53 protein-coding genes (2 of these 53 running past the window's edge) are annotated in these 56,118 nt (G+C 70.2%); 28 read left to right on the plus strand and 25 right to left on the minus strand.

What is annotated here, in order from left to right:
- The 4 genes in view from ACWGH0_RS03530 to ACWGH0_RS03545 are tightly spaced (at most 25 nt apart) and all read right to left on the minus strand, a layout consistent with a single transcriptional unit that may run on beyond the window.
- On the minus strand, positions 1–1,233 hold the 5' portion of the coding sequence (locus tag ACWGH0_RS03530; RefSeq protein ID WP_453402449.1) for a beta-N-acetylhexosaminidase. 282 nt of this gene lie to the left of the window's left edge; the window shows 1,233 of its 1,515 coding nt (coding positions 1–1,233); its start codon is at positions 1,231–1,233; its stop codon lies beyond the left edge, outside the window.
- 8 nt (positions 1,234–1,241) lie between these two features.
- A complete protein-coding gene (locus ACWGH0_RS03535; protein ID WP_453402559.1) occupies positions 1,242–2,072 on the minus strand; it encodes a carbohydrate ABC transporter permease in 831 nt (276 codons plus the stop codon).
- Positions 2,073–2,089: 17 nt separating this feature from the next.
- Positions 2,090–3,085, minus strand: coding sequence for a carbohydrate ABC transporter permease (locus ACWGH0_RS03540; protein ID WP_453402450.1), 996 nt, complete (start codon positions 3,083–3,085; stop codon positions 2,090–2,092).
- A 25-nt stretch (positions 3,086–3,110) separates the two neighbouring features.
- Positions 3,111–4,367 carry an extracellular solute-binding protein gene (locus tag ACWGH0_RS03545; RefSeq protein WP_453402451.1) on the minus strand — a complete coding sequence of 419 codons (1,257 nt, stop codon included), beginning with the start codon at positions 4,365–4,367 and terminating at the stop codon, positions 3,111–3,113.
- A gap of 195 nt (positions 4,368–4,562) precedes the next feature.
- Between ACWGH0_RS03545 and ACWGH0_RS03550 the strand changes: the two genes are divergently transcribed.
- Positions 4,563–5,390: a GntR family transcriptional regulator gene (locus ACWGH0_RS03550; protein WP_453402452.1), complete on the plus strand. Its 828-nt coding sequence runs from the start codon at positions 4,563–4,565 to the stop codon at positions 5,388–5,390.
- A gap of 17 nt (positions 5,391–5,407) precedes the next feature.
- On the opposite strand, the gene ACWGH0_RS03555 is transcribed toward ACWGH0_RS03550, so the two are convergent.
- The 13 genes from ACWGH0_RS03555 to ACWGH0_RS03615 all read right to left on the minus strand — a co-directional run bounded on the left by ACWGH0_RS03555 (position 5,408) and on the right by ACWGH0_RS03615 (position 18,295).
- Complete coding sequence (locus tag ACWGH0_RS03555) at positions 5,408–6,304, minus strand: nuclease (protein ID WP_453402453.1); 897 nt, start codon at positions 6,302–6,304, stop codon at positions 5,408–5,410.
- A gap of 139 nt (positions 6,305–6,443) precedes the next feature.
- Positions 6,444–7,307 carry a fumarylacetoacetate hydrolase family protein gene (locus tag ACWGH0_RS03560; protein WP_453402454.1) on the minus strand — a complete coding sequence of 288 codons (864 nt, stop codon included), beginning with the start codon at positions 7,305–7,307 and terminating at the stop codon, positions 6,444–6,446.
- A gap of 35 nt (positions 7,308–7,342) precedes the next feature.
- Positions 7,343–8,380 (minus strand): cupin domain-containing protein, encoded by a 1,038-nt coding sequence (locus tag ACWGH0_RS03565; protein WP_453402455.1) that lies wholly within the window; start codon positions 8,378–8,380, stop codon positions 7,343–7,345.
- A 22-nt stretch (positions 8,381–8,402) separates the two neighbouring features.
- Positions 8,403–9,623: an FAD-dependent monooxygenase gene (locus tag ACWGH0_RS03570; protein ID WP_453402456.1), complete on the minus strand. Its 1,221-nt coding sequence runs from the start codon at positions 9,621–9,623 to the stop codon at positions 8,403–8,405.
- Positions 9,624–9,773: 150 nt separating this feature from the next.
- Positions 9,774–10,424, minus strand: a complete 651-nt coding sequence (locus tag ACWGH0_RS03575; protein ID WP_453402457.1) for a CoA transferase subunit B — start codon at positions 10,422–10,424, stop codon at positions 9,774–9,776.
- A complete protein-coding gene (locus tag ACWGH0_RS03580) occupies positions 10,424–11,179 on the minus strand; it encodes a CoA transferase subunit A (protein ID WP_453402458.1) in 756 nt (251 codons plus the stop codon). Before ACWGH0_RS03580 ends, ACWGH0_RS03575 begins: the two co-directional genes overlap by 1 nt.
- 153 nt (positions 11,180–11,332) lie before the next feature.
- The gene (locus ACWGH0_RS03585) at positions 11,333–12,079 is read right to left on the minus strand and encodes an SDR family NAD(P)-dependent oxidoreductase (protein ID WP_453402459.1); all 747 of its coding nucleotides are present in this window, start codon (positions 12,077–12,079) and stop codon (positions 11,333–11,335) included.
- Entirely contained in the window at positions 12,076–13,047 is a 972-nt protein-coding gene (locus ACWGH0_RS03590) for a fumarylacetoacetate hydrolase family protein (protein ID WP_453402460.1), read from the minus strand. The genes ACWGH0_RS03585 and ACWGH0_RS03590 overlap by 4 nt, the downstream gene beginning before the upstream one ends.
- Positions 13,048–13,220: 173 nt before the next feature.
- Positions 13,221–14,159 (minus strand): VOC family protein, encoded by a 939-nt coding sequence (locus ACWGH0_RS03595; RefSeq protein ID WP_453402461.1) that lies wholly within the window; start codon positions 14,157–14,159, stop codon positions 13,221–13,223.
- Between the two features lie 11 nt (positions 14,160–14,170).
- Positions 14,171–15,175, minus strand: coding sequence for an amidohydrolase family protein (locus tag ACWGH0_RS03600; protein WP_453402462.1), 1,005 nt, complete (start codon positions 15,173–15,175; stop codon positions 14,171–14,173).
- Positions 15,172–16,302, minus strand: coding sequence for an FAD-dependent oxidoreductase (locus ACWGH0_RS03605; protein ID WP_453402463.1), 1,131 nt, complete (start codon positions 16,300–16,302; stop codon positions 15,172–15,174). The genes ACWGH0_RS03600 and ACWGH0_RS03605 overlap by 4 nt, the downstream gene beginning before the upstream one ends.
- A gap of 38 nt (positions 16,303–16,340) precedes the next feature.
- Entirely contained in the window at positions 16,341–17,315 is a 975-nt protein-coding gene (locus ACWGH0_RS03610) for a cyclase family protein (protein ID WP_453402464.1), read from the minus strand.
- Positions 17,294–18,295: a fumarylacetoacetate hydrolase family protein gene (locus ACWGH0_RS03615; RefSeq protein ID WP_453402465.1), complete on the minus strand. Its 1,002-nt coding sequence runs from the start codon at positions 18,293–18,295 to the stop codon at positions 17,294–17,296. Before ACWGH0_RS03615 ends, ACWGH0_RS03610 begins: the two co-directional genes overlap by 22 nt.
- Before the next feature lie 128 nt (positions 18,296–18,423).
- On the opposite strand from ACWGH0_RS03615, the gene ACWGH0_RS03620 reads away from it, so the two are divergent.
- Positions 18,424–19,338, plus strand: coding sequence for a LysR family transcriptional regulator (locus ACWGH0_RS03620; RefSeq protein WP_453402466.1), 915 nt, complete (start codon positions 18,424–18,426; stop codon positions 19,336–19,338).
- Positions 19,339–19,614: 276 nt separating this feature from the next.
- Positions 19,615–20,817, plus strand: coding sequence for an MFS transporter (locus ACWGH0_RS03625; protein ID WP_453402467.1), 1,203 nt, complete (start codon positions 19,615–19,617; stop codon positions 20,815–20,817).
- 29 nt (positions 20,818–20,846) lie between these two features.
- Here the strand turns inward: ACWGH0_RS03625 and ACWGH0_RS03630 are convergent, their stop codons facing one another.
- Positions 20,847–21,896 (minus strand): LacI family DNA-binding transcriptional regulator, encoded by a 1,050-nt coding sequence (locus ACWGH0_RS03630; RefSeq protein ID WP_453402468.1) that lies wholly within the window; start codon positions 21,894–21,896, stop codon positions 20,847–20,849.
- Between the two features lie 251 nt (positions 21,897–22,147).
- On the opposite strand from ACWGH0_RS03630, the gene ACWGH0_RS03635 reads away from it, so the two are divergent.
- The 12 genes from ACWGH0_RS03635 to ACWGH0_RS03690 all read left to right on the plus strand — a co-directional run bounded on the left by ACWGH0_RS03635 (position 22,148) and on the right by ACWGH0_RS03690 (position 37,478).
- A complete protein-coding gene (locus tag ACWGH0_RS03635; RefSeq protein ID WP_453402469.1) occupies positions 22,148–23,464 on the plus strand; it encodes an ABC transporter substrate-binding protein in 1,317 nt (438 codons plus the stop codon).
- Between the two features lie 90 nt (positions 23,465–23,554).
- The gene (locus tag ACWGH0_RS03640; protein ID WP_453402470.1) at positions 23,555–24,439 is read left to right on the plus strand and encodes a carbohydrate ABC transporter permease; all 885 of its coding nucleotides are present in this window, start codon (positions 23,555–23,557) and stop codon (positions 24,437–24,439) included.
- Positions 24,440–24,444: 5 nt separating this feature from the next.
- Positions 24,445–25,341, plus strand: coding sequence for a carbohydrate ABC transporter permease (locus ACWGH0_RS03645; RefSeq protein WP_453402471.1), 897 nt, complete (start codon positions 24,445–24,447; stop codon positions 25,339–25,341).
- Between the two features lie 45 nt (positions 25,342–25,386).
- Positions 25,387–27,972, plus strand: coding sequence for a family 78 glycoside hydrolase catalytic domain (locus tag ACWGH0_RS03650; protein WP_453402472.1), 2,586 nt, complete (start codon positions 25,387–25,389; stop codon positions 27,970–27,972).
- A gap of 467 nt (positions 27,973–28,439) precedes the next feature.
- A complete protein-coding gene (locus ACWGH0_RS03655; protein ID WP_453402473.1) occupies positions 28,440–30,917 on the plus strand; it encodes a glycoside hydrolase family 3 protein in 2,478 nt (825 codons plus the stop codon).
- 223 nt (positions 30,918–31,140) lie between these two features.
- On the plus strand, positions 31,141–31,572 hold the full coding sequence (locus tag ACWGH0_RS03660) for a PPOX class F420-dependent oxidoreductase (protein WP_453402474.1): 432 nt from the start codon (positions 31,141–31,143) through the stop codon (positions 31,570–31,572).
- A 131-nt stretch (positions 31,573–31,703) separates the two neighbouring features.
- Positions 31,704–32,246, plus strand: coding sequence for a GNAT family N-acetyltransferase (locus tag ACWGH0_RS03665; protein ID WP_453402475.1), 543 nt, complete (start codon positions 31,704–31,706; stop codon positions 32,244–32,246).
- A gap of 4 nt (positions 32,247–32,250) precedes the next feature.
- Positions 32,251–32,721 (plus strand): hypothetical protein, encoded by a 471-nt coding sequence (locus tag ACWGH0_RS03670; RefSeq protein WP_453402476.1) that lies wholly within the window; start codon positions 32,251–32,253, stop codon positions 32,719–32,721.
- Between the two features lie 439 nt (positions 32,722–33,160).
- A complete protein-coding gene (locus tag ACWGH0_RS03675) occupies positions 33,161–34,210 on the plus strand; it encodes an alpha/beta hydrolase family protein (RefSeq protein ID WP_453402477.1) in 1,050 nt (349 codons plus the stop codon).
- Complete coding sequence (locus ACWGH0_RS03680) at positions 34,207–35,424, plus strand: DUF418 domain-containing protein (protein WP_453402478.1); 1,218 nt, start codon at positions 34,207–34,209, stop codon at positions 35,422–35,424. The genes ACWGH0_RS03675 and ACWGH0_RS03680 overlap by 4 nt, the downstream gene beginning before the upstream one ends.
- 254 nt (positions 35,425–35,678) lie before the next feature.
- On the plus strand, positions 35,679–36,464 hold the full coding sequence (locus ACWGH0_RS03685) for a DUF6892 domain-containing protein (RefSeq protein ID WP_453402479.1): 786 nt from the start codon (positions 35,679–35,681) through the stop codon (positions 36,462–36,464).
- 60 nt (positions 36,465–36,524) lie between these two features.
- The gene (locus tag ACWGH0_RS03690) at positions 36,525–37,478 is read left to right on the plus strand and encodes a hypothetical protein (protein WP_453402480.1); all 954 of its coding nucleotides are present in this window, start codon (positions 36,525–36,527) and stop codon (positions 37,476–37,478) included.
- Positions 37,479–37,571: 93 nt separating this feature from the next.
- Here ACWGH0_RS03690 and ACWGH0_RS03695 read toward each other — a convergent pair whose 3' ends face one another.
- The gene (locus tag ACWGH0_RS03695) at positions 37,572–38,582 is read right to left on the minus strand and encodes a questin oxidase family protein (protein WP_453402481.1); all 1,011 of its coding nucleotides are present in this window, start codon (positions 38,580–38,582) and stop codon (positions 37,572–37,574) included.
- Positions 38,583–38,927: 345 nt separating this feature from the next.
- Between ACWGH0_RS03695 and ACWGH0_RS03700 the strand changes: the two genes are divergently transcribed.
- From ACWGH0_RS03700 to ACWGH0_RS03715, 4 genes are all read left to right on the plus strand, one after another.
- Positions 38,928–39,506: a TetR/AcrR family transcriptional regulator gene (locus ACWGH0_RS03700; protein ID WP_453402482.1), complete on the plus strand. Its 579-nt coding sequence runs from the start codon at positions 38,928–38,930 to the stop codon at positions 39,504–39,506.
- Between the two features lie 43 nt (positions 39,507–39,549).
- A complete protein-coding gene (locus tag ACWGH0_RS03705; RefSeq protein WP_453402483.1) occupies positions 39,550–40,221 on the plus strand; it encodes an enoyl-CoA hydratase-related protein in 672 nt (223 codons plus the stop codon).
- A 214-nt stretch (positions 40,222–40,435) separates the two neighbouring features.
- Positions 40,436–40,879: a PaaI family thioesterase gene (locus ACWGH0_RS03710; protein WP_453402484.1), complete on the plus strand. Its 444-nt coding sequence runs from the start codon at positions 40,436–40,438 to the stop codon at positions 40,877–40,879.
- A gap of 22 nt (positions 40,880–40,901) precedes the next feature.
- Entirely contained in the window at positions 40,902–41,657 is a 756-nt protein-coding gene (locus ACWGH0_RS03715; RefSeq protein WP_453402485.1) for a VOC family protein, read from the plus strand.
- A 116-nt stretch (positions 41,658–41,773) separates the two neighbouring features.
- Here the strand turns inward: ACWGH0_RS03715 and ACWGH0_RS03720 are convergent, their stop codons facing one another.
- Positions 41,774–42,475, minus strand: coding sequence for a TetR/AcrR family transcriptional regulator (locus ACWGH0_RS03720; RefSeq protein ID WP_453402486.1), 702 nt, complete (start codon positions 42,473–42,475; stop codon positions 41,774–41,776).
- 118 nt (positions 42,476–42,593) lie between these two features.
- On the opposite strand from ACWGH0_RS03720, the gene ACWGH0_RS03725 reads away from it, so the two are divergent.
- Both ACWGH0_RS03725 and ACWGH0_RS03730 read left to right on the plus strand, forming a co-directional pair.
- A complete protein-coding gene (locus ACWGH0_RS03725) occupies positions 42,594–43,805 on the plus strand; it encodes a saccharopine dehydrogenase family protein (RefSeq protein WP_453402487.1) in 1,212 nt (403 codons plus the stop codon).
- Between the two features lie 123 nt (positions 43,806–43,928).
- Positions 43,929–44,192, plus strand: a complete 264-nt coding sequence (locus tag ACWGH0_RS03730) for a DUF3253 domain-containing protein (protein WP_453402488.1) — start codon at positions 43,929–43,931, stop codon at positions 44,190–44,192.
- 701 nt (positions 44,193–44,893) lie between these two features.
- On the opposite strand, the gene ACWGH0_RS03735 is transcribed toward ACWGH0_RS03730, so the two are convergent.
- A complete protein-coding gene (locus ACWGH0_RS03735; RefSeq protein ID WP_453402489.1) occupies positions 44,894–46,615 on the minus strand; it encodes a SpoIIE family protein phosphatase in 1,722 nt (573 codons plus the stop codon).
- Positions 46,616–46,941: 326 nt separating this feature from the next.
- Here ACWGH0_RS03735 and ACWGH0_RS03740 point away from each other — a divergent pair, with 326 nt between their 5' ends.
- The gene (locus ACWGH0_RS03740) at positions 46,942–47,220 is read left to right on the plus strand and encodes a GlsB/YeaQ/YmgE family stress response membrane protein (RefSeq protein ID WP_453402490.1); all 279 of its coding nucleotides are present in this window, start codon (positions 46,942–46,944) and stop codon (positions 47,218–47,220) included.
- A gap of 1,162 nt (positions 47,221–48,382) precedes the next feature.
- Here the strand turns inward: ACWGH0_RS03740 and ACWGH0_RS03745 are convergent.
- Complete coding sequence (locus ACWGH0_RS03745; RefSeq protein WP_453402491.1) at positions 48,383–48,868, minus strand: Lrp/AsnC family transcriptional regulator; 486 nt, start codon at positions 48,866–48,868, stop codon at positions 48,383–48,385.
- A 202-nt stretch (positions 48,869–49,070) separates the two neighbouring features.
- Between ACWGH0_RS03745 and ACWGH0_RS03750 the strand changes: the two genes are divergently transcribed.
- Both ACWGH0_RS03750 and ACWGH0_RS03755 read left to right on the plus strand, forming a co-directional pair.
- Positions 49,071–50,015: a DMT family transporter gene (locus ACWGH0_RS03750; protein ID WP_453402492.1), complete on the plus strand. Its 945-nt coding sequence runs from the start codon at positions 49,071–49,073 to the stop codon at positions 50,013–50,015.
- Positions 50,008–51,231, plus strand: a complete 1,224-nt coding sequence (locus ACWGH0_RS03755) for an amino acid aminotransferase (protein WP_453402493.1) — start codon at positions 50,008–50,010, stop codon at positions 51,229–51,231. Before ACWGH0_RS03750 ends, ACWGH0_RS03755 begins: the two co-directional genes overlap by 8 nt.
- Before the next feature lie 106 nt (positions 51,232–51,337).
- On the opposite strand, the gene ACWGH0_RS03760 is transcribed toward ACWGH0_RS03755, so the two are convergent.
- The 3 genes from ACWGH0_RS03760 to ACWGH0_RS03770 form a co-directional block, all read right to left on the minus strand.
- Positions 51,338–51,628, minus strand: coding sequence for a DUF7489 domain-containing protein (locus tag ACWGH0_RS03760; RefSeq protein ID WP_453402494.1), 291 nt, complete (start codon positions 51,626–51,628; stop codon positions 51,338–51,340).
- A 133-nt stretch (positions 51,629–51,761) separates the two neighbouring features.
- Positions 51,762–52,328 (minus strand): DUF4383 domain-containing protein, encoded by a 567-nt coding sequence (locus tag ACWGH0_RS03765; RefSeq protein WP_453402495.1) that lies wholly within the window; start codon positions 52,326–52,328, stop codon positions 51,762–51,764.
- A gap of 172 nt (positions 52,329–52,500) precedes the next feature.
- A complete protein-coding gene (locus tag ACWGH0_RS03770; protein ID WP_453402496.1) occupies positions 52,501–53,478 on the minus strand; it encodes a MerR family transcriptional regulator in 978 nt (325 codons plus the stop codon).
- A gap of 163 nt (positions 53,479–53,641) precedes the next feature.
- Here ACWGH0_RS03770 and ACWGH0_RS03775 point away from each other — a divergent pair, with 163 nt between their 5' ends.
- The 4 genes from ACWGH0_RS03775 to ACWGH0_RS03790 all read left to right on the plus strand — a co-directional run.
- Positions 53,642–54,250: an RNA polymerase sigma factor gene (locus tag ACWGH0_RS03775; protein WP_453402497.1), complete on the plus strand. Its 609-nt coding sequence runs from the start codon at positions 53,642–53,644 to the stop codon at positions 54,248–54,250.
- 100 nt (positions 54,251–54,350) lie between these two features.
- Entirely contained in the window at positions 54,351–55,187 is an 837-nt protein-coding gene (locus tag ACWGH0_RS03780) for a DUF4397 domain-containing protein (protein ID WP_453402498.1), read from the plus strand.
- Positions 55,180–55,836: a class F sortase gene (locus ACWGH0_RS03785; protein ID WP_453402499.1), complete on the plus strand. Its 657-nt coding sequence runs from the start codon at positions 55,180–55,182 to the stop codon at positions 55,834–55,836. The genes ACWGH0_RS03780 and ACWGH0_RS03785 overlap by 8 nt, the downstream gene beginning before the upstream one ends.
- A gap of 92 nt (positions 55,837–55,928) precedes the next feature.
- Positions 55,929–56,118: the 5' end (the start) of a hypothetical protein gene (locus tag ACWGH0_RS03790; RefSeq protein WP_453402500.1), read on the plus strand. 209 nt of this gene lie beyond the right edge of the window; 190 of the gene's 399 nt are visible here — the first part of the coding sequence; it begins with the start codon at positions 55,929–55,931; the stop codon falls past the right edge of the window.

A 56,118-nucleotide genomic window follows, 5' to 3' on the forward strand; every position in this document is an offset into this window, starting at 1 on the left:
GGCACGCAGGTCGAGGGCCCGGCCGGGCTGGCCGGGCGGTTCGTCGGGGTGGTCGGACTGCGGGTAGTCGAGGTAGGTGGAGCGGTGCGGGGCCATGATCACGGGTTGGCCGCGGCCGGCCGCCGCGAGCCCGTGTTCCTCGTCGCGCCAGGCCAGGGCGGCGAAGGACGCGGGCAGGTCGTGGCCGGTCTCGGTCCACCCCAGTGGCCGCCTCCCGTGCTCGGTCAGGTGGTTCCCGATGCGTTCCATGAACCAGCCGTGGAGTTCGTCGGGGCCGGCCAGCCCTTGCTCGGCCACCCGCCGCAGGGCGGTGGGGGAGCGGTGCCACTCGGTGGTCGGGCATTCGTCGCCGCCGACGTGGATCCAGGGCGAGGGGAAGAGGTCCATGACCTCGTCCAGTACGGTGCGGCAGAAGTCGAGGACCTCGTCGGTGACGCCGAGCACGGTGTCGCACACTCCCCAGCTATGCCATACGTCCAGCCGCCGTTCGGGGAAGTTGCCGAGGTGCGGGTAGGCGGCCAGGGCGGCACGCGTGTGGCCCGGCATCTCGATCTCCGGTACGACGGTGACGCCGCGGTCGGCGGCGTATGCCACCAGGTCGCGCAACTCCTCGCGGCTGTACGCGCCGCCGTGCGGCACCCCCGCGACCTCCGTCAGCCTGGGGTACGCCGCGACAGGCATCCGCCAGCCCTGGTCGTCCGTCAGGTGCAGGTGCAGCACGTTGAGTTTGTGCAGCGCCAGCAGGTCGGTGAAGCGCCGGAGGAAGGAGACGGGCTGGAAGTGGCGGGCCACGTCGAGCATCGCGCCGCGCCAGGCGTACCGGGGCACGTCCGTGATCTCGACGCCGGGGACGGTCCACGGCACGCCGCGTACCGGTTCCGCCGCCAGGGCGGCGGCCGGCAGGAGTTGCCGGACCGTCTGGACACCGTGGCGCAGCCCGGCGGGGCCGGCGGCACGCAGCAGTATCGCTTCGCCGCTGACCGTCAGGCCGTAGCCCTCCGTGCCGAGACCGGTGAGGCCGGGATCGAGGATGAGCACGATCCGGCCGTCGGCGGCGAGGGGCAGGGGCAGACCGGTCGCGGGGGCCAGCAAGGTACGCAGCAGAGCGGCGGCGGGCCCAGCGCCGGGGGTGACGCGGATCGCCGTTGTGTCGTCGAGTGTGAACGCGCCCGCCGATCGGCTGAGTTTCGCGGGCCTCGGTACGAGCCGGGGGTCCGTGGCCGGTGGGAACACGGGGCCCCCTATCCCTTGACCGCGCCGCCGGCCAGGCCGGTGGCGACCCGGCGCTGGAGCACCAGGAAGAGGATGAGGACGGGCAGCGCGAAGAGCGTGGAGGCGGCCATGGTGGCGCCCCAGTCGGTGCCGAAGACGTTCGAGAACGAGGAGAGCCAGACCGGCAGGGTGCGGTCGTCCTGGTTCTTGATGATGAGCATGTTGGCGAAGGCGAACTCGTTCCAGGCGGTGATGAAGCCGAAGAGTGAGGTGGCGAGCAGTCCGGGTGCGAGCAGCGGGAGGGTGACCCTGCGGAACGCGGCCGCGCGGGTGCAGCCGTCGACCTGGGCGGCTTCCTCCAGTTCCTTCGGTATCGCGGTGAGGAAGCTGCGCAGGGTGACGATGGTGAACGGCAGAGTGATCATGAAGTAGACGAGGGTGAGAGTGGCGAGCCGGTCGAGCATGTCGGTGTCGCGGGCGATGACGTACATCGGGATGAGCAGCGCCTCCCAGGGTGCGACCTGCGCGATGAACACCATCAGGACGAAGCCGCGGCGGCCCTTCCAGCGCAGCCGCGCCACCGCGAAGGCCGAGCCGAGGGCGACGGCCAGGGCCAACAGCACACAGCCGGCCGTGACGAGGAGGCTGTTGCGCCAGAACGACCAGAAGCCGTCGGCGTCCACCGCGGCGGAGAAGTGCTCCAGCGTCAGCGAGGTGGGCAGGAAGACGGGCGTCTCGGCCTGGATGTCCGGGGTGGGCTTGAAGGCCGTGAGGACCATCCAGTACACGGGAAAGACGCAGAGGAGGAAGACGGCGAGCGCGCCCGCGTTGAGGGGGAGCCGCCGCAGCGCACCGGACATCGGTGCGGGGAGGGGTCTCACAGCTCGGCCTCCTGACGGAACATCTGACGGAAGTAGACGATCAAAACGGTGATCAGGATGAGTACGGTGAGGGTCGCCGCGGCGGCTCCGAGGTCGTAGCGGTGCAGCGACCGGGCCACCTGGTAGGAGTAGACCGGCAGGGTGGTGGTGGCTCCGCCGGGTCCGCCTCTGGTGACGGCCCAGATCTGCCCGAAGCACCGCAAGACCCAGATGACTTCGAGGCTCAGGACCAGCCCGAAGACGGGTTTGAGGACGGGCAGGGTGATGGAGCGGAATATCTGCCAGTTGCCGGCGCCGTCGATGCGGGCGGATTCGAAGAGCTCGGTGGGGACCGTGGTCAGCGCGGAGTGCAGTGTGATGGCGACGAAGGGCACGGACTGCCATACGACGAGCAGGACCAGGACGGTGAAGGCCGCCGGCCCGTGTGCCAGCCAGGAGTAGTCCTGGAAGGAGTCGAACCCCAGCCGCACCAGCAGCCAGTTGACCACTCCCAGGCGGGAGGAGAAGAGCCACTGGAAGACGGTGGACGTGGCGATGACGGGGCTGGCCCAGGCGAGCACCAGCCCGCTCAGGACCAGGGTCCGCATCCGCTTGCGCAACCGCTGGAGCATCAGTGCGACGCCCGTGCCGATCACCATGATGAGTACGACGTTGATCCCGGTCCACCACAGTGTGCGCCGGACGACCTGCCAGAACGCGCCGTCGCGCAGGATCTCCCGGTAGTTCTCCAGACCGGCGAACCGGGCCCCTCCCCGGATCAGTTCGGCCATCCCGTAGTGCTGGAGGGAGATCAGCACACTGCGGGCGAGGGGGTAGGCGAGCAGGAAGGCGATGCCGACGACGGTGGGTGCGATCAGCAGGTAGGGCCACAGGGCACCGGGCACGGCCCGTCGGCGTCCGGCCGGCGGGGAAGCCGGGGCGGCGGTGGCCGTCGCCGTCGCTGCCGTGAGCGGGCCGGCCACCGGGCCGGTGCGGGTGGCGGGGCGCGTCATGCTCTCTTCCCCGGCCGCGCCCCGCTCATGAGTTGAGCGTCTTGCTGATGGCGTCGGAGGCGTCCTTCGCGGCCTCGTGCCGGTCGCTTCCGGTCAGCACCGAGGTCATGTACTCCTTGATGGGGTTGGTGGCTTCGACAGCGGCCCACTGCGGGGAGTTCGGTGTCGCGCGTCCCCGCGCGGCCGCCGCGGCCATGGCGGCCGTGCCCTCGTTGTCCTCCAGAGCGTCGGCCAACGACGTCCGGTTGGGCACGTAGCTCATGGTTCTGGCCAGATCCCTCTGCCACTGCTCCCCGGCGAGCGACTTGACCACTTGGTACGCCGCGTCCTGGTGGGCGGAGGCGGCGGGAATAATCAGATCCGACCCGCCGGTGAAGGTGGCCCCCGGGGTGCCCTCCGTCTCGCCGGGGATCGGGAAGAAGCCGAGTTTGCCCGCGAGGGCCGGGTTCGCCTGCTCCACGATCTTCGCGCCGCCGGGAACGGCGATGATCTGGGCGACGTCCCCCTTGGCGAACACGTCGGCCTGCGGCGGTTTGGCCTCGTCGGAGTCCTTGGGGCCCTTGCCCAGGGCCTGGAGCCGCTGGTAGAAGTCCATGCCCCGGAGCGCTTCCGGGCTGTCGAGCGAGCCCTTCCACCGGCCGCCCCTCTTCTCGGCGAGTTCGCCGCCCTCCTCCCAGACGAAGCCGGCGAGGGTGTACCAGTTCTGCCCGGGCAGGTAGATGCCCTGTGTCCTGCCCCGGTTGAGCTTTCCGGTGATCCGCAGCCACTCGTCACGCGTCCTGGGCGGGGAGGTGATCCCGGCCTTCGCGAAGAGGTCCTTGTTGTAGATCACGACGCGGTTGGCGGCGTACCAGGGGATGCCGTACTGCTTGCCGTCGATCTTGCCGGGCTCGGCGAGACCGGGAAGCCAGTCACCGCCGCCGAGCTCTCCGACCTTGTCCGTCAGGTCGAGGACGCCGCCGCTCTGCGCGTACTGCGCGACCTGGGTGTTGCCCACTTCGATCACGTCGGGGGCGTCCTTGCTCGCGAGAGCGGCGGTGATCCTCTCGCCGATGCCGTCCCACTCCTGTATCTGGATGTCCAGGACGGTGTCCTTGTGCTGCCGCTCGAAATCCTTCTCGAAGCGCTGGAGGTACGCGTCGGAGACACTGTCCTTCATGATCCATACGGTGAGCGTGGCCGGACCGGCCGCCTTCTCGGCGCCGGACGACGAGGCACCGCAGGCGGTGAGCGCACAAGCGGCCGTGAGCGCTGCGACGGTGGGGACGAAGCGGATCTTCACTGGATTCACCTCAAGAGAGAGTTGACCAGTTGGTCAACTGGGCAACGGCGTGGCTCGAAGGTGGCATAGACCAATGTGAGCGTCAACCCCCCGCGAAATATGGGCTCTTCGGTAGGAGGTGACGCGGAGAGCGCCTAAACTGCCGTTTACCACCGGACCAGTTGAGAGTGATCGAGCAAGAGAGGTCGGAGCGTCATGGAGAGCAGCTCCTCAGGTGCCGTACTCAAGCGGGAGCGGGTCCGGGAGTTCCTCCTCGGCCTCATAGAGGTGCGTCGTCCCGGCGACGCCATCCCTTCGGAACGCACGCTCAGCGCCGAACTGGGCGTCTCCCGCCCCACCCTGCGTGCCGCCGTGGACGAACTCGTCGCCACGGGGCAGCTCGTCCGCGAGCACGGCCGCGGCATGTTCGTCGCGCCGGCCAAGATCACCCAGGAACTCGTCTCCGACGACGCCGCCTTCGCCGTGCCCCGGGCCGGGGGCACCTGGTCCAGCAGACTCCTGCGACTCGACACCATCCGTGCGGGGGCGCGCATCGGTCGCAAGCTGCGTATCTCCCCGGCCGCCGAAGTGGTCTACATCGCCCGGCTGCGGCTGGTCGACGGGACGCCGATCGCCATAGAACACCTGCACATCCCGGCCGACCTGGTCCCCTCCCTCAGTCCGCAGGAACTGGAGGCGGGAGACCTGTACGACCACCTGCGCGAGCACCACTCGGTCCACGTCGACCAGGCGGTGCAGTCCATCGAGCCGACCGTCGTCAACGAGGCGGAGGCCGGTGTGCTCGACGTCCCGGTTCTCTCACCCGCCCTGCTGATCGAGCGCCTGACCACCGACACGGCGGGCCAGCCCGTCGAGTACGTTCACTCCGTCTACCGGGGCGACCGCTACCGGATCGTCTCCCGGCTGGCCCTGGGCGCCACCGCACCGCACCCGCGTTCCGAGAGCCACCATCCGGGCATCCCGCCGGGGGACTTCGCACACGGGGACATCATCACGTCGTCGACGACCGGTGACGCCCGCTGACCGGACCGCCTTCCCGCCTACTTCTCCTGGAAGACGATCTCCTTGGCCGGGCGGGTCATCCTCACGGTGTTGTCGGCGGTGACCTCGACGATGTGGTGCAGACCCCTGTAGAGCTTCTTGGACTCCGGAAGGAGGCGGTACTCGTCCGCGGCCCCGGCCAGGAAGGCGCGGAAGCAGGCCAGGGACGGGTCGGTTCCCGTGAAGTCCAGGTAGTCCTTCAGCCGGCGGAACAGCTTCGGGAGGATCACCGCGCCGTAGCTGTCGTCGGTGAGCGAGGTCATGCCGACGACCTTCACGCCCTTGAGGGTCTCGTCAACCTTCCACACGCCGTCCGCCGACGCCTTCGCCTTCTCCGAGGCGTCGGTGAGGAACTCGCGGAGGTACACGGGCAGGCCCGAATAGAAGGTCGGGTAGGTCAGGCCGAGCAGGAGCAGGCGGTAGTTGGCTGTCCGTTTCAGCAGGTCCTCGTCGACGCCGGTCCAGTAGCCGCTGTACACGGGCGGGGTGCCCCTGCCGACGAAGGCCACACAGCGGCCGAAGGCGTCGGCGCCCCGGGTGAGGATCCAGCCGGGGACCGTGTCGGGCGTGGTCGCAACGGTCTCGTCGTCGTCCCGCAGGACGGTGGTGAAGCCGAGGAACTTCAGCAACTCGTTCGCGGCCGCGTGGGCGAGGCCCAGCGGCTGGTGCTCCACGTGCGGCTCCTGGCCGTAGTGCGTCTCCAGGGCGTCGATGCCTTCGAGCCGGATGCTCGCGCGGCCGTCCGCCCTGGGCACGATCTGCCGGTCCCCGGGCACGAGCTTCCAGTCGGCCACGTTGTCCGGGATGAACGGGAGGGTGTCGCCATCCGGTCTGGCACCCCCCTCCACCTTGAACTTGCCTCTGATCAGCAGCATGGACATGGCGGCTCCGATCACCGTGGGTGTGTACCGATTACGCACAGTACACAGCCGACCGGTCGTCAAGCCTGCACCGCGCCTGCTGGTGGCAACGGCGACACCTGGGGCGGTACCGGCCGGCGGCGGGTTGCCGTACCGCCCCCTGCGGCGGTCCCTCTCAGCCGCGCCGGTGTCCCGGACGCAGCGCGTAAGGGGTGGCCCGGGAGCCGTCCACACCCACATCGAGGCGGCCGATCCGCTCGATCTCCAGGACGACACGGTCGCCGTGAGCGAGCGGCCCGACACCCGCGGGCGTCCCCGTCGCGATCACATCACCCGCGTACAGGGTCATCACCGAGGACGCGTAGGCGATCAGCTCCCGCACACCGAAGATGAGGTCGGCGGTGCTGGTGCGCTGCCGTGTCGTGCCCGTCACGTCACAACGAAGGTCGAGAGCGTCGGGGTCGGGAACCTCGTCGGCCGTGACCACCCACGGTCCGATCGGGGTGAACGTGTCGAACGACTTGCGTGTGGATCGGTCCTCCCCCGAGCGGACGGTGATGTCCAGCAGGCAGGTGTACCCGAAGACGTGGTCCAGCGCGTCCTCGGCACGCACGTGCGACGCGGTGCGGCCGATGACGACGCCGAGTTCGCCCTCCTGGTCGGTGCGCCTGTCGGAGTAGGGGAGGACGATGTCCTGGCCGGGTCCGATCACGGAGGAGTTCGCCTTGAGGAAGACGCCCAGGTCCGCGATCGAGGTGGAGTACTCCATCTCGGCCTTGTGGTCCAGGTAGTTGACCGGGGCGCCGATGATCTTGCCGGGCCGGGGGAGTGGGGCCTCCAGCGTCGCCTCCGCCAGCGGGACGGGGCGGCCGCGGCCGAGGTCGAGCGGGGCGGCGGTGCCGCTGGACACCGCCTCGATGTAGTGGTGGAGCGCACCGGCCGCGCCGGCGAACCCGGCGGTGACCTGGTCGGTCACGTCGACGATCGTGTCGCCGTCGACGACGCCGAGGAGTCCTTTGTCGAACAGGGCCAGACGCATCGTGGCCTCCTTGCAGTGGTTTCGGAACGGGTGGATCAGGCGCCGGGGTCGGCGTCCTCGGTGCGGTACAGGCCGAGGGAGCGCATGACCGGCTCGTCGCTGTAGGAGAACAGGACCGCGTCGCCGGACGCGGACGTGTTCAGGTGCCGGTAGGAGGCCCAGTTGGGTATCGCGAAGGTGTCGTTCTCGGCCCACTCCAGGCGCACGCCGTCGACGACGGTGGCCCCTTCTCCGCGTACGACGCTGAAGACGGTCGACGCGGTGTGGCGGCGGCCCGCGCCCCGGAAGCCCGGGCGCAAGCGCTGGACGCGGCACCCGATCGTCGGCATGACGGGGCCACCGGTCCAGGGGTTGGTGTACTCCAGCACGATGCCGTCGACGTCGCTGCCCTCGGCGGTGTCGGCGACGGCGTCGAGCGCCCGGCGGGTCTCCTGCCAGGTGTAGCGGGTCACGGGGGAGTTGAGGCCCTGCGGTGTGATCCACGTCGGAGTCAGGCGGCCGTGCAGGAACTGCCGGCTGCCCGCGTCGTCGGCGCGGGTCACCGGCTGGAGCCGCTCGGGGTACTTCTCGTAGAAGCCGGCTTCCAGGGCGTTGACGAGAGGGTAGTCCAGGGCGTCGAGCCAGATCATCGGCGCGTCGCCCTCATGGGTGTGGTCGTGCCAGTGCCATCCCGGGGTCAGCAGGAGGTCGCCGGGAGCCATGAACACGCGCTCGCCGTTGACGGTGGTCCACGCGCCGTTCCCCTCCAGGATGAAGCGGAACGCGTTCGACGTGTGCCGGTGGGCCTGGGCCGTCTCGCCCGGCAGAATGATCTGGAGTCCCGCGTATAGGGTGTTGACGGTCGCGGGCGGGTCGCTCAGGCCGGGGTTGACGAGCATGAGAACCCGTCGTTCGGCCTCGTCCAGGGACAGCACCCGGGAGAAGTGCAGGAGGTGCGGGCGCAGCTCCCGCCAGCTCCACCGGTAGGGCACGGCCCGGCTGCGGGGCTGGGCGGGAAACAGATTGCCGTAGAAGCGCCAGAGCGGCGCCGCCCCCAGGTCTTCCAGAGCCTTGTAGGCGGGGTCGTCGGTCATGGTGTCCTCTCGTGGTGGTCGCTCACGCGGTGCAGGATGCCGTCGGGGCCGGGTCCGGGGTCCAGACCCAGGCGATGTCGTCGAAGTCCTCGGGTGCGCGCGAGGCGAGGAGCCGGTTGCGCAGCGTGGCTCCCATGCCTTCCAGGTGGCAGATCTCGCCGAACCGGCGGGCGTTGGTCTGGATGCCGGCGGCGCGCTGCCGGCGTTCGTCGGCGTAGGCGGCGAAGGCCGCGGCGATGTCGGTGTGCCCGCCGAGGACCCGCCCCAGCGTCACGGCGTCCTCCAGCGCCTGACAGGCACCTTGGGCCAGGTACTGGAGCATCGGGTGGGCGGCGTCACCCAGGAGCACGATCCGGCCGTGCGCCCAGTCGGTGAGGGGCAGGCGGTCGAACAGGGGCCAGCGCCGGTCCCGCGCGATCAGGGGGAGCGCGTCGCGCACCGCCGGGCAGGCGCCCGTGAAGCGTTCTTCCAGCTCCGCCGGGGTGCCCCAGTCGTCAGAGTCGGGTGTGTAGTGGTCGCTCTCGAAGACGGCGACCTGGTTGTAGAGCTCGCCGCGCCGCACGGGGTACTGCACGAGATGCATGCGGGGCCCGGCCCACACGACGACGGACTCCGACGCGGCGTGCCGGGACATCGTGCCCGTCATACGGCTGACGGGCAGTGCACCCCGGTAGGCCACGTAGCGCGAACACACGGGCTCGCCGTCGCCGACCAGGATCTGCCGCAGACGCGAGCGCAGGCCGTCCGCCGCCACCACCGCGTCCGCGGCCAGGCGTTCGGACGTCTCGGCGAAGTGCAGGCGCACCTCGGACGAGGTCTGCACCGCGTCCGTGACCGTGTGCCCCGTGCGCAGGGTGATCGACGGGTGCTCCTGACAGGCCGACAGCAGCGCCGCGTGCAGGTCGGTGCGGTGGGTGACGAGGTAGGGGTGTGCGAAGCGGCGGGTGTACGCGTCGCCGCGCAGGTCGAGAGCGGTGACCTGCTCGCCGCTGAGCGCGTCCATCATGACGAGCCGGGGCGGTGCGACGGCGGAGCGCTGCACGGTGTCCAGGACACCGAGTTCCTCCAGTGCCAGCGACGCGTTCGGAGCCAGTTGCAGCCCGGCCCCGATCTCGCCGAAGCGGGCGGCCCGCTCCACGAGCGTCACACGGTGCCCGGCGCGGGCGGTCGCGAGGGCGGCGGCCAGGCCGCCGATGCCGCCGCCGACGACGGCGATGTGTGCGGCAGGGGAAGTCACAGGCACGGGGGCCTCCTTGGGATGTCGGGTCGGTCCGCCCTGCCCGGCACGCAGGGTGATCTGCGTCGGGATCAACGGTGTCCGGTCACCGGGCGGAAAAGAGATCTCACTGCCGACCCGTGCGGCGGGCCACGGGCGCGGGCTGCGGTGCCGCCCTCAGCAGACGGCGGTGGTGCTGTCGACGTACACCGTGGCGTCGGTACGGGCGTGGATGTCGTCGACGGTGACGCCGGGGGCGGTCTCGACCAGCGCGAGGCCGCGGTCGGTGACGTCGAGTACGCCGAGGTCCGTGATGATCCGGTGGACGCAGGACCGGCCGGTGAGGGGCAGGGTGCAGTCCTGCACGATCTTCGGTGTGCCGTCCCTCGCGGTGTGCTCCATCAGGACCACGACCCGCCGGGCGCCGTGGACGAGGTCCATCGCACCGCCCATTCCCTTGACCATCTTGCCGGGGATCATCCAGTTCGCCAGGTCACCCTGCTCGGAGACCTGCATGGCGCCCAGGACGGCGGTGTCGATGTGACCGCCGCGGATCATCCCGAACGACAGGGCGGAGTCGAAGAACGAAGCGCCGGGAAGGACGGTGACGGTTTCCTTGCCGGCGTTGATCAGGTCGGGGTCGACCTCGTCCTCGGTCGGGTAGGGCCCGGTGCCCAGGATGCCGTTCTCGGAGTGGAGCACTACCTGCACCCCTGCCGGCACGAACGCGGGGATGAGGGTGGGCAGTCCGATGCCGAGGTTGACGTACGACCCGTCGGTCAGCTCGGCGGCGGCCCGTGCGGCCATCTGGTTGCGGTTCCAGCCCATCAGCTGCGCACCGTCCTCTTCTCGATCTGTTTGTCCGACGCCTGGGCGGGGGTGAGGGCGACGACGCGCTGGACGAAGACGCCGGGCAGGTGCACGTGGTCGGGGTGGAGCACTCCCGGTTCGACGAGTTCCTCGACCTCGGCGACGGTGACGCGGCCGGCCATGGCCGCCAGCGGGTTGAAGTTGGCCGACGCGCGGCGGAAGACGAGGTTGCCGTGCCGGTCGCCGCGCCACGCCCGTACGAGCCCGAAGTCGGTGGTGATGCCGTGTTCGAGGATGTGCGGCACGTCGTCGAAGACGCGGGTCTCCTTGGCGGGGGAGGCGACGGCGACGCTCCCGTCCGGCGCGTATCGCCAGGGCAGCCCGCCGTCACCGACCTGGGTGCCGACGCCGGCCGGGGTGTAGAAGGCGGGGATGCCGCAGCCGCCTGCCCGCAGCCGCTCGGCGAGCGTTCCCTGGGGGACGAGTTCGACCTCCAGTTCACCGCCGAGGTACTGCCGTGCGAACTCCTTGTTCTCGCCGACGTAGGAGCCGGTGACCCGGGACACACGGCCTGCGGACAGCAGCACTCCCAGCCCTCGTCCGTCCACACCGCAGTTGTTGGAGACCACGTGGAGGTCCTTGGCGCCCTGGGCGTGCAGGGCGCGGACGAGGATGTCGGGGATGCCGCTGAGGCCGAAGCCGCCGACGGCCAGCGAGGCTCCGTCGGGAATGTCGGCGACGGCATCCGCCGCGTCACGAATGACCTTGTCCACGATTCGGGTGTTCCTTTCGGGCGGGGTCGTCCGGCAGTACGGCGGACCGTCCGCCGTCGGCGACGGGGGCTTCTTCGGCGGTGAAGCGGAGTGCTGTCGCCCCGCCCGGCCCGCGTGCGGCCGCCGGGATCAGCGCGACTGCGCCTCCGGGCGTCATGACCCCGCCTCGTGGCGCAGTGTGTCGGAGACGGACTTCACTCCGCCGTGCGAGGTCAGCCCGCCGTCGACGGGAATGTCCGCGCCGGTGATGAACGACGACTCGTCCGACAGGAGGAACACCACCAGCGGCGTGATGTCCTCGACGCTCCCGACACGGCCCAGCGGCGTCTCGCGGACGTTCGCCTCGCGGAACGACGGCGAGGCCGATGCCGTCATCTCGGTTTCGATGAACCCGGGATGGACCGTGTTCACCCGGACGCCCCGCGGGCCGAGCTCCATGGCGGCCGTCTTCGACAGGCCGCGCAGGGCCCACTTGCTCGACGTGTAGGCCACCGGGAAGTGGGCCGTCAGCGCCGCGGACGAGCCGACGTTCACGACCGACCCGCCGGGGGGCATCAGCGGAGCCAGGTGCTGGATTCCCAGCAGCGGACCCGTGACGTTGACCGCGTGGACGCGGGCCATGTCGTCGGGCGCCACCTCGTCCCAGCGGGCCCGCCAGGTGATGCCGGCGTTGTTCACCAGGCCGTGGACCGTCCCGTACGTCGCGCGCAGTTCGGCGGCGAGGGTCGCCCAGTCCTCGGGCCGGGTGACATCGAGGGGTCGTACGCCGCCCTTGCCGCTCACGTCGGTGGCGATGACGTGGGCGCCCTCGCGGGCCAGGGCCGCGGCCTCGGCGGCGCCCTGGCCGCGTCCCGCTCCCGTGACGACGACGACCTTGCCCGCGAGCCGCCCGCCGCTCATGGTCGCTGCCGGGCGCGGCGCCGGCCCGTCGGCAGCGGGACCGGCTCAGGGCCGGGGACGACGCGGGTGGTCAGGGAGCCGATGCCCTCGACGGTCAGGGTGACCGTGTCGCCCGGCTTCAGCGGCGGCGGGTTCTGCCGGCCGGAGCGTCCCCACAGCTCGGCCAGGCAGCCGCCGTTTCCGCAGGTGCCCGATCCCAGCACGTCCCCGGCGACGACGCGGGTGCCACGCGAGGCGTAGGCGGTCATCTCCTCGAAGGTCCAGCTCATGTTGGACAGCAGGTCGTGGCCCACCTTCTGCCCGTTGACCTCGGCGGTGAGTGCCAGCCGCAGGAAGCCGTCGCCGTCGCGGTACGGCTCCAGCTCGTCGGCGGTCACCAGGAAGGGGCCGAGCGTCGTGGCGGTGTCCTTGCCCTTGCACGGGCCGAGGCCGACCTGCATCTCGGCGGACTGCAGGTCGCGCGCGGACCAGTCGTTGAAGATCGTGTAACCGACGATGTGGTCCCGGGCCTGTTCCGGGGTGAGGTCACGGCCCTCGCGGCCGACGACGGCCGCCACCTCCAGTTCGAAGTCCAGCACGGAGGATCCCGGAGGCATCGGGACGTCGTCCTGCGGGCCGTGGATCGCGTGGGGATTGGTGAAGTAGAACGTCGGCGCCGCGTACCACTGCTCGGGCACGCCGGCCGCGCCGCTCACCGAGCGGCGCACGCCCTCGACGTGCTCCTCGAAGGTCACGAAGTCCCGTACGGACGAGGGCTCCAGCGGCGGCAGGAGCCGCACCTGGGAGACGTGCGGACCGGGCGGAACGTCGAGCGCCGCCGCGCCGGCGACCAGCAGGCCGGGAAGTCCGTCCGCCTCACGGATCAGATCGGTCAGCGAGATGACGCCCGGCAGGGGGAAGAGCGTGCCGTCTTCCTCCACGACGGCCACGCGGCGTCGATGGCGGTGTTCGAAAGCGGCGAAGCGCATGGTGCGGCTCCAGACAGGAAAGGGGGATCGGACGCGGTACGTCGGCCGGGCGGACGGGACGGGGCCCGCTGTTCATCGCGGCGGGAGTCGACAGGCCCCGGGAGACCGGGAACGCGGCGGCGGGAGTCAGGGCAGGACACTGCCGCCGCGCCCCCGGGGTCACATGGGCCGGCTCAGACCGGCGGGGCGACGAAGCAGCCGCGGTCGGGGTCGTTGAAGGACTCCTTGGCGACCAGTTCGTTCATCGGGTTCGCCGTGCCCCACTGGTCGGTGACATCGGGCTGGGAGAAGTCGTAGACGTGCGGGTGCCAGGTGTCCTCGTCGAGCTCCTCCAGTTCGGTGGTGTACTCGACGGTGTTGCCGTGCGGGTCGAGGAAGTAGGTGAAGGTGTTGTCACCCGCCATGTGCCGGCCGGGGCCCCAGATCTTCCTGAAACCGGCCCGCATGACACGGCCCGAGCCGCGCATGTACTCGTCGATGCCGCGCATCTCGAAGGAGACGTGGTGCAGAGAGGTGTGCGGCCCCTTGGCCAGCGCCATGGAGTGGTGCTGGTTGCTGATCCGCATGAAGTGCATGACCTCGCCCATGTGAGGCGAGCTGAGGGTGTCGGAGAGCCGGAAGCCGAGGTGCCGCTCGTACCAGTCGCGGGTGCGGTCGAGATCGGGCGAGTTGAGTACGACGTGCGACAGCTTGACCGGGATCGACTCCTTCTCCTCGATCTTGCGGTGCTGCCGGACCTCGACGTCGGCGGACACCTCGATGGTGCGGCCGTCGACGTCGAAGAAACGGAAACCGTAGCCGCCGCCGGGAGTGTCGACCGTGCCGGGCCGCGAGAGCAGCTGGACGCTGCCGGCCAGCAGCCGCTCGGCGAGCGCGTCCACGTCCTCGGGACTCGCGGCGCCGTAGGAGACGAGGTCGAGGCGCTTCTCGTCCGCCTTGCGCAACCGGATCACGTACTGTTCCGGGCTGCCTTCGGCGGCGAGGAAGGAGATGCCGGAGTCCTCGGCGACCTTGGTCAGGCCCCAGACGCCGGAGTAGAAGTCGAGTTGCTTGTCGTAGTCGGGCACGGCGAGGTCGACGTGCCGCAGGTGGGTGAGCGGGCGTGCGCTCATGGTGGGCCTCCTCAGGCGAGGGCGAGGTTGAGCAGGGCGGCGGCGTTCGTGCCGCGGACGGCGGCGCATTCGTCGGCGGAGAGTCCCGCGGCCCGCAGCGCGGCCACGGGGTCCGACGAGCCCATGTCGAAGGGGAAGTCGGAGCCGAGCAGCACCCGGTCGGCCCCGGCGGCGTCCACCAGGGCCCGCAGGACGCGGGGGTCGTGGACGAGCGAGTCGAAGTACACCCGCCGCAGGTAGCTGCTGGGCCGCTGGGCGCAGCCGGCCGACGCGTCCGGGCGGGCCCGCCAGGCGTGGTCGCTGCGTCCGATGTGCGTGGGCAGGTAGCCGCCGCCGTGGGCCGCGATCAGCTTCAGGCCGGGATGCCGGTCGAGCGCCCCGGAGAAGATGAGGTGCGAGAGGGCGACGGCGTTCTCGGTGGGCTGGCCGACGGTGTTGGACAGGTACCACTGGTCGAGCCGCTCGTCGAGCGTGCAGCCGAACGGATGCAGGAACAGGACCGCCCCGGTCTCCTCGGCACGGGACCACAGCGGCTCGTAGGCCGGGTCGGACAGTTCCCTGCCCGGGGCGTGGCTGGAGATCTCCACGCCGGCCAGTCCCTGCTCCAGGGCGTGGTCGAGGGCCGCGACGAGCTGCCCGGGATGCTGGAGTGGCACCAGCCCCAGACCTCGCAGCCGGTCCGGCGCCTGCGCGCAGTGCGCGGCCGTCGCCTCGTTGGCGAGGCGGTACACCTTCTCCGCGGTCGGCGCGTCCGTCCAGTAGTGGTAGTGCGAGGGCGACGGACTGACCAACTGGACGTCGACACCCTGCGCGTCCATGGCGGCGAGGCGAACCGACACGTCGGTCAGGCTCGGGACGCGGTCGCGGACCATGGCGCCGCTGACGGTGAGCGCGTGTGGCCCGTTGCGCCGGGCGTCGAGTTCCCGCGCCTGCGCGTGCCCCGGCAGACCCGCGACCAGGGCGTCGACCTGGGGGAGCAGGACGTGGGCGTGCACGTCCACGGTCGGGGCGGTCACGGCAGCTCCCGCAGCATCGTCATGGTGCCCGCCATCAGGCCGGGCACGTCGGCGTCGCGGACGCCGTCGAGCTGCCACCGGCCGATCTGTACGGACGCCTCCACGACCGGGCGGACCCGCGCGATCCGCCGTTCGTAGTAGCTCTGGAACAGCTCCTCGTCCCACACCTCGGTCCGGGTCAGCAACTGGGCCAGTACCCAGGCGTCCTCCAGGGAGAGCGCCGCTCCCTGGGCCAGTGTGGGAGGGCAGCAGTGCGCCGCGTCCCCGACCAGGACGACCCGGCCCCGGTGCCAGGACCCTTCGACCAGCAGCCGGTCGAACCACGTGTAGTTGACCTTCGACGCGTCCGTGATCGTCGCGGTGATGGCCGGCCAGGCGCCGCCGTAGGCGGAGGCGAGACGGCGCATCTCCTGTGCGTACGACTCCGGCGGGATGGAGGCGCGGTCGCGGTTCTTCTCGACCACGTACGCGTAGAGCGTGGTGGGGCTCGTCGGGCAGTAGCCGGCGATGAAGGCGGGGCCGCCGTAGGCGAGGTCCGTGCGCTCGACACCGGCGGGGCGCGGGGCGGCGACCCGCCAGATGGCCATGCCGGTCGGTTCGGGCTTGTCGGGGATGCCGACCTGCGCGCGGGTGGTGGAACCCAGACCGTCGGCGGCGATCACCAGGTCGTAGCGGTGCTCGGTCGCGTCGCTGAACCGGACGGACACTCCGGTGGCGTCCTGGTCCAGGACGGTGGCGGTGGTGCCCAGGCGGATGTGCGCGCCGCTGGAGCGGACGGCGTCGGTCAGGATCCGCTGGAGCTGCGGGCGCTGCATGCCGACGGTGGCCGGCAGGTCGTCACCGCCGGTCCGCAGGTCGCGCTGGACGTGCAGGACGGTGCCGTCCGGCGCGGTGATCCCGACGGAACCGAAGGGGAAGCCGGAGGCTTCGACCTGCTCCCACACGCCCAGGTCGCGCAGGACACGCAGGGCGTTGCCCTGCAGGGTGATGCCGGATCCGGCGGTGGCGTTCCAGTCGTCCCTTGCCTCGACGAGGTCGACGCCGATCCCGGCGCGGCGCAGCAGGACGGTGGCGGCGCTTCCGGCCGCCCCGCCGCCGATGACAAGGACTCTGCGAGATGTGCTCATGGGGAACTCCCTTGTTCCTCGGGCCGTTGGCCCCGGGACTACTTGACGGCGACGGGGTTGACGGGGGACCCGACGGCGCCGGTGATGGGCAGGGGCGCGGCGGTGAGCCAGAACTCGTACACACCGTCGGCCGCGCAGTCCTCGGCGAGGGCCTCCAGGTCCCACATCTCGCCGATCAGCAGACCGATGTGGGGGATGACGACCTGGTGCAGGGGCTGGAAGGCGTGGTCGAACTCGTTGGGCCGGACCTCGAAGCCCCACGTGTCGGTGGCGATCGCGGCGATCTCGCCGGCGTGCAGCCAGGGCGCCGTGGTGAAGGACAGCCCCGGTGCGGCGCCGCCGGCGTAGTCGCCCCAGCCGTCGCGGCGGACGCGGGCCAGCTGGCCGGTGCGCACCAGCACGATGTCGCCGCGGCCGACCGTGACGCCGTGTGCCTCGGCGGCGGCCGTCAGGTGCTCCTCGGTGATCGCGAACCCGTCCGGCAGTTCGCCCGCCGTCCCGGCCGTCCGGCCGATGTCGAGGAGGACGGCGCGTCCGGCGACGTGGGCCGCCATGTGCTCGATGCCCGTGATCTGGTCGCCGTCGGAGGTGACGACCTGCTCGGCCGGACGCCCGTTCCACGCCATGCCGTGGTCGAAGATGTGCCCCAGGCCGTCCCACTGCGTGGAGCACTGCAGGGGCATGGCGATCACGTCGTCGGCGCCGCCGATGCCGTGGGGGAGTCCCTGGTTGCCGAGGGCCGCGTCCGTGCCCGTGTCGAGCATGGTGTGGACCGGGTTGGTCCGCCGGCGCCAGCCCTTCTGGGGCCCGTTGATGTCGAAGCGCTGCGACAGCGAGAAGCTGACACCCCGGCGGACGAGGGCTGCACCTTCGCGGCGCTTGGCCTCGTCCAGGAAGTTCAGGGTTCCGAGACGGTCGTCCTCTCCCCAGCGCCCCCAGTTGGAGCACGCCTTCGCCGCCCGGGCTATCGCGCCCTCGGGATCGTCGCGGTTCACACTTCCTCCGCGACACATCGCGTGCGCTGCGCGCCGAGACCGGTGATCGTGGCCTCCATGACGTCGCCGTCGCGCAGCAGACGGCCCCAGTGCATGCCGTTGCCCGCGGGGGATCCGGTGAGCACGAGGTCACCGGGCAGCAGCCGCGCGCTCTGGGAGGCGTACGCGACCATGCGCGCCACGTCGAAGAGCATGTCCTTGGTGGACTCGTCCTGCATGACCTCACCGTTGAGCTTCAGGGTCAGCCGGAGGTCGTTGGTGTCGCCGACGGACTCGGCCGGTACGATCCACGGCCCGAGCGGGGTGAACCCGGGCGCGTTCTTGCTGCGCAGCCAGTCCGTGCCGATCTGCGGCATGTCCCGGCGGAACACGGTGGCCCGGTCGGTCAGGTCGTTGGCGATCGTGTAGCCCGCGATGTGCTCCAGCGCTTCCTCGGCGGAGACCCGGTACGCGGGCCGGCCGATCACCGCGGCGAGTTCCAGCTCCCAGTCGGGCTTCGCGGCCCACGCGGGAAGCGTGACGTCGTCGTAGGGGCCGGTGACCGCGCTGGGAAGACCGATGAACACGTAGGGCAGGTCCTCGGCGGCACGCCGGTCCATGATGTCGGCCGCCTCGGCGCGCGCCTCCTCCTCGGACCGTCCGTCGGACGGGTCCCGGTGGGCGACGTGCAGGTCGATGACGTGCCGGCGGTAGTTGGCGCCCGACTGGAAGACCTGGCGGGGCTCGACAGGGGCGAGCACCCGGAAATCCGAAAGAGGGCGGTGGGGTGACGTCCCGGTCCCGGCCGCGATGCGACGCAGCCGCGGAAGAACGACCGGCCACTGGTCGAGGAGGTCCCGCACCGTCAGATCCGGTGCGTCCAGCGCCGTCCGCAGGTCGACGACCCGCCCTTCGGCATCGACGAGAGCGGGGAAGGCCGGGCCGTCAGCGGCCGAAAGAGTGCCGAGGGCGAACGGCCCGGCGAAAAGGTCAGAAGCGGATTGGGGTTTCACCGACATGTCCTCCTGATTGCGATGCGACTAATCTGAACCCGCCGCAAGCAATCAAGGAAATCGATTCTGTGGATAATAGATATCCACTACATCAATAGTCGCTGGTCGATGCCGTATCCGAAAGAGAGCCCCCCGTGAACTTGGCCAGTCTCGACCTCAACCTCGTCGTCGCGCTGCGTGCTCTGCTCGAAGAACGCAACGTCACCAGGGCCGGACAGCGCGTAGGTCTCAGCCAGCCCGCCATGAGTGCCGCACTGGGCCGCCTGCGCCGCCACTTCGGCGACGAACTCCTCTCCCGCGCCGGGGGCCACTACGAACTCACCGCCCTGGGACAGGTCCTGTCCGACCGTACGGCCACCGCGTACGACGTACTGGAGCGGCTCTTCGCCAGCCAGGCGGCCTTCGACCCGGCCGTGGAGACCCGGGAGTTCCGCATCGTCGCCTCCGACTACGCGGTCGACGTCTTCGGAGTCGAGCTGGCCCGCGTGATCCACGACGAGGCCCCCGGCATCCGCCTGCGGTTCACCCGCACCCCCCTGACCGTCGTCGACGACACCGCCAGCCTCCTGAGCGCCACCGACGGCCTGCTGATGCCGTACGGCGTCATCAGCGACTTCCCCGCCACCGACCTGTACGACGACCGCTGGGTCTTCGTCGTCGCCGACGATCACCCCAGCGTCGACGACCGGCTGACCAGGCAGGACCTCGCCAGGCTGCCCTGGGTCACCTACCAGCGGACCTACGACGCACCGGCTGTGCGGCAGCTCGGGATGCTCGGCATCGAACCGCGCGTCGAAGTCTCCGTCGACAGCTTCCACGCCCTTCCCGCACTCGTCGCCGGCACGCGCCGCATCGCCCTCGTCCAGGCCCGCCTCGCCCGGCTGCTCGCCCCGATCGCCGCTGTGCGCGTGCTGGAGCCTCCTTACGAAGCCGTCCCGCTGCGCGAGGCGCTGTGGTGGCACCCGGTCCACACCCACGACGCCGCCCACATGTGGCTCAGGGAGACCGCTGCCCGAGTCGGCAGGCGCCTCGCGGACACGGGGGTCTGACCGGACCCGCGAGCCGCGACCGCCGCGGTCCGGCGGCGCCCGGCGGGTATTCACGTGATGGATCGAGGGCATCCGGAACACCGATGACGCAGGGGGTGGGCAGCGCCTGCGCCGCCCCGCATAGTCGAGGGCACCCCGGCCCCGCGCCGACGCTCCCGCACCCGGCCCCGCGCCGACGCTTCGCGTGCCGGCACGCCCGTGCCCGCGCCGCTTCACACGCGCGGGCCGTTCACCGGGCGCCGCCCTCCCTCTCCCTTCGCGCACTGGAGTGCCGACATGCCCGCACCCGTCGCCCCGCCCTTCCGCGACCCCGACGACACCACGGCCCGCCCGGGACGGCTCCCGGCCGCCGTCCTCATGGCCGGCAGCTGCCTGCCCGTCCTCGGGGCGGTCCTCCTCGCCCCCGTACTGCCCCGCATGCAGGACCACTTCGCGACGGTGCCGGGCAGCAGCGCCCTGGTCCCCCTGGTGCTGACGGTTCCCGCGCTGGCGCTCGCCCTGCTCGCCCCCTTCGCGGGAGTCGTCGTCGACCGGCTGGGGCGCAAGCGCCTGCTCGTCGCGGCCACAGCCCTCTACGCCGTCTTCGGAACCGCGCCTCTGTGGCTGGACTCCCTGCACGCGATCCTCATCAGCCGCATTCTCGTCGGCGTCGCCGAGGCGGCCATCATGACCGCCTGCACCACCCTCATCGGCGACTACTACAGCGGAGAACTCCGCGACCGGTACCTCGCCCTGCAGACCATGTGCGCCTCGGCGTCGGCCACGGTCTTCTTCGTCCTCGGCGGTGTCCTCGGAGCCGCCGACTGGCGCGGCCCCTTCTGGCTGTACTCCATCGGCCTGCTGATCGCCCCGGTCATGATGCACGTCCTGCCCACACCCCGTCCGCCGGCGAGAAGCGACGTACCGGAGAAGCAGGCCGTGCGACGTCCCTTCCCCGTGCGCCGCATGGCCGGGATCTGCCTCCTCACGGTGTTCGGCGCCGTCGTCTTCTACGCGGTGCCCGTCGAAATGGCCTATCTGCTGGACGACTTGGGAGTGCACTCCACCGGAGCCATCGGTGCCGTCACCGCGGTGGCCAGCGCTGCCACCGTCGTCGGGTCCATCCTCTTCACGCGGCTCTCCCGGCGGCTGCGCGACCGGCTTCCCGCCCTCTTCGCCCTGTGCGCCGTCGGCTTCGTGCTGATGGGTGTCGCCGACGGCCTTCCCCTGCTGATCACCGGGGCCGTCGTCAACTGCGTCGGCACCGGGATGCTGCTGCCGTCGCTGGTGACGAGGGCCATGTCCCGGCTCGACTTCGACGACCGCGGGCGCGGCATGGGCCTGTGGACGGCGGCCTTCTTCCTCGGCGAGTTCCTGTGTCCGCTGGTGCTCCTGGGAGGCGCAGGAGTGACTGGCAGCCTCGCCTCGGCGGTCGCGCTCCTCGGCGTGCTCACCGGTGCCGTCTCCGCCGCACTCCTGCGGGCCGCCCGCACCGTGTGAACACGAGCGGCATGACGTCCGTCGTACGGCTACCGCTTCCGCGGTGCGGCAGTGCTGCGCCGTACCACCAGACGCGGAGTCATCGTGGTCCGCATGGCCCGGTCGCGGCGCCCCTCCACCCGCTCGATCAGCATTCTGGCGGCGGCCGAACCCATGGTGTGCCCCGCCTGGTCGACGCTGGAGAGCTGGACGGGCGCGAGCGCGGCGAGCGCGGTGTCGTTGTAGCCGACGAGAGAGACATCGCCGGGAATGTCGAGCCCCAGCTCGTGTGCGGCGCGGTAGATGCCCAGCGCCGCCACGTCGGCGCCGGTCATGACGGCGGTCGGCCGGTCGTCACCACTCAGGAGCGCCATGCCCGCCGAGTGGCCGCCGTCGTCGGAGTAGGTGGCGTGGTGGACACGGGCGTGGTCGGTGAGCCCGTGGCGTTCCATCGCCTCCAGGTATCCGTCCGTCAGCGCGATCTCGGGGGTGCGCTGCCACCGGCCCGTCCTGGTGCCCGCCGCCGACACCAGGGCGATGTCCCGGTGCCCGAGCGAAACCAGGTGGTCCACCACCAGCCCGGCGCCCCGATCGTCCGCGTCCACGACCGAGTCGTGCACCTCGGAGGCGTCGTGATGGCCGATCACCACGGTGGGTGTCACCGCCGCGGTGGCCAGCACCTCGGCGCGTGGGGCCCCCGGGGCGATGAGGACCAGGCCGTCCATCTGACGGTCCACCATCGAGCGGATCGTCCGGGCCTGTTCGTCCGCGCCGAACCCGGCCGCCCCGATCAGCACCGTGTACTCGCTGTCCCGCAGCTCCTCACGGATGCCGTCGAGGATGTCGGCGAAGAACGCGTTGCGGACGTTGTCGAGCAGGACGCCGATCGTGTACGTCCGCCCGCGCATGCCGCGCGCGGCCGCGTGCGGGCGGTAGCCCAGTTCGGCCATCGCGGCCCGGACCCGTTCCTGCATCGCCGTGCTGACGCCGTAGGCGTTGCGCATCACCTTGGACACGGCTGCCGTGGACACGCCCGCGTGACGGGCGACGTCGGTGATCGTCACCCGCTTGTTCGCTCCGGGTGCGCTGTCCGCGGCCATGAGTACCCCGATCGTCGTAAGAGCAGTGCAACGGTCTACACATCACTACCGGAATGGATTCATCCAGGCGATGAGACTACGACGATGTTACGCGTCTGTGTCTTGACGACGCCAGAGCGGACGGGTCATGGTGTTGCCCACTCGGATGGAGAACGTTCTACATCCTCTCCTGTGTGCGCGGCAGAGTCATCTCACCGCCCCCGCCCCGTCCGGCGCCCTTTCTCCTCTCTCACGATTCCTGGGAGTCACCAGTGCCCCACCGCATGATCCGCGCCCGCCGTGCCCGCCTGACCCTCTTCTCGGCCGGTGCCATGTCCATGGCCGTACTCGCCACCGCGTGCGGCGGCAGCGGTGGGGGCGCCTCCGTGGCGTCCAAGGACTTCACCTACCTCGGCGTCACCGAGAACACCACCACCAGAGCGGCCCTGACCAGTCTGTCGAAGGGCTCGTGCAAGGCCGCGAACGACGCCCAGCCGCTGAAGATCGAGACCGTCCCCCAGGCGAGCCTGGACCAGAAGCTCCAGCTGCTCGCCGGCCAGGACGCGCTGCCCACGCAGTTCGCGGCGGGCAACGCGCCGGCACTGACCAAGCAGCTCAGCAAGTCGGACAAGATCGCCGACCTCACACTCGAACTCGAGCGTCTCGGTGTGTACGAGCAGCTCGAACCGGCGGCCGTCTCCACGATCAAGGCCCTCTACGGCGGCAAGCTGGACGCGCTTCCCTACGAGTACAACATCGAGGGAATCTTCTACAACAAGAAGATCTTCAAGGACAACGGGCTGCGGATTCCAGGCACCTGGGGCGAGTTGAAGGCCGCCTCCGAGAAGCTGAACGCGAAGGGCGTCCAGCCTCTCTCCGCCTCCGGACAGCAGGGCTGGCCGCTGACCCGCCTCATCAGCGGTTACCTGTACCGGAGCCTGGGCCCCAGCGCCCTGGAGAAGATCGAGGGCGGATCGGCGAAGCTGACCGACCCCGAGTACGTCAAGGCGGCGGAGGAGATCGCCGCCCTCGGCAAGAAGGGCTACTTCGGCAAGGGCGTCGGCTCCATCGACTACGACACCGCGATGAACCAGTTCCTCACGGGCAAGTCCGCCATGTTCTACATGGGCAGCTGGGCCCTGGCGAACATCTCCGACCCCAAGCAGAACCGGATCGGTGCCGAGAACGTCGGCTTCATGCCCTTCCCCGCCGTCACCGGCGGCGCCGGCTCCGTCGACCAGTACCCCTCCAACGTCGGACTGGCCATCACCCTCGGGTCGAAGAACTTCGACAAGAAGACCGGGGAGTGGGTGTCCTGCATCGCCAAGAACTACGGCAGCACGGCTCTCAAGGACCACGGCTCCATCTCCGGCTTCAAGGTCAACACCCCGGTCAAGGACGCCAACGAGGTCACGAGCACCGTCCGTAGGACCATCAGTTCCTCGAAGCAGAACGTCCTCTGGTTCGAGGCTCTGTTCAGCACCAAGGCGACCACCGTCAGCCAGACCAACGCGGCCCGCCTCGCCACCGGCAGCATGAGCCCGAAGCAGTTCATGGAGACCGTCCAGGGCGCGCTCGGCAGCCGGTGACCCCACGGAACGGGCGGCCCGCCACGGGTCGGCGAGCCGCCCGTTCCCGCCTGGCCTGCCTCTTCACCCGATACGAAGTGGACACCACTCATGCACCGCGTACTCGGTGACCGCAGGGCGATCGCGATCCTCCTCGGTCCCGCACTCCTCTTCTACACCCTGATCATGCTCGTCCCGATGGTGTGGTCGCTCGGGTACTCCTTCACCCGGGGCAACTCCATCGAGGGCTTCACCGGCGACGGCCTCGCCAACTTCACCCGCCTCTTCTCCGACCCGGCCGTCCATGACGCGCTCTGGTTCACCCTGAAGTACGCGGTCGTGGTCACCGCCGGACAGGTCGTCGCCGGCTACCTCCTGGCCCTGCTCTACGTCTTCTTCCTCAAGAAGAGTTCGGCGCTCGTCCGCACCCTGGTCTTCTTCCCCGTCGTGCTGCCCACCGTCGCCGTGGGCCTGCTCTTCCAGAAGTTCTTCCAGGTCGCGCCGCAGACAGGCCCGGTCAACTCCCTGCTGAACGCCGCCGGCCTGGAATCGGTCGACTTCTTCGGCAGCGCCGGCAGCGCCTTCTGGGTGCTGATCATCATGGACATCTGGCGCTCCATGGGCTTCTACGCCGTACTGCTCTTCGCCGGCCTCGTCGACATCCCCGACGAGGTGCTCGAATCGGCTCGGATCGACGGCGCCTCCGGCCTCCGGCTCATCCGCCACATCGTCCTGCCGCTGTCCCTGCCGGTACTCATGTCGTCCCTCGTCTTCAGCATCAACGGCACCCTGAAGGTCTTCGACTCCGTCGTGGCCCTGACCAACGGCGGCCCCGGCAACGGCACCACCCCGCTGACCCTGTACATGTTCCAGACGTCGTTCACCTACAGCGAGTACGGCTACGGCAGCACCATCGCGCTGCTCCTGACCGTCGTGTGCCTGATGGTGAGCCTGGCGGTCTACCGCGTATCGCGGCGCGACATCACGGAGGGCTGAAAGACATGGCCATCGACACCCCGGTGAAGACCTCCGCAGCGCACAGGCGCACCGGCGACAAGCCCCGCCCCGCCCGGAGGACCGGCAGCCGCCTGTGGGTCAAGGCCGTACTCGGCCTGCTGCTGATCATCGAGATCTACCCGCTGATCTGGATGTTCCTGACCTCGCTGAAGTCCAACAGCGACTACCTGAACAACTCCACCTGGAGTCTTCCCACCACCTGGGAATGGGGCAACTACACCGAGGCGTGGACCACGGGCAACATCGGCCTCTACGTCGAGAACAGCCTCCTGGCCGTCGTCCCCGCGCTGGCGCTGATCCTGCTCCTCGGCACGGCGGCCGGCTTCGCCCTCCAGATCATGGTGTGGAAGGGACGCAGCCTCACCCTGCTGGTCTTCCTCGCAGGCATGATGATCCCCCCGCAGATGATCCTCCTGCCGCTGTTCACCGTCTACTTCCAAACAGGGCTCTCCGGCACCCTGTGGCCGCTGATCCTCACCTACACCGGAACCGGCCTCCCGCTGACCGTCTTCATGATGGCCACCTACTACAGGACCGTCCCCCGCGAACTCTTCGAAGCGGCCGCGCTGGACGGCGCCGGCATCCTGCGCGCCTTCTGGACCATCAGCGTGCCCGTGGTCCGCAACGCGCTGCTCACCGTCGGCCTCGTGCAGTTCTTCTTCATCTGGAACGACCTGCTCATCGCCCTGACGTTCACCAACAACCAGGACCTGCGCACCATCCAGGTCGGCCTGCTCAACTTCACCGGCGACTTCGGCGCCACCCAGTACGGGCCGCTGTTCGCAGCCGTCTGCATCAACGTCTTCGGCACTCTCGTGATCTACCTCTTCCTCAACCAGAAGGTCATGAAGGGCCTCACGTCGGGAGCGGTCAAGGGCTGATCGACGATCGCCCCGCCCTCCCGAGCACACGAAAGGTCCCTCCCCTTGCAGTCCTCCCAGCCCTCCCCGGTGCGCTTCGAGCACCTCCCGGACGGCCTCGGCATCGGCACCGCGACGCCACGCCTGTCCTGGACCCAGGCGCCCGGCACCGGCAGCCAGGAAGCCTACGAAGTCGAGCTCGACCGCGGGGGCCACGTACACCGGACCGGCCGCCTCACCGGCTCCGAGCACGTCCTCGTGCCCTGGCCCGCCGAACCACTCGCATCCCGCGAGCGTGCCGTGGTCCGCGTACGGACGTGGTCCACCGACGGAGCCGGGCCCTCGCCGTGGAGCGCGCGCAGCTCCGTCGAGGCCGGCCTGCTCCACCCCGACGACTGGATCGCCGTTCCCGTCGGCGCCGGCTGGGACGAGGACCCGGCCGCCGAACGCCGCCCGGCCCGCGTCCGCAAGGACTTCCGCACCGGCCTGCCCCTCGCACGCGCCCGTCTCTACATCACCGCCCACGGCCTGTACGAGGCGGAGATCAACGGCACCCGGGTCGGCGACGAAGCGCTGGCCCCGGGCTGGACCGTCTACCCGCACCGCCTGTGCTACCGCACCTACGACGTCACCTCCCTCCTCACCCACGGCGCCAACACCATCGGCGCCTGGCTGGGCGACGGCTGGTACCGCGGCAAGTACGGCTTCGACGGCGGCACCCGCAACATCTACGGCACCGACCAGTCGCTCATCGCCCAGCTGGAGATGACGTACGAGGACGGCACCACCACCGTGGTCGCCACCGATCCGACCTGGTACGCCGCTCCGGGCCCGATCCTGACCAGCGGACTGTACGAGGGGGAGACCTTCGACGCCCGTCTCGACGACCCGCGGTGGTCCACCCCTGCCTCCCCGCCGGCCGACTGGACACCCGTCCGTGCGGGACGGCGGGACCCCAAGACCCTGACCGCGCCCGAAGGCCCCCCGGTCAGGTGCACCGAGGAGCTCTCACCCGTCGCCGTCACCCGCACCGCCGACGGCCGCCACCTGCTCGACTTCGGACAGAACCTGGTGGGCCGACTCCGCGTCACCGCCGACGGCCCCGCCGGCACCACCCTCACGCTGAGGCATGCGGAGGTCCTCCAGGACGGAGAGCTGGCCACCCGCCCCCTGCGCGAAGCCCACTCCACCGACACCCTCGTCCTGCCGGGCCACGGGCCGTACACCTGGGAACCGCGCTTCACCCTGCACGGCTTCCGATACGCCGAGATCGCCGGTTGGCCGGACGGCCTCGACCTCGACGAGAACGCCGTGACCGCACGCGTCTATCACACCGACATGCGCCGCACCGGGTGGTTCGAATGCAGCGACCCGATGGTCAGCCGGCTCCACGAGAACGTCGTGTGGAGCATGCGCGGCAACTTCGTCGACCTGCCCACCGACTGTCCGCAGCGCGACGAACGTCTCGGCTGGACCGGCGACATCCAGGTCTTCACCCCGACGGCCGGCTTCCTCTACGACTGCGCCGGCATGCTCGACTCCTGGCTCACCGACGTGGGTCTGGAGCAACTGCCCGACGGCACCGTCCCCTGGTACGTGCCCGTCATCCCCGGCGGATCGACGTGGACCCCCGTCCAGCCCGGCGCCGCCTGGGGCGACGTCGCCACTCTCACTCCGTGGGCGCTCTACCGGCGATTCGGCGACCTCGAACTCCTGCGACGCCACTACGCCATGGCCAAGGCGTGGGTCGACCTGGTCGAGAAGCTGGCCGGCCCCGATCGTCTGTGGGACACCGGCTTCCAGCTCGGCGACTGGCTCGACCCGGTCGCCCCTCCCGACGACCCCGCGGCCGGCCGCACCGACCGCTACCTCGTCGCCACCGCCTACTTCGCCCACTCCGCCCGGCACCTCGCCCTGTCCGCCCGCGCACTGGGCCACACGGCCGACGCCACCCACTACGAGACACTCGCCGACGAGATCACCACGGCCTTCCAAGGCCGCTATGTCGTCGCCACGGGCCGCATGACCAGCGACAGCCCCACGGCCTACGCCCTCGCGATCGCCTTCGGCCTGCTCGACACCGCACAGCGTCAAGCCGCGGGCGACCGCCTGGCGGAACTCGTCCTCCAGGACAACGCCCGCATCGCCACGGGGTTCGTGGGTACGCCCCTGATCTGCGACGCGCTGACCGACACCGGGCACCTCGACACCGCCTACCGCCTGCTCCTGCAGACCGAATGCCCGTCCTGGCTCTACACGGTGTCCATGGGGGCCACCACCATCTGGGAACGCTGGGACAGCCTCCGCCCCGACGGAACGCTCAACCCCGGCGGCATGACCTCGTTCAACCACTACGCCCTCGGCGCCGTCGCGGACTGGCTCCACAGAGTCGTAGGGGGGCTCGAAGTCACGGAGCCGGGAGCCCGGTCCCTCTCCTTCCGGCCCCGGCCGGGAGGCGGCATCACCTGGGCGCGGACCCGCCACGAAACGCCTCACGGCACCGCGTCGCTGTTCTGGGAGACCACCACCGCCGGTATGAGGGCCCGCATCACCGTACCGCCGGGCTGCACCGCCGTCGCCGAACTCCCCGGCCGCGCGCCGGTGGCACTCGGCCCCGGAACGCACATCCTCGACTCCGCCGAACACGACTGAAAGGGTTTCGGAACAACCCCGGTGTCCGCAGAATGCCCGGCCTGATGAGTTCTTTCACGCCGGGCATTCGTGTTGCGGGAAAGTGTGGACGGCCTCCCATTCGTGTGCTGGATGATTGTCATCGAATGCTTGTATACCGCTGCGCGGCTTTCATGGATTGGCTCGATGGATTACTTCGCCGTCTCCATCGATAAGTTGCAGTCCTTCGAGGTCACAGGCATGTGGGTGAATTCGTGGCGTCAGAAGGCTTGACCAGTAGTAGTGGTGGCCATAACTTTCCGATTCATGTGAGGCGCTCCATTGTGAGCGCCCAAGAAGTCCTTGCAATGGGTGCCGCGGGACGCGGAAATCCTTTCGAGGGCTCAAGAACCAGAACTCGCCGGCCCGTGCCCGTCTGCCGGACCTTCAGTTCCACCCCGAATTCGGCCGGCCCCCGCCCGCCGTCCCCCTCTGCCCGGAGAGCCGCTGTGAACCGACGAACCTTCCTCTCCTCCGCCATAGCCACCGCACTCGCCGCCAGCATGGCCCCCGCGGCCACCAGCAGGGCGATCGCCGCTACCGACACCGTCGCCTCCGAACGGGCGGACGCCCTCCTCGCCCGGATGACCGCCGCCGAGAAGGAGGCCCTCGTACGGTGCGACTTCGCCGCCCTCGACCATCTCGGCATCCCCGCGCTGACCATGGTCGACGCCTCCGCGGGACTGCGAGGTGAACAGAACGTCACGGCGTTCCCCGTACCCCTCGCCCAGGCCGCCACCTTCGACGAGAACCTGGCTCGCCGCATCGGCGTCGCCATCGGCACGGAAGGACGCGCCAAGGGCTACAACAACCTCCTCGGCCCCACCATCGACCTCGCCCGTACCTGGCACTTCGCCCGCCAGGCCGAAAGCATGGGCGAGGACCCGTTGCTCGCCGGCCGCCTCGGGGCCGCACTGACCACCGGCATGCAGAGCCGTCAAGTGACCGCCACGGTCAAGCACTTCGCCGCCTACACCCAGGAGGTGAACCGCTTCTTCACCGACACCCTCGTGTCCGAACGGGCGCTGCACGAGGTCTACCAGGCCCCCTTCCGCCGGGTGCTCGCCGCCGCACCCACCACGTCGGTGATGATGGCCTACCCGAAGGTCAACGGAACCTTCGCCACCCAGAACCCCGCCCTCTTCGACGACGTCAAGAACCGCCTCGGCCTTCAGGGATACACCGTCCCCGACTTCTGGGCCGGAGACGACCAGGTCGCCGCCGCCAAGGCGGGCATGGACCTCGCCGGACTCGGACCAGCCGGCGTGAAGCTGGCTGCCGGCTCCCTCACCGACGGCTCTGTCCCCGCAGCCCGGCTGAACGACGCCGCCCGCCGCGTTCTCGTCACGATGTTCGCCAACGGCCTCGTCGACAACCCCGTCCCCGCCCCGGCCCAGAACGTCAGCACCCAGGAGCACAAGAACCTCGCCCACGAGGCCGCGCTCGGTTCCACTGTCCTGCTGGCCAACCGCTCCTCGGCACTGCCCCTGCCGACCGCACTGAAGACACTCGCGGTCATCGGCCCCGCCGGCACCGACGCCTTCACCGGCGTCGCCGGCTCCACCTACGTCGATCCCGGCCCGTGGACCACACCGCTCCAGGCCATCCAGAGCCGTGCGGGCAGCACCGTCAGGGTCACCCACGCCCAGGGCACAGCCGGCGACGTCCCGCTCACCACCGTTCCCGCGGCCGTGCTGCGCACGACAGGCGGAGCCGCCGGCCTCAGCGGCCGCTACTACGCGAACGCCGACCGAACCGGCACCCCTGTCGCCACGCGCACCGACACGACCGTCGATTTCACCAGCGCCCCGCTGGACACGCTGCCCGCCGTCTGGTCCGCGAGCTGGTCGGGCACACTGACCCCGACCCACTCCGGTCTGCACCGCTTCTCGCTCCTCGCCGCCGGCAAGGCCACGCTCAAGATCGGCGGAGTCACGGTCGTCTCCGGCTCCCGAGGCACCCGGCGCTTCTTCCTCGGCCCCTACGACTACCCCCTTCAGGGCACCGTCGAACTGGCCGCCGGACGGCCCGTCTCCGTCGAACTCACCTACAGCAACGCCACCGCCGACCCCGGCACCTGCGGCCTCACCCTGGGCTGGCAGCCCGCTTCCCTGATCCCCGCCGCTGTGGAGAACGCGCGCGCCGCCGATGCCGCCGTCGTCATCGTCAACCGCGTGGCCGGCGAAGCCATGGACCACGAGCAACTTGACCTGCCCGGAGACCAGAACCAGCTCATCGCCGCCGTCGCGGCGGCCAACCCCCGAACCGTCGTCGTCCTGAACACGGACGGCCCCGTGGCCATGCCCTGGCTCGACGACGTCGAGGCAGTGCTGCAGACCTGGTACGGGGGCCGTGGTACGGGGACCGCCCTCGCCGCCGTCCTCTTCGGCGACAGCGACCCCTCCGGCCGACTCCCCGTGACCTTCCCCGCCCACACCGACCAGGGCCCCGGAACCACCACCGCGACCTACCCCGGCGCGAACGGAGCCGTCTCCTACGCCGAAGGAAGCGCCATCGGCTACCGCTACTACGACACCAAGGGGCAGCAGCCGCGGTTCCCCTTCGGGCACGGCCTGTCCTACACGACCTTCTCCCACGGATCGCTGGAAGCCGCCTACGACTCCGCCAAGAAGACGGTCACCCTGACGGTCAACGTCACGAACACCGGCAACCGCCAGGGGACCGAGGTCGTCCAGGTCTACGCGACCCTGCCGAGCGCCGCAGCGGCCGAACCGCGCCGACTGGTCGCCTTCCGCAAGGTCACCCTCGCCCCCTCCGCCACACAGCGCCTCAGCGTGACCGTCCCCGCCGACGACCTCATGGTCTGGAACTCCGGCAACTGGACTCTGGTCCCCGGCCGTTACACGTTCGCCACCGCACGCAGCTCCCGCGCCATGACGGCGCAACGCACGGTCACTGTCGGCTGATCTCCACCGGCACAGGCCGGGGCCGGGGGAGGAGAGGCCGCGGGCGGCGGGTCGTGGGCAGGGAGGGGAGGTGCGCCGCTCCCTGCCCGGCCGTCGGCGGGGACGATGAGCATGCCCGGGTGCGGCACTCCGTGCCCCTTTGGTGAAAGCGGCCGGCGTCGGCCACGACGCCCGGTTTCGTTCGTGTGGAATACGTGGCACACGGAATCAGGTTGACTTCGACATGGCAGACACACGTTTCGACCCGCACGCGCTGCTCGCGGACAGTCGACTGGGCGTGCTCGCAACGCTCAAAGCTGACGGCCGGCCCCAGCTTTCCCCGGTCCTGCCGGCCTACGACCGGGACGCCGGTGTCATCCGGGTGTCGACGACCGATCGGACGGCCAAGGTCGCCAACCTCCGCCGCGATCCAAGAGCCGCGCTGGAGGTGACCAGCGCGGACGGCCGGGAGTGGGCCACCGCCGAGGGCACCGTCACCCTTATCGGGCCGGGAACCGACCCGGACGGTCCCGAGGTGCAAGCACTGGTGGACTACTACCGTATCGCTGCCGGGGAACACCCGGACTGGGACGAATACCGGTCTGTCATGGTGTCCGACCGACGTGTGCTGGTCACGCTGGCGGTCGACAACGTGTACGGCGCGACACTGCGTTGACGGTCGGCGCCTGCCGGTGTGCTCGGCCACGTGTTGCCGGGCACACAATCCGGGGCCTTCGGAAGAAGTGGCGGCGCAGGGCACGGGGCTCCGCACTGTCGCCGAAGCTCGAAACATGTCAGTCTGCCGCCATGATCGAGCAGCATGACGTGGTGATCCACCGTTGGCCGGGGCGGGGCCGCCTGCCCGAGGAAGACCTGTCCGCGCTGTTGGCCGCCTACCACTTGCAGACGCAGGAAGAGAAGGGCCAGTCCGCCGCCACGGTCGGCGACCTGCCACACCGGTACCGGGCAGAAGTCGAGAACCCACGGAATGCGTTCGCGGGTGATGTCGTCCTGGTGGCGGAAGGGGCGGACGGTACCGTCGGCTGCTTGGTGGTGACCACTCCCGCGAAGGACTGGATCGAGGTCAAGCGGCTGTGGACGGCACCCGCAGCCCGGGGCCGTGGAGTCGCCTCCGCCTTGCTCGGCGCCGCCGTCCGGCACGCAGCGGAGAACGGGGTCGCGACCGTGCGGTTGTCGGTGTGGCAGTGGCGCACCCGGGCCATCGCGCTGTATGAGCGGCTGGGCTTCGTCGTCACCACCCAGTGGGACGACCGGGACCAGCTGGTGTGCATGGAACGAGTGGTGCAAGCCGCCCCCTCGCAGCCGACGTCTCGCTCCCTGCCAAGCTGAGGACATGGAGTCCTTCGACGACCAAGACCTGGGCGCGGCGATCCTGCACGCGGATTCGCCGGCCTGGTCCCTGCGTGCCGCTGCCGGCCGACAACTCGCGGCATCGGTCAGGATCAACGAAGTGGCCGACGTCCTCCTCCGTCTGCTCTTGGACGCCCAGGACACCGGGGTGACCAAGGACACCGCAGACGCGTTGCTCGCCCGCAAGGACACGGCGGGCCTGCGCCACGTGCTGCTCGCCATGAGCCGCGCCGCCGACTTCGACACGGCGGATCAGATCAGCGCCGCTCTCAATGCCGACCCCGCTTGGATGACGACCGAGGGGGTGGACCGTCTGATCAGGCAGCTGCGGGAGTTGACGACGGATGACGACGACGGCGTCCGCGACGAAGCCCAGGGGATCCTCGCGCTGATTTGTCCGCGTGAGGAATGGGCACTCGACACCGAGGCCAACCATCCAAGCGCCTCCGCCTGATCAGCGAGACCTCCTCGGCCTGAGCACTCGCAGCTGAGCGAGCCTCAGGCCCCCGTGGCATTCGCACACTCCACATGCCCGCCGTGCAGGTCAGTCACGTCGGAGCAACCACCGGTTTCTGAAAGGTCCTTGCCGCCACGACCTCGCTCGCCCCGTCCCAGAGCTGGTGCCGAGCCACACCGTGCCTCCTTGGTCGACCGTCTGCCGCACCGCACGGCTTCGCCCGCTTCGTGCGCAACCCGCAGGTACGCGGGGCGGCGGCGCGGTGGTGAGGGAGAGCTCCGGCCTGCGTCCCCTCGCGTGGACGCCATCGGCTCCATACGCATGCGTTCCGCGCGGCAGGCCATGACTCCGCCCTTGTGCTGTCGGCCTGATACGTTCATTCTAGAGACGAACGTATCGTGAACGATAGTTAAGTGGGGGAGAGATGAGTCGACGGATGGCGCCGCTCGTGCGGCGTCGCTGGCGCGTCCTTGTGTGGTCGCTGACCGCCGTGCTGCTGGCGGGCGTGGCGCTCGGTGGTGTCGCGGTCTGGCAGAACACCTACGCGCTGCGGGAGGAGCGCATCACCGTGCGGCACGACGGGCGGCTGCTGGACGGCGTCCTGGCACGGCCTCAGAACGGCGAGGGCCCCTTCGGCCTTGTGGTATTCGTCCACGGCGACGGGCCCGTCGACGCCACGCACGACACCTTCTACCGGCCCCTGTGGGAGTCGTTCGCGCGGGCCGGCTACGCATCTCTCTCCCTGAGCAAGCCCGGCATCGGCGGCTCCCAGGGGAACTGGCTGGACCAGAGCATGGACGATCGCGCGGGGGAGACCCTCGCCGCCCTCGCCTGGGCCCGCGCGCGTCCCGACATCGACGGCCGGCGCATCGGCCTGTGGGGGGCCAGCCAGGCCGGGTGGGTGCTGCCCAAAGTCGCGGCCCGCGACCACGCTGTCCAGTTCGTCATCGCCATCTCACCGGCCGTCGACTGGCAACAGCAAGGGCGCTACAACCTCCTCGCCGAACTGCGCAGGGACGGCGCCACCCAGGACCGGACGCGTACGGCGTTGCGACGGCGCGAGACGACCCTGCGCCTGCTGCGGCAGGGCGCGACCTTCGAGCAGTACCGCACCGCGGTCGGCGACACCGGCGGCATGACCGCCGAACGCTGGCGGTTCATCGCCAAGAACTACCGCTCCAACGCGAGCGACGACCTGCGCGCCATGCGCGGCACCCCCACGCTCCTGGTGCTGGCCGGGCACGACATCAACGTCGACGTCGCCGACACGGAGGCCGCCTACCGCCGCATCCTGCCGCCCGCCTCCCTGACGGTGCGGCACTACCCCGACGCCACGCACTCGCTGGTCGACAACGCCGTCGAAAGCTCCGGGGCGCGCCTCACCCTCACCGCCGTCTTCGCCCCCCGGCGCCTGTACGCCGCCGAATTCCTGGCCGACCAACGCGCATTCGTCGAGCAGATCACCGACCGCAAGGGGAACGAGTGACCACCGCAACCAGCGCGCCCCCGTCCCGGACGGCCGGACGCCTCGCCCACGTCGACGCCCTGCGCGGCTTCGCACTGCTGGGCATCCTCGTCGTCAACATCGGCTATTTGGCGTCCACTTACCACGGCACGGGCCTGGAGGACCCCGGCTTCACCTCGCCGCTCGACAACGCGGTCCGATGGTTCGTCGCGGTGTTCTTCGAGGCCAAGTTCTTCCTGCTGTTCTCGTTCCTGTTCGGCTACAGCTTCACCCTGCAACTCTCCTCCGCCGAGCGGCACGGGGCGCGCTTCACCTCCCGATTCCTGCGGCGCCTGGCGGGCCTGTTCGTCCTGGGCGCCCTGCATGCGGTGCTGCTGTTCCCCGGCGACATCCTCACCACGTACGCGGTGCTCGGCGTTGTCCTGCTGGCCGCCCGTCGCCTGTGGCCCCGTACCGCCGTGCGCATCGCGGCCGCCCTCTTCGTGCTCACCGCCGCCGCGTACGTCGCACTCGCGCTCGCCACTCACGCGGCGGGCGGCTCGGGAGTGGACCCGGCCGCGGCGGCCGGTGCCGAGCAGGCCGCCGAGGCGCTGCGCGGCGGCCCGGCATCAGTGGTCGCCGCCCACCTGGAGCAACTGCCCGACGTACTGATCCTGCTCGTCTTCTTCCAGGCTCCGGCCGCCCTGGCAGCCTTTCTCCTGGGCCTGGCCGCAGGAAGGCGCCAGGCACTCGGAGACATCGCCCGCCATCGCGGGACGCTGGGCAAGCTCCAGTGGACGGGCTTCACGGTCGGGCTGCTCGGCGGAGTCGTCTACGCCCACGCCAGCTTGGAACACCCGGGTGGCGCCTACCACGTCCTCGCCCTGGGCATCGATGTCGTCACCGCTCCGCTGCTGGCCGCCGCCTACGCCGCCACGGTCCTCCGGTTGGCCGGCGGCCGGCACGCCGACCGGCTGATCGCGATGCTCGCCCCGGCGGGACGCATGACCCTGACCAACTACCTCACGCAGTCCCTCGTCTGCGCCCTGCTGTTCACCGGCTTCGGCGCAGCCCTGGTCGGCGATGTGCCTCCTCCGGGCGTCCTGGCCATCGCCCTCGTCCTCTTCACAACGCAGACCGTCGCGAGCCGCTGGTGGTTGCGCCGGTACCGCTACGGCCCGCTGGAATGGTCGCTGCGCGCCTGGACCAACCTGACCCGGCCGCCGTTCCGCCGAGGGAGGACCGCACCGCGCTGACGGCGGTCTGACGCACTCCTCCTCGTGATCGCCGTCATCGATTCACGGCGACGTCGGCCATCCGCCGCCGGTACTTGTGCGCCCGGACGGCAGGTGGCCGATGTCGGGCGGGCCACCGTCCGCCGCTGGGCGCCCGACCGGAACACGCCCCGTTCGCAGGCCCGCTCGCCCTGCACGGGAGCACCCCGGCCGCCCTGCCGCGGAACGGCGGCGGGCGGGAGGGGCGCTGTTCCAGCCGGCGGTACAGTCCTGGCATGACCACCGCGAATCCGGTGCGGGAGCTCCCCGACGCCAATCTGCGACTCGCAGTTCTCAGCCGGCTCATGGAAATGGGCACGCTGCCGCTCTTCGAGGTGCCGGACCCGGAAGACGCCCACCGGTGCGGCGGCGACTGCGACGCGGACTGTATGGACTGGCTTGACCGCCCCTGGCAGTACGAGTACCGCGAAGAGGTGGCCGCCGCTCTGCTCGACCTGCCTGTCACGACGGAGCAGTGCGCCACGCTGCGCGAAGTGAAGTGGCACCCGTCGGCCCAGGCAATCTCCATGATCTGGAGCGAATGGGGAGGCGCCTGCGACGAGTTCAACGTCCGGTCGCTGGAGGGCATCGGTGTCGCACTGCCCGCTCTGGAAGTGCTGCACCTGGAGATGACCGAAGTCACCGACCTGACCCCGCTCACCTCCTGCGGTCGGCTGCGCGAGCTCACACTGGCCGGGGGATACGACGACGAGACCGACCTCGGACCGCTCTCCCTGATCCCAACGCTGCGTACGCTGGTCCTCACGTCCAAGCTCGTCCGGGACCTGAGCCCTCTTGCCGGCCTGCCACTTGAGCACCTCACCCTCGACGGCTGCCACGACGGCAGCCACGCCAACGTGATCGACCTCGGCCCCCTGGAGCGCATGCCGTCGCTGCGGACGGTCGACTACCGGCGATACGCGCGCGTGAGAGGCGACGAGCATCCGGTGATCGCTGCGTTCGACAATGCCCGTGTCATCGACGCGCTGGCACAGCGCGGGGTCACCCTCGCCCTGGAGTGACGAAGCGGCCGGAGGTGCCTGTACGAGACGTTTCGTGATAATTCATGGTAGATACGATCCGTGCCGCATCCGGAGAAGCCGAATCCCGAGAGCCGCCGCAGGGAGCTCTCCCCACCACGCTCGCTGCTGGCGTCGGTCGTCACCGATCCCGGGCACCTGCCCGAAATCCTCGCCGAGTTCGCTGTTCGGAGGATGGGCCCGGCCGTACCCGCAGCCATCGCCCGGCTACGGCAGAACCATCCCGGCGCCACCGAGGCCGAGCTGCGGGCCCGGGTGGTCGCTCGTGGCCGACGGGCCGTCGTGTCGGAGGGATCCCTCGTGGGCGGCCCCTTCCTTGTCCTCATTCCCGTCGCCTTCTGCGCGGCACTGCTCACCCAGGCACGTACGGTTTTGGAACTGGCCGCCCTCGACGGCCGCGACCCCACGGCGCGCGCCCGCGCCGGCGAACTCCTCGTCCTTCAGGGCGTGTACAAGGACACTGCGGAGGCTCTCGACGCGCTCGCCCGATCGGAACGTGCCCCGCGCGCACCCGCCCGCTGGAGGCGATGGACAGCCCTGTGGCGCGTCACCGTGCGCATGGCCCACATCCTCGGTGTGCTCACGCCGGGGGACCGGAAGCCGGACACGGGCCCACGCGTACGCCGAGTAGCGAGCGGCGCCTGGCAATGGCTGCTCCTCGGCGCCGTCATTCTGGTCGGAATGGTCGCCCCCCTCGTGTGGCTGCCCTACATGGCGGTGGCCTACCAGCGCGTCGACGCCCGTCTGGCAGACCGTGTCTTCGCCTTCTACTTCGCCGATACCGCACCCGTAGCCTCCCGTCCACAGCCGGAAGTAGCGGCGGCCGCAGTACGCGCGCTCCTCTCCCTCCTGCTGCCGTGCGTGCTGGTAGCCATGACCTTCCTGGCCGGCCTGCGCATCGCCGACAGCCACTGGCCGGTCCTCGGCATCACCCTCGCCACGGCGTCCGTAACGGTCGGTGGGCTGTGGTACTGGCGGCGTCACCGGCCGCTCTGAAGCCGGCATGGTGTGCGGAGAAGCCATGTCCACTCAGGATGGGAAGTGCAGCGACCGGGCGCTGTGGGACGCCGTGCGCGTGCGTAGCGGTGGCTAGGCCGGCGGCTTGCTCAGTTCGACCGAGCGCAGGGCCGCCGCGAGTGCCTGTTCGTCGCCGACGTCGAGGGCCGTGTCGGTCAGTTTGATGACGTGTTCGTCGCCGTGTGCCAGGGCGCGCTCGAAGATTTCTTCGGGGGTGAAGGTGCCCGGCGGGGTGTACGTGACCGGGGTGCGGGGTGCGTACATCGCGGTCACCGCAGCGGATGCCGTCCAGGCGGCCCGCAGGCTCGGAACCCACAGGACGTGCGGGAGCGCGGGCAGGGCGCGCAGGACGGCGTTGGGGGCCGTCGCCGCGTGGACCAGCATGGTCTCCTCGCCGTGGCCATGGGTGGCGTACCGGTGGGTGGCAGCCCGCACCAGTTCGCTGAGGCGGCGGCGTGCCTCGTTCGCGTCCGTGATCGCGGGCGCCCACACCGGAAGGCCGGTGACGCGGTCGAGCCGTGCGGCGAAGCCGCCGTCCTGTGCGGCGATGGGCGTTACCGAGTCGAGTGTTCCGGCCGCGCTGTCGCCGCCGGGCAGCGCGGCGACATGGGTGACGAAGCGGAAGCGGGCGGCCCAGTAGCCGAGGCCGTGGGCGAGTTCGGCCAGCCGCGGCTCCGTGGTCTCGCCGGCCAGAAGAGTGCGCACAGCGTGGCCCACTCGGATCACGGGATGCGTAGAGCCGCCGTACATGCCAGGCAGAAGACGAGGCCACCACTCGGCCAGCACGTCACGCCAGGGACGCTCGGCGATCTCACGGCCGAAGTGGTCGATCCAGTCGGCGGCGCGGCGTTCATCGCCGAGAGCCAGGCGCCAGTTGGCGTGCGTGACCGGCTCGACGCCGGTCGGAAACGCCTCAAGTTTGCCGGCATACAGGTCCAGCCACCGGTGCACCGAGTCGGCCCGGCCACGCGCGGCCAGGGCTTCGACAGCCATCGGCGCGTGATTGGTGAGCCGTCCGAGCCGCTCCGGCCCTGAACTGTGCAAACGCTGGAGAGCCTCGTCGAGAATGCCCGTCGTATCCATGGTGAGGACGGTAGGCGAGGCACCTCGGTGACGTAACCGGCTGAAGGCTTAGGACCGGGCCTAGGTCCGGCCGTCGAACCAGCGCTTGGGTGCCTGGCAATTTGTCTTCTGCCGTGCCGGGTTGGCCGCTGCGCTCTGCGGCTCGGGCTGGGTGACAAGAGCCCGGGCCCGCTGGAGGGTTGCGGTGAGGAGCGCGGGGCGAGGTGGAATCACGACGTTCTCGCCTCTTGCATGTTCTATGCCATAGCCCATAAGTTACCGACAGGTAGCTCGCGGTGCGGGTCACCTCGTCGCGAGAGGGGCGGTGGGCGGGTGAGTCCGCGCAAGAGTGACAGTCGTGACCGGATGATCCTCAGCGCTGCCGCTCTGCTGCGCGAGTACGGCGCGAGCGCGACCAGCGTCGATCGGGTGCTCGCTCACAGCGGAGCCCCTCGGGGCTCGGTCTATCACCACTTCCCCGGTGGGCGGGCTCAGCTCATCGACGAGGCGGTGGCCCTGGCGGGGGACTTCATAGCGGGGCTGATCGACGCCGCCGTGCAGGCGGACGATCCGGTGCGGGCCGTCGACGCGTTCTTCGTGCTGTGGCGCGACCGGCTCGTCGAAAGCGGCTTCCGGGCGGGCTGCCCCATCGTGGCCGTGGCCGTGGAGACCAATGACGACGCGCCTCGGCTCGCCCGCTCCGCCGCCGCCGTCTTCGCCCGATGGCAGGAGGCTCTCGCTGCTCTGTTCGTGCGGCACGGACTCACCGAGGAGCGCAGCCGCCGGCTGGGCTCCTTCATCGTTGCCGCGGTCGAGGGCGCGGTGATCATGTGCCGGGCCGAGCAGAGCACCGCCCCGATCGAGGCCGCCGCTGCCGAGATCCACGACCTGCTCCTCCACGCCCTGCGCGACCGACCCGGTGTACGTCCCGACCCTCGGCCGTAGCCCTCAGCACCTGACCCACTCAGTCCAGCTCGAAGGAGTCGCCATGCCCTCGCTCGACCGCCACGACAACGTCTTCGTCCTCGACCTCGGAGACGGAGAGAACCGCTTTCACCCCGACTGGCTCACCGCCGTCGGCGCCGCGCTCGACGAGGTGGAAAAGGCGGAAGGCCCCCGCGCCCTGGTCACCGCCGCCACCGGCAAGTTCTACTCCAACGGACTCGACCTGGAGTGGCTGTTCGCCCACGCCGACCAGCACCAGGCGTACGTCGTCTCCGTCCACGAGCTGCTCGCGCGGCTGCTGTCGCTGCCGGTCATCACGGTGGCCGCACTGCAGGGGCACACTTTCGCCGCCGGCGCGATGTTCTCCCTCGCCCACGACTTCCGTGTGATGCGCGCGGACCGCGGCTACTGGTGCCTGCCCGAAGCGGACATCAACATCCCCTTCACCCCCGGCATGGCCGCACTGATCCAGTCCCGGCTGACGCCGCAGACCGCGCACGAGGCCATGCTCACCGCCCACCGATACGGCGGCGCCGACGCCGCGGCCGCCGGCATCGTCGACCGGGCCGTGGGCGAGGACGCTGTGCGCTCCACTGCGATCGAGATCGCCCAGGCGCAGGTGAACAAGGCCGGCGACACCATCGGCACGATCAAGGCGCGGATGTACGCACCGGCGCTCGCCACCTTGCGCGACACCGCCAACCCGCTCGGCTGAGCCGCCAGCGCACCGCATCCCGGGCACTTTGCCCCGGGGTGCGGGCCGCCCCGGCCGCCCACCGCCTGAGGCGACCTGCCCCGGCGCGACCCCATCACCGGCACCCCCTGGCGCAGGCACGTCCCCGCCCGCATCGAGTCCCTTCCCGCCCGACGCACGCCCGCCCGCCACGCGGGGCAGCACCACCACCGGCACCACACAAGGAGTACGACCCGTGACCACCACCGACCTCGCCGCCATGACCGGCCTGGAACTGATGCGCTGGGTGCAGACCGAACGCCCCGCCGACATCCCCTCCATCGGCCGCCTGCTCGGCATGCGCTTCGACGAGGTCGACCACGGCCGCATCGTCATCTCCCTCGACACCCGACCCGACTTCGCCAACCCCCTGGGCACCGTCCACGGCGGTATCGCCGCCACCCTGCTCGACTCCGCCATGGGCTGCGCCGTCCACACCACCCTCCCCGCCGGCGCCGGCTACACCACCCTCGAACTCAAGGTCAACTACATCCGAGCCGCCCGCACCGACGGGCAGACCCTCACTGCCGAGGGAACCGTCATCCACGCCGGCCGCCGTACCGCCACCGCCGAGGGCAAGGTGCTGGACGGCCAGGGCAAGCTGATCGCACACGCCACCACCACCTGCATGATTCTTTGAGACACTTCCGGGAGACCTACGGATGACTCTTCAGCTGCACGCGCTCTGCTTCGACGCACACGACCCACTCCGTCTCGCGCGCTTCTGGGCGGCCTTTCTCGGCTGGGAGACGACCAAGGACTCCTCCGACGACATCACGCTGCTGCCCCGGGATGACACCGGGTTCCGGCTCCGCTTCCTCCCCACCTGGGAACGGAAGAGCGGCCAGAACTACATGCACTTCGATCTGACGAGCACGTCCCTGGACGATCAGCAGCAAGTGGTGGAGAGGGCGCTCGCACTCGGCGCCCGGCACATCGACGTCGGCCAGAGCCCGGAGGACGGGCATGTGGTGCTCGCCGACCCGGAGGGCAATGAGTTCTGTGTCATCGAGCCGGGGAACCGCTTCCTGGCCGAGTGCGGATTCGTCGGAGCGCTGGCGGGCGACGGTTCTCAGGAGGCCGGGTACTTCTGGAGCCGAGCACTGGGCTGGCCGCTGGTCTGGGACCAGGACGAAGAGACCGCGATCCGCTCACCGCACGGCGGTCCGAAGGTGACATGGGGCGGTCCGCCCCTGATGCCGAAGACGGGGAAGGAACGGCTGCACTTCGACCTCGCACCACCGGCCGGCTGTGACCAGCAGGCGGAGGTCGACCGGCTCGTCTCCCTCGGGGCGACGCGCATCGACATCGGCCAAGGGGACGTCGACTGGGTGGTGATGGCCGACCCGGACGGTCACGAGTTCTGTGTGCTGACCCCCCGACAGGCGGGGTCTTCGGTGGTGGGTGGCTCCTCATAGCAAGGCCCGCGTCGCCCGATGCCTTCCTGGCGGGCGCCGGTTGTGGCGGCGTCGATGGCGAGGTCGCAGGGAACAGCGTGGACCCGGCTGCGGCGAAAACGGGGTGAACGGCCGGCTCAGCCGGTTGCGAGCCGCGCCGTCGCGCTGTCGAACAGCATCTCTAGGGCGGTGGGATAGGCGCTGTCGTTCATGCGCGCGACCAACAGGGGCGCTGTGGCGGCGATGTTCGGGTGGGTCTCGGGGGACAGCCGGGCGTAGGTGGCGCGCCAGACTTCCTCGTCGGCCGTACGGGCCGATTCGGGGAGGGCGAGGCTGGCGGCGTCGAGAGCGGCGAAGGCGAGGGTCTGGTCGATGAACGCCTGGTAGATGCGCACCGCGTCGGGGTCGGGAAAGCCGGCGGAGCGCAGAATGCCGAGGACGGCCTCGTCGGTGGCGATCTCGTTGACCCGGCCACTGACGCGGTTGGCCGTGAGGACGGCCGCTTCCGGATGGGCGAGGTAGGCGGTGTGGATGCGCAGGCCGACATCGCGCAGGTCGGCGCGCCAGTCGCCGGTGGCCCCCCAGCCTCGCATGGCGCGTCCGATCAGTTCGTCGGCGATGGCCAGTGTCAGGTCGTCCGTGCCGCGGAAGTAGCGGTACAGAGTGCTGGGATCGGCGCCGAGCGCCACGCCGAGGCGCCGCACGGTCAGCCCTTCCCTGCCGTGCTCGTGCAGCATGCGCAGCGCGGTCTCCACGATCAGCTGCTCCGTGAGGACGACGCCCCGCTTGGTCGGTTTCCGGCGTCGCCGGTCCGTCTCCGGCACCACTTTCTTCGCCACGGCGACTCCCTGTCTCGGCTCGGGGCATCTTATGCCAACGCGGTTGACGCTTTTTGGGGCGGGCCCGTTTCATGAGCCGTCCAGGGCTTCGGCCTCCCCGTGGAAAGGCACCTTTGACATGCGAGTACTGCTTGTGGGCGCGGGCGGTGTGGGCACCGCGATCACCAGGATCGCCGCCCGCCGTTCCTTCTTCGACCACATGGTCGTCGCCGACTACGACGTCTCCAGGGCCGAAGCGGCCGTGGCCGCACTGACCGAGGGCTCGCAGCGGTTCAGCGCGGCGCGCGTCGACGCCTCGGACCAGGGGGCGGTCACCGACCTGCTGCGGCGGGAGCGGTGCGATGTGCTGCTCAACGCGACCGACCCGCGATTCGTCATGCCACTCTTCGAAGCCGCGCTGGCGGCCGGCGCGCACTACCTGGACATGGCGATGTCACTGTCCTCTCCCCACCCCGACCGACCGTACGAGGAGTGCGGGACCAAGCTCGGTGACGACCAGTTCGACCGCGCCGCCGAGTGGGAGAAGGCCGGCCTGCTCGCGCTCGTCGGCGTCGGCGTGGAGCCCGGTCTCTCGGACGTCTTCGCCCGCTACGCCGCCGAGGAACTGTTCGACGACATAGAGGAGATCGGGGTTCGTGACGGTGCGAACCTGACGGTCGACGGTTACGACTTCGCTCCCTCGTTCTCCATCTGGACGACGATCGAGGAGTGCTTGAACCCGCCGGTGGTCTGGGAGAAGGACCGCGGGTGGTTCACCACCGCCCCCTTCAGCGAGCCGGAGGTCTTCGACTTCCCCGAGGGCATCGGGCCGGTCGAATGTGTCAACGTCGAACACGAAGAGGTGCTGCTGATGCCGCGCTGGGTGGACGCGCGGCGTGTCACCTTCAAGTACGGACTGGGTGACGAGTTCATCGAGACGTTGAAGACGCTCCACAAGCTGGGCCTGGACCGCACCGGGAAGGTGACCCTGCCCGGCGGCGCCGAGGTCTCGCCGCGCGACGTCGTCGCGGCCTGCCTGCCCGACCCGGCAACGCTCGGCGAGCGTATGCGCGGCAAGACGTGCGCGGGAACCTGGGTGAAGGGAACCAAGGACGGCCGTGCGCGCGAGGTCTACCTCTACCACGTCGTCGACAACCAGTGGTCGATGGCCGAGTACGGCTCGCACGCCGTGGTCTGGCAGACCGCCATCAATCCGGTCGTCGCCCTGGAACTGCTGGCGAACGGCACCTGGACCGGCACCGGCGTCCTCGGCCCCGAAGCCCTCGCGCCCGGTCCCTACCTGGACCTGCTCACCGCGTACGGCTCCCCATGGGGCATGCGCGACCAGTGACCCGTCAACGCCCCGGCCTCCCGGGCCGGGGCACTCGGGCGCGCCTCCAGCCCCTCCTGCGCTCTCCTGCGACAGCGCGGCCGATGCCCTGACGTCCGCGGCGATACTGGAGGAGTGACGGACATGGATCAGCAGAGGGACCGGCGCCTGGAACAAGCCATCCTCGACCTGCTGCGGCGTCGTGGCCCGTCAGCGACGATCTGTCCCTCCGACGCCGCGCGGGCGGTGTACGCGGGGGACGACGACGGTTGGCGGGCGCTCATGGAACCGGCCCGTCGCGCGGCCCGGCGGCTGGTCGCGGCCGGAAAGGTCGAAATCACCCAACGTGGCCACGCTGTCGAGGCGGCCGAGGCCCGTGGCCCGATCCGTATCCGCCGCGCTCATTGACGCACCCGCACCGTCCGACGGGCATCCGCGCCTCTCACCGCACCGCTCCTTCCCAGGCCGTCATGGAGCGTTCTGTGGCCGTCCGCGGCGCCGGCGGTCGCTGAGGTCGACTCGCCAGGCAGTGATCTGCGCCGCGTGGTGGTGTGCGGCGTGGGGTCACACAACGCAGGCGTGCCAATACACACTCACAGGCATTCAGCGATCGCCGGCCGGTGGTTCGCATTGAGGGGCCGGGGGCGGGGGCGTCATAGCCTCCGGATGTGGAGGACACTGGGCGCATGGCCCTACCGAATACGCATGATTGCTCGGCTTGCTCGAACGGAGCCACCCCGGAAGAAGTCCTCCACGAAGACCTTGTCGTCGGAGCGCCTCTGTCCATGGATCATCTCACCGACGCCGAACGCCTCGACCGGTTCGCCCGCAAGTACGCCCACGATCGTTGCCAGGTCAGAGAGGTCCGGCGAGTTCCGCACGACGGCTTGAGCGGGTACGCCTGGGCCGTCCGTTTCACGGAAAGTTCTTGATGAGTTGATCACAGGCAGCTCAGGAAGGTGCCGGCCGAGGGTGAGCCCCCGGCCCACTGGACAGCCTGGGCCCCGCGTAGCGAATGATGTTGCTGTGGTCTGACCGAGCGTGGCGAGCCCTTGCGTGCTCTTGTTGTCAGCTGTCGTCACGCCACTCGTGGAAACATCCTGCGCCGGTTACCTATGTGCTGAGGTGGGTGTACGCAACGCGATCATGGCGACGTCGTCGTCGTTGTCGTGGGGGCGGACCTGGTCCAACAGGGCGTCACAGAAGAAGTCCAGGGGGCGGTGCGCGAGAGAGGCCGCATGTCGGCGCAGCCGGTTCAGTCCTTGGTCGATGGAGTGTTTCGGGGACTCGACGAGTCCGTCGGTGTACAGCACAAGCGTCGATCGGGGCGGTAGGACAGCAACGGCGTCGGGGCGGGGTCTGGTGGCTCCGGTCCCGAGCAGTATGCCGTGAGCTTCGTCGAGGTAGTGTGCTTGACCGTCGTGTGTGACGAGGAGGGGCGGCGGGTGGCCGGCGTTCGTCCAGCGCAGTCGCCACAGTCCGTCGTCACCGAGTGCGAGCCTGGCCAGGACCATGGTCGCCATGGGGACCTCGGCTATGTGCATCACCGCCTCGTCGAGCCGTGTGACGACGGCACTGGGGGCGGCCTCCGGGTCGGACCAGGCGAAGGCACGCAGCATGTTGCGGACCTGGGCCATACCGGCTGCGGCGTCGAGATCGTGCCCGACGACATCGCCGATGGCCAGTGCATGGGCGTGGGCAGCCAGAGCGAAGGCGTCGTACCAGTCACCGCCCACAGCAGAGGCGTCCGGAGCGGGCACGTATCGCGCGGCCATCTCGAGCCCGGGCAGCCCGGGCAGCTGGGGCAGCAGGTGGCGTTGCATGGTTTCGGCGACCTTGCGCTGGCGCTGATACAGACGCGCATTGTCCAGTGCCAGGCCAGCCCGGCGGGTGAGGTCCTCCAGCAGCGGCAGGTCGGCCGGGGTGAAGGCGTCAAGGCGCTGGGCGCGGCCTAGGGTCAGAGCGCCGAGTACGTCGCGCAAACCTCGGATGGGTGCGATGACGGCGGAGTGCATCCCCGTCTCGGTGAACAAGCGCTGCTGCTCGACCGCGATGCCCGAATCGGGTGGGCCATGATAGGTGGCCGGACCGGCAAGTGAGGAAGCGGCGCCACGCAGAGCCCGCGACAGAGGCATGGGGGACTCTTCTGGCACGGGGGGCATCGGGCCGTGCAAATCATCCCGTTCGACGAGAACGCCGTCCTTGTGCTGTACCACCAGAACACGCCGTACTTCGTCGCGTTCGGTGAGGAGATCGAACACCGCCCAGTCTGCGAGCCTGGGCACGGTCAGGGCCGCCAGCCGGTGCAGCGCCTCGTCCACGTCCAAGGTGGAGGTGACTTGTGTGGTCGTCTCCGCCAGCAGCGCCAGGCGATCCAGTTCTGTCAGGGGTGTCGAGTACCCGTCCTCGCTCGGGTGCGGTTCCTCCTGCTTCGACTCGTACAACAGCGTCAGCGCGCCGGTCAGCCCCGGACCCGCCGAGTACGGCGTGACCAGCCAGGCCAACTGGACGATAGTGCCGTCCCCGCGGGCGAACCACTCGGCGTGGCCGTGCCTGGTGTCCCTCGTGAGGAGCGCGCTCCTCAGCCTGCAGCGGGTGCGCGGCATGGGGTGTCCGTGCTCGTCACGGTGGAGCAGGTCGTGGAAGTCCTGACCGGTGAGTTCCGTGGAATCTCTTCCCAGCAAGCTCTGGGCTGCGCTGTTGGCCGCCAGGATGAGGCCATCGTCGTCCACCGCGATGGCGGACGCCGCCATGGTTTCCAGAGTTCTGTGCAGGGCTTGGTGCCCGGACATGGGGATGCCTCCGGTGCCGGGAGCGGCGACGTCGTCCATGTCTCTTCCTTATCTGGGCGCGAATTCGTCCGAGTACCCCCAGACGGCCGCAACAAGCACCCGGGTCGAGGAAACCCCGTCATCAACGCCGATTGGCCACACGATGGTGAGGCCCGGCACCGTGCCGCCCATCTGGACACCTACGTCACGAATCTGGACATCTACGTCATGAAGCAGGGCTTCGACTCCGCAGGTCCATCTGATCGGTTTCCTCAGGGCCGGCTTCCTTCCCAAGCTGAATGATCAAGGTATTGAGGCGTTTGGAAACCTCCGCTTGGTGCAGACGGTGTTTACAGGGACTTTATCCATCGAGGTAGGAGCGCATCATGGGCATTCTGGCTTGGATACTCATCGGGCTGTTGGCCGGCCTCATCGCCAAGGCCCTGATGCCGGGCAAGGACCCGGGCGGCATCATCATCACCATGCTGATCGGCATCGCGGGGGGCCTGCTCGGCGGCTGGCTCGGCAAGGTGATCTTCGGCGTCGACTCCATCGACGGCTTCTTCGACCTCTCCACTTGGATCGCCGCCATCATCGGCTCCCTCATCCTCCTCGCTGTCTATCGTCTGGTCACCGGCAACAAGCGCCACCACAGCCGGGCCTGAGCGGCGAAGTTCCACCCGGAAAGGCTCCGCCTCTTCTCTGAGGCGGAGCCTTTCCGCTGTCGCTGTCACGAGGACCGCGCCGAACACCGGTCACGGGAACACCGCGTCAATCTGTGGCGGCGCTGCCCCGGCTGGCCGACGCTCCATTCCCGCAGTCGGCGGTCGCTACCGGAACACAAGGAGCGCACCCGCACCCTGGTGCCGCGCGAGGGCGTGCGAGCTGCGGCGCTTGAGAGTGGGAAGTGCGGCCTCCGGAAGCGTCTGACAACGTGGTGCGGGATTGGCTGTTGCCGATCGGGGATGCCGGGCATTCGTCTGGATCGACGACGCATCACCGAGGCGGACCGCGCCTGGGTGGAGGAAATCCACGGCGGTCCCGCCCTACGTACCCAGCCGGCCCTGATGCGTCCTGGCCCTTGACGAGTTCGCCGCACTGACCGCCTGGGGTGGCTCCGCAGGGTCGCCGATCAACCGTGGCGCGGTTCCGCCGCCCGTGCTGAGTCCCCAAGCGGTGCCTGTGCCGCGTGCAGTCGCTCAGGCAACGGCGGGGCGTACCGACTTGAAGTCGACGGCCCTGTCCGCCTCCCGGAGCACCGCCTCGGCGACCCGGCGTGCCTGGGTCGGCACGTCTCCGCGGTCCAGGACGAGGCGCGTGTAGATCGGAGCATCACTCGGTGCCAGTCCGGCGCCGTTCCTGCTGATGCACTGCCGTGGCTTTCCCCCGGTGACGAAACGGTCAGCTCGAGGCGCGCGGGGCCGGCCACGAAGAGGCCGGTCGAAAGCGATCGCACGCGGAGCGCGTCGGTCAGCGGCAGGACCGTGCTGCGGCTGACCGACGCCCCGAGGACTGGCTACCACCCGCGCCGCATGGGCGTCGGGTCGTCACCCTCGACTCCCAGACGTCCGCAGGGTCCCTGGCCGCGCGGACGTGCTGCACTTGTTCTCCCTGGCCGCCTCTTCCTCGCCGCCGGGGCGGATCACGCCGGCGCAGCCGGGGGAGACGTATCCGGAGACCGGGTACGTCGTCTCGTATCCCACCGACTACGAGCAGCGGTACGGGCTGCCGGCCGTGCGACCGCCCGTGGCGGGCGTCCACCGTGGAGGGCGGAAGACCGGCGGACGGGTTCCGACCGCTCGCTGCGAGGGCCGGAACCGAGCCGCGTCAGGCTGGCCAGGGGGAGGGGCGCGGTGGCGCGGGGCGGGGATAGATGCGGGACTGCTTGACGCTGCCGAAGGCGAAGCTGGACTGGATCGAGGCGATGCCCGGGATGGCGTGGATACGGTCGCGGACGAGGCGCTCGTACGCTTCGAGGCTCTCGGTGACGATGCGGAGCAGGTAGTCGCTGTCCCCAGTCATCAGGTAGCAGTCCTGGATGTGCTCGATCCGGCCCACGTGCTCCTCGAAGGTGCCGACCATGTCGGACGTGTGCCGCTCCAGGCGGATGTTCACGAAGACGGTGATCGGAAGACCGAACGACAACTGGTCCACGATCGCGGTGTAGCCCTTGATGAGACCTGCCTCCTCCAGCCGCCGGACCCGGCGCAGGCACGGCGACGGCGACAGGCGGACGCGGTCGGCCAGCTCCTGGTTCGACAGCCGCCCGTCGGCTTGCAATTCGCGGACGATCTGTAGGTCTACGGCGTCCATCGGGGCTCTCCTTGGCAGATTCTGCCCCCAGGCTAGGAATCCGGGGTGGAAATAGCAATCGTCTGCCCCGCGTCCTGCTCTAGCGTTGCGGAGGCCCTGAGGAACCCGGCGGAGGCCGGTATTGCCGCGCCGTCCACCATGCCCCGCCGGAGGAACCGCCTTGCGTACGACCGAGCGCGCCCCTGCGCCTCCACCTGCCCCCGTGGAGCCTGCCCCCATCGAGCCTGCCCCCGCGGGTCGGACCGGCAGGCGTCCGGGCGAGTTCGCGGGCATGGCGGCGCTGCTGCTGACGGTGGCGATCTGGGCCGGGTTCGCTCTCAGCGCGCGGGCTCTCAGCACGTCGACGCTCGACCCTGCGGATGCCGCGCTCCTGCGGTTCGGTGTGCCGCTGCTGGTCCTGGCGCCGGCGCTGTGGCGCCGACGCAGGCGCTACGCCTCCGTCGGCCGATGGACAGCACTCAAGATCATTTGCGGCGCAGGAGTGCCGTTCTTCCTGGCCGCGATGTACGGCGGCTCGCTCACCTCGACGGCCTTCGTGGGGGCGATCGTGCCCGGCATGGTCCCGCTCTTCGTCTCCGCGCTCATGGTGGCCACCGGGCGCGGTGTCCCGAAGCGGATGCAGGCGGCCGGGCTCTGCCTGATCGCCACGGGAGTCGTCGCCCTCCTCTCGCCGTACGTCGTCGCGGTCGACATGGACGTCCTGTTCGGATCCGGCCTGCTGCTCGTGGCCAGCGGGCTGTGGGCGCTGTACACCGTCGGGCTGCGTGAGGTGGATCTCGATCCCATCGGGTCGATCGGACTGCTGTGCGCGCCCTCGTTCGTGGTGGTGGCCCTGCTCGTCCTGACCGGCGTACTCCCCACCAACCTCGCCGCGGCGACCTGGCCCGACCTGACGCTCTTCCTGCTGATGCAGGGCGTGGGCGTCGGCCTCTGCGCCGGCCTGCTGTACGCCTTCGCCATCCGGCGCCTGGGCGCCGAGCGCAGCGCCGTAGTCGGCAGTCTCAGTCCCGTCGTCGCGACTCTGCTGGCCATCCCGATTCTGGACGAGCCGCTGACGGTGGCTGTGCTCGTCGGCGTACCACTCATCACCCTCGGCGTCCTCCTCGCCAATTCCCGTACTCGTCCCAAGGTGCTCCCCGATGCTTGAGCTGCTCAGCCCTCCTCCCACCGATCCGCTGTTCGCCCTGGTCGCCGAGCTCGGCGCCGTCGCCCGCCCCGAGCGGCTGGACCTCCTGGTCGGCGTCTACCGGGACCAGAGCGGGACCACACCGGTGATGGCCGCGGTCCGCGAGGCCGAACTGCGGCTGGCGGAGCGGGGCGAATCCAAGGAGTACCGGGGTCTGTCGGGCAACCGGGCGTTCAACCGGGCGATGACTTCCACCGTGCTGGGCACCGACGACCTGGTGTCCCGGGCGACGGCGATACAGACCGTGGCCGGTACGGGGGCACTGAACCTGCTCGCCGAGTTCGTCCACCGGACCGCTCCCGGTGCGACCGTCTGGATCAGCGACCCGTCGTACGTTAACCACCGGCCGATCCTGGAATCCGCGGGCCTGACCGTGCGCACGTACCGCTACCTCGACGCCGAGGGCCGGCCCGACCAGGCCGGCCTGCTGCGCGACCTGGGCGAGGCCCGGCGCAACGATGTCGTCCTGATCCAGGGCTGCTGCCACAACCCCACCGGCGTCGACCTGTCGGCCGAAGCGTGGGACGCGCTGACCGACCTCGCCGCTCACCACGGCTGGGTGCCCTTCGTCGACCTCGCGTACCACGGACTCGGCGACGGTCTGGAGGCGGATCTGCGGCCCACCCGCACGATGGCCTCGCGGGTCGAGGAGATGCTCATCGCCGTGAGCTGCTCGAAGAACTTCGGTCTCTACAGCGAGCGGACCGGCTGCGCCATCGTTCTCGGTCCTTCCCGGCAGGCGCTGCGCCATGTGGAGTCGACCTTGCAGAACGTCGCCCGGGTGCTCTACTCCATGCCGCCCGAGCACGGCGCCGCCGTTGTCACCACGATCCTGGACGACCCGGGCCTGTACACCACCTGGCGAGTCGAACTCGACTCGATGCGCACCCGTATCAACGCCAACCGGTCCGATCTCGTGGCCCACCTCGACTCGCTAGGTTGCGACCGGCCGGCGAGGATCCTCGCGCAGCAGAAGGGCATGTTCTCGATGCTGCCGCTGACTTCGGAGGACATGCGCCGCCTGCGGGAGGAGTTCGCGGTATACGGCACGGGATCGGGTCGCATCAACATCGCCGGTGTGTCCGCCCACCGCATCCCATACCTCGCGAGCAGTATCGCCGCAGTCCTGGACACCTCCGCCCGCCCCGTCCCGGACGCGCGCCTCGCCCACCACTAGCCTCCTCACCGGGGTCATCCCGGCAGACGGCCACTTCTCAATGTGCTGCCGGGGCGTCGCTACCGCAGCCCCGCAGCCTCGCGGTCGGGACGGCGGCCGGGAAACGCTATTCCGCCTTCGTGGGCCAGCGTGACCCGGGCAGTTTGACGATGCGGTCGCCCACAGCGAACACGTCGTACACCTCCGGGCTCACCTGCACGGTGAACTCCTGGCCGCTGTCGGCGCGGACCGTCAGCAGATTGTCGTGACGCATCCCCGTGGTGAGGGTGACGTCTCGCGTGAACCGGGCGATCACTTCGCCGGCGTACTGACGGTCCACTTCCCGGTTCACCTGGCCCGCCAGGCCCCACAGGACCATGATCAGGGGCAGTACCGCCAGAACAAAGAAGATCCACATGCCGCCGCCCCCGGTCGTCGGCCGACGGCCGAGAGGTCCGTGCGGCCTGTTGAGCGTAGCGCCGCGTCGGGTGGGGACCAAGGGTGTAGTTACGAACGCGGACGGCACCCGGGCTCCGGCCGGCCGGGTGGCGTCAGCGCAGGCCGTCGCGGTCCGCGCCGGGGCCGGAAGGCCGGCCCCCCGGCAGAGCCCGCGGCTGTGCCGACAGCGGCTCGATGGCGACCGCGTCCTGTGCTGCCTGCTCCGGATGCCGACGGCGCCAGTACGGATTGTCGTGGGACAACTTGCTGGAGACCCGCCCGTACATGCCGAACGTGGCGATGACCAGCCCCAAGACGAAGCTGAAGACGACATTGGTCATGCCGAAGTCGAGGATGTTGGCCGGGCGGTCCAGCACGAAGACATGCGCGAAGCCGCTCAGCACGAACAGACCGCCCACCGTCATGTTGAGGGTGGAGGCGAAGTTGCCGCCGATGGCCGCGCCCACGAGCAGGGCCAGCCCCACGACGGTGGAGATGACGCTGAGCGTGACGTTGGTGGTCATGCCCGCGATCGTGTCGCCCGCCGTCCCGAAGGGGCTGAGCGCGTCGGCGAATCCGAGCCCCGCGAAAACGAGCAGGACGACGCCGCAGAAGGCGGCACCGTAGCGGTAGACGGTCGCCAGGTGGTGGTCGACCGGGAATTCGTCTCGCATCTTCATGGTCTGATTTCGCCCGATATGAACGATTCGGATGCGGTCTCCGTGTTCGAGATCGTCGGCCGCTGTGCCGGAACAGTTCGGCACGCGGCTGACGCACGGAGAGATGCCGTGGGGAGAACCCGCGGCGGTACGAGTTCCCCGTCTGGGTGGCGGTCCCGGTCGTGTCGTCCCGTCACCCGCGCACAGCCGACTCCACAGCGGTGACGGCCTGCGCGAGCCCGAGCGGATGCGGCGACCCCGGCACGGTCTGACCGGCCCACCCGGGCCCGAGCGTCAGAACCACCGGCCTCCTGCGGGCCCCGCGCACACCCCACTCGATCATCGACACATGGTGAGCCAGAGGCTGGCTCGCGGTCGTACGGGACTGCGCCCACAGCCCCACGGCGACCGGTCCGGTCCTGCGTACAGCCGCCACGAGTGACTCGACGGGGAGCGCGCCGCCGAACATGCGCACCTCCAGGCCCCGTTCGGCCAGTGCGGCGGCCAGCACCTCCAGCGGCAGTGTGTGGTTCTCCGCGGGCACACAGGCGAGGAGCGTACTGGTTCCCGGGCGGTCGGCTGCCACGGGCGCCGCGTGGCGCCGCAGAGCGCCGGAGACGTGCCAGGACAGGAAGTGCTCGACCTCGACGTACCGCTCGCCCGAGGTCTCCCACTTACGGCCGACCGCCTGCAGCGTCGGCATGATCACCTCGGTCCACGCCGTGACGAGGCCGTGCTCCTCGATTGCGGCCCGCAGCAGCTCGTCGAGAGCCGCGGCGTCCAGGCGCAGGGCGGCACGGGCGATGCCCCGGCACTCCAGCCGTACGTCAGCCAGCCCCATACCGGCGCCGCGTCGGGCCGGCGGCCGCGGGGCCCGCGTCGTACTCGCCGGTGGCGGCGGCATGGCCGGGCCCGCCTCGTCGAGCGCCAGGCGGGCGGCCTCGGCGGGCGCCAGCCCGGTCGCCGTCAGGGCGCACATCCGTTCCAGCCGCGCCACGTCCTCGGCAGTCCAGCGGCGATGCCGACCGCCGGTGTGCGCGTCGGGGCCGAGGCCGTAGCGCCTGTCCCACGACCGGACGGTGGTCGGAGCCACTCCCAGACGCCTCGCCACCTCCCCGGTGGTCAGCCCGCCACCACGCGGCCCGCTGTCGCCGTCTCTGTTCACGCTCATGCTTCCACCGTACGACGCACAACCGACGCATGTTGTGTGCGTCGTTTCGGCTCACAAGACTGGTCGGCGGGCGCTGGGCCATCACGGCGCAGACGCCGACAGGCACCGGCTCGGCAGGCGGCCTTCCGCCCCGGACAGGACACACGGCAGGAGGAACAAGGCCATGAGCACGAACACACCATCCACCGGTGTCCGCTCTCCGGCCGCGAACGAAACGCTGTACGAGGACGAACTGGCCCGCGGCCTGTGCGCCGCCGACGAGAACGCCTTCGCGGCTGTCTACCGGCGTTGGGGGCCGTTGGTCCACACGATGGCCACGCGTTCCCTCGGCGACGCGCACGAGGCCGAGGACGTGACCCAGCAGGTGTTCATAGGCGCCTGGCGCGGCCGGGACGGCTACCGCCCGGAGCGCGGACCGCTCGGCGCCTGGCTCGTCGGCATCACGCGTCGCAAGATCATCGATGCTCTGGCAGCCAGGACGAGGCGGCTCACGCTGATCGACTCCGTGGCTCACGACGCCGACGCGCGGCGCTGCGACCAGCGGGCGCCGGACGACGTCCTGGACCGGGTGCTCCTGGTCGACGCGCTGTCACGCCTGCCGCGTCACCAGCGCGAGGTGCTGTGCATGGCGTTCTACGAGGACCTGAGCCAGGTCCAGATCGCGGAGCGCACCGGACTGCCCCTCGGCACCGTGAAGAGCCACGCCCGCCGTGGCCTGCACCGGCTGCGCCGGGGGATCGAACAGGGCCTCGTCGACGAAGCCGCGGCGTGAACACCGGATTCCGGTGGTGTGCATCCGCCCCGGGGCCCGCGCACGAAACACACACGAGACTCCGCAACCGGCGGAACCTCTCATCGAAGGGATGATCTCCATGAGCTCCCGAACCCCCCTCTCCATCGCCGCCCTGGCCGGCGCGTGCGCAGTAGCTCTCAGTGTCACCGCGCCCGCCATGGCGGCTCCGGCCGACGACAACGAAGACAAGGCCATGGTGTCCGTCTTCCACGGCGTTCCCGGGCTCACCGTCGACGTCTACGCCAACGGTGACGAACTCCTCGGCGACTTCAAGCCGGGCACCGTCACCGCGCCGCAGTCCCTCGACGCGGGCACCTACGACATCAAGGTCTTCCCATCCGGCAAGGGCCCCGAAGGAACCCCTGCCATCGAGAAGAAGATCGACGTACCGGCGGGGGCGAACGCCACGATCGCCGCCCACCTCTCCGCCGACGGCAAGCCCCAGCTGACGGCCTTCGCCAACGACGTCTCGAAGGTCGACGCCGGCAAGGCGCGACTGACGGTGCGTCATGTGGCGGCCGCCCCGGCCGTGGACGTCCGAGCGGGTGGCCAGCCCGTGTTCAAGGGCTTGGAGAACCCGAAGGAGGACACCACCGTGGTCGACGCCGGAACCGTCTCGGCCGACGTGGTGCTCGCCGGCACGGACACCGTGGCCATCGGACCTGCCGACCTGAACCTCAAGGAGGGCACCAGCAACATCGTGTACGCCTGGGGCAGCGCCGCGGACAAGAACCTGGCGCTGGCCACGCAGACACTCAGCGGTATGCAGTCGTCGCCGAACGCCGTCAACGCCGGCGGCAATGGCGCGGCGGTCACTTCGAACTCCTCCGACCAGTGGCTGGCCTGGGCGGGCGTGGCGGGCACGGTGTCGGTGGGCTTCCTGGTGGCCCGCCGGGCCGCGGTTCGGCGTGGCTGAGACGGCACGACGACTGACCGGCCTCACGGTGGCCGCCGCCGCTCTGGCGGCGGTCGCCACCCTGAGTGCCGCGCCGTCGCAACAGGCGTCCTCGCCGCCCGACTTCGGCCCCGCCTTCGCCCCGGCACAGGCCGACACGGCGGACCGGCCTCCCCGGGCCACGCAGAAGTCGCGGGAGCCGGAACCGAGCGCCGCACAGCAAGCACCACCCCAACGCGTCCTGGTGCGCGAGGCCGGCCTCGACGCGCGGGTCCGGCCGGTGGGCGTCACGGGCCGAGGAGCCGTCGCCGTCCCCCGGGACCCCGCCGTCGCCGGCTGGTACCGCTTCGGACCGGCGCCCGGAAGCGCCCACGGGTCGGCCGTACTCGTCGGCCACGTGGACGGCGAAACCGGCGCCCTCGGCGAATTCGCCGCCCTCTACGACGTACGGCCGGGAGCACGCGTCGAAGTGCGGCGCGCCGGCGCGGAGCCGGCGCTCTACCGCGTCGTCGCACGGACGACGGTCCCGAAGGAGGCCCTTCCCTCCTCGACGTTTCGCAGGACCGGCCCCCCGGCTCTCACCCTCATTACCTGCGCACCCCCGTTCGCCGCCGAAGAAGGCGGCTACCAGGCCAACCTGGTCGTCACGGCCGAGCCCTTGCCGGCCTGAGACCGGGCGCCCGCCGACGCATCCGCGCGAGGACGTCGCCCGGTACTTGTACGGGAAAGCAGCCGACGCGGGTCCAGACTCAGGAGGGTACGGTGGCACACATCGAGCCCACTGACCTGGTGCGACTGGCACTGGGGAACGAGACGTCGAGCAGCGACGCCGACGTCCTGCGGCACATCGCTGTATGCGACCACTGCAGGGACGAGCTGAGCCGGATGACGCGGGTCGTCGTCGCCGCGCGAGCCGTGCAGGCGTCCGATCTGCCGGCCCCGCCTCCGGAAC

Source organism: Streptomyces sp. NPDC054887 (assembly GCF_053610585.1).

What these genes read in the sequence shown, in the direction of transcription:
- ACWGH0_RS03535 (WP_453402559.1), bottom strand. Translation starts at nt 2,072, where the DNA reads ATGTCCGGTGCGCTGCGGCGGCTCCCCCTCAACGCGGGCGCGCTCGCC.
- ACWGH0_RS03540 (WP_453402450.1), bottom strand. Translation starts at nt 3,085, where the DNA reads ATGACGCGCCCCGCCACCCGCACCGGCCCGGTGGCCGGCCCGCTCACG.
- ACWGH0_RS03550 (WP_453402452.1), top strand. Translation starts at nt 4,563, where the DNA reads ATGGAGAGCAGCTCCTCAGGTGCCGTACTCAAGCGGGAGCGGGTCCGG.
- ACWGH0_RS03560 (WP_453402454.1), bottom strand. Translation starts at nt 7,307, where the DNA reads ATGCGTCTGGCCCTGTTCGACAAAGGACTCCTCGGCGTCGTCGACGGC.
- ACWGH0_RS03565 (WP_453402455.1), bottom strand. Translation starts at nt 8,380, where the DNA reads ATGACCGACGACCCCGCCTACAAGGCTCTGGAAGACCTGGGGGCGGCG.
- ACWGH0_RS03575 (WP_453402457.1), bottom strand. Translation starts at nt 10,424, where the DNA reads ATGGGCTGGAACCGCAACCAGATGGCCGCACGGGCCGCCGCCGAGCTG.
- ACWGH0_RS03585 (WP_453402459.1), bottom strand. Translation starts at nt 12,079, where the DNA reads ATGAGCGGCGGGCGGCTCGCGGGCAAGGTCGTCGTCGTCACGGGAGCG.
- ACWGH0_RS03590 (WP_453402460.1), bottom strand. Translation starts at nt 13,047, where the DNA reads ATGCGCTTCGCCGCTTTCGAACACCGCCATCGACGCCGCGTGGCCGTC.
- ACWGH0_RS03595 (WP_453402461.1), bottom strand. Translation starts at nt 14,159, where the DNA reads ATGAGCGCACGCCCGCTCACCCACCTGCGGCACGTCGACCTCGCCGTG.
- ACWGH0_RS03605 (WP_453402463.1), bottom strand. Translation starts at nt 16,302, where the DNA reads ATGAGCACATCTCGCAGAGTCCTTGTCATCGGCGGCGGGGCGGCCGGA.
- ACWGH0_RS03610 (WP_453402464.1), bottom strand. Translation starts at nt 17,315, where the DNA reads ATGTGTCGCGGAGGAAGTGTGAACCGCGACGATCCCGAGGGCGCGATA.
- ACWGH0_RS03615 (WP_453402465.1), bottom strand. Translation starts at nt 18,295, where the DNA reads ATGTCGGTGAAACCCCAATCCGCTTCTGACCTTTTCGCCGGGCCGTTC.
- ACWGH0_RS03625 (WP_453402467.1), top strand. Translation starts at nt 19,615, where the DNA reads ATGCCCGCACCCGTCGCCCCGCCCTTCCGCGACCCCGACGACACCACG.
- ACWGH0_RS03630 (WP_453402468.1), bottom strand. Translation starts at nt 21,896, where the DNA reads ATGGCCGCGGACAGCGCACCCGGAGCGAACAAGCGGGTGACGATCACC.
- ACWGH0_RS03640 (WP_453402470.1), top strand. Translation starts at nt 23,555, where the DNA reads ATGCACCGCGTACTCGGTGACCGCAGGGCGATCGCGATCCTCCTCGGT.
- ACWGH0_RS03645 (WP_453402471.1), top strand. Translation starts at nt 24,445, where the DNA reads ATGGCCATCGACACCCCGGTGAAGACCTCCGCAGCGCACAGGCGCACC.
- ACWGH0_RS03660 (WP_453402474.1), top strand. Translation starts at nt 31,141, where the DNA reads ATGGCAGACACACGTTTCGACCCGCACGCGCTGCTCGCGGACAGTCGA.
- ACWGH0_RS03665 (WP_453402475.1), top strand. Translation starts at nt 31,704, where the DNA reads ATGATCGAGCAGCATGACGTGGTGATCCACCGTTGGCCGGGGCGGGGC.
- ACWGH0_RS03670 (WP_453402476.1), top strand. Translation starts at nt 32,251, where the DNA reads ATGGAGTCCTTCGACGACCAAGACCTGGGCGCGGCGATCCTGCACGCG.
- ACWGH0_RS03675 (WP_453402477.1), top strand. Translation starts at nt 33,161, where the DNA reads ATGGCGCCGCTCGTGCGGCGTCGCTGGCGCGTCCTTGTGTGGTCGCTG.
- ACWGH0_RS03685 (WP_453402479.1), top strand. Translation starts at nt 35,679, where the DNA reads ATGACCACCGCGAATCCGGTGCGGGAGCTCCCCGACGCCAATCTGCGA.
- ACWGH0_RS03695 (WP_453402481.1), bottom strand. Translation starts at nt 38,582, where the DNA reads ATGGATACGACGGGCATTCTCGACGAGGCTCTCCAGCGTTTGCACAGT.
- ACWGH0_RS03700 (WP_453402482.1), top strand. Translation starts at nt 38,928, where the DNA reads ATGATCCTCAGCGCTGCCGCTCTGCTGCGCGAGTACGGCGCGAGCGCG.
- ACWGH0_RS03705 (WP_453402483.1), top strand. Translation starts at nt 39,550, where the DNA reads ATGCCCTCGCTCGACCGCCACGACAACGTCTTCGTCCTCGACCTCGGA.
- ACWGH0_RS03715 (WP_453402485.1), top strand. Translation starts at nt 40,902, where the DNA reads ATGACTCTTCAGCTGCACGCGCTCTGCTTCGACGCACACGACCCACTC.
- ACWGH0_RS03725 (WP_453402487.1), top strand. Translation starts at nt 42,594, where the DNA reads ATGCGAGTACTGCTTGTGGGCGCGGGCGGTGTGGGCACCGCGATCACC.
- ACWGH0_RS03730 (WP_453402488.1), top strand. Translation starts at nt 43,929, where the DNA reads ATGGATCAGCAGAGGGACCGGCGCCTGGAACAAGCCATCCTCGACCTG.
- ACWGH0_RS03735 (WP_453402489.1), bottom strand. Translation starts at nt 46,615, where the DNA reads ATGGACGACGTCGCCGCTCCCGGCACCGGAGGCATCCCCATGTCCGGG.
- ACWGH0_RS03740 (WP_453402490.1), top strand. Translation starts at nt 46,942, where the DNA reads ATGGGCATTCTGGCTTGGATACTCATCGGGCTGTTGGCCGGCCTCATC.
- ACWGH0_RS03745 (WP_453402491.1), bottom strand. Translation starts at nt 48,868, where the DNA reads ATGGACGCCGTAGACCTACAGATCGTCCGCGAATTGCAAGCCGACGGG.
- ACWGH0_RS03755 (WP_453402493.1), top strand. Translation starts at nt 50,008, where the DNA reads ATGCTTGAGCTGCTCAGCCCTCCTCCCACCGATCCGCTGTTCGCCCTG.
- ACWGH0_RS03760 (WP_453402494.1), bottom strand. Translation starts at nt 51,628, where the DNA reads ATGTGGATCTTCTTTGTTCTGGCGGTACTGCCCCTGATCATGGTCCTG.
- ACWGH0_RS03765 (WP_453402495.1), bottom strand. Translation starts at nt 52,328, where the DNA reads ATGAAGATGCGAGACGAATTCCCGGTCGACCACCACCTGGCGACCGTC.
- ACWGH0_RS03770 (WP_453402496.1), bottom strand. Translation starts at nt 53,478, where the DNA reads ATGAGCGTGAACAGAGACGGCGACAGCGGGCCGCGTGGTGGCGGGCTG.
- ACWGH0_RS03775 (WP_453402497.1), top strand. Translation starts at nt 53,642, where the DNA reads ATGAGCACGAACACACCATCCACCGGTGTCCGCTCTCCGGCCGCGAAC.
- ACWGH0_RS03780 (WP_453402498.1), top strand. Translation starts at nt 54,351, where the DNA reads ATGAGCTCCCGAACCCCCCTCTCCATCGCCGCCCTGGCCGGCGCGTGC.